Origin of the sequence: Achromobacter sp. AONIH1 (assembly GCF_002902905.1) — a bacterium.
Taxonomy (GTDB): Bacteria; Pseudomonadota; Gammaproteobacteria; order Burkholderiales; family Burkholderiaceae_B; genus Achromobacter.
The window spans coordinates 1,070,936-1,126,405 of record NZ_CP026124.1 but is presented as its reverse complement, the minus strand read 5'-3'; the positions used below and the strand labels follow the sequence as shown (position 1 = coordinate 1,126,405).

The window sequence follows — 55,470 nt, the reverse complement described above, 5'->3', positions numbered from 1 at the left end:
GTCATCCGCGAGGCCGCCAGCCTGTCGCTGGCGCGGGGCGAAACCCGCTATGGCGAGAACCTGGGCCGGCCCTATCTGCGCCACGCCTTGTCCCGCTACCTGAGCGCGCTGCACGGCGTGGATATCGGCACGGAACGCATCGCCGTCAGCGGATCAGGGGTATCGGGCATCATGCTGGCCGCGCAGCTGCTGCTCGAGCCGGGCGACCGCGTCGTCGCCGTCACCCCGCTATGGCCCAACCTGACCGAGATTCCCCGCATCCTGGGCGCCCGCATCCAGCGCTACCCGCTGTCGGTGACGGACGGCCGATGGACGCTGGACGTGCCCGGGCTGCTGCAGGCGCTCACACCCGACACGCGCCTGCTGCTGCTCAACTCGCCCAACAACCCCACGGGCTGGACCATCGAGGCCGAGGACATCGCGCCCATCCTGCGGCATTGCCGCCGGCATGGCATCTGGATTCTCTGCGACGACGTCTACGAACGCCTGCTCTACGACCCCGCGCAGGCGTCAGCGCCGTCCTTCCTCAGGCACTGCGCGCCCGATGACCGCGTCATCTCGGTCAACAGTTTCTCCAAGGCCTGGTCCATGACCGGATGGCGCGTCGGCTGGATGGTCGTGCCCGCGTCGCTGACGGACGATCTGGCCAAGCTGATCGAATACAACAGTTCCTGCGTCTTCGATCCCGTGCAGCGGGCGGCGACGGCGGCCCTGGAACACGGCGAGGCCACGGTGGCGGCGCTGCGCGCGCAACTGGCGCAAACCCGCACGCTGCTGACCGACGCGCTGCGCGGCTTGCCCGGCATCGAAGCGCCCGATGCCGGCGGCGCCATGTATGTGTTCTTCCGGATGGCGGACGCCGCCGACTCCACGCTGCTCGCACGACAACTGGTGGAACAGACCGGCCTGGGCCTGGCCCCCGGCGCGGCCTTTGGTCCGGAAGCGTCGGCATGGCTGCGCTGGTGCCATGCCACCAGCCCTGAACGCCTGGAAGAAGGGTTGAGCCGGCTGCGCCGCTTTTTGACCCAACGACGCACATAGCGAGGCCGCCTCGCACGGTCCGGCCAGACCGGACCCACGCATACGCAATCGCCAACGCCAACGCAAATGCGGACGCGCGGACCGTTCAGCCCTCGGACCGTCCCGCGCGCTCGGCCGCCATCCGCGCCAGGCAGTCGGCGGCATCGCCAATCACCACGCGGGCGCTGCAGGCCAGCATCAGGTTGAGATTCAGGCCAAAGTCCTCGACCGTGTATCCCAGCGCATCGATGGCGCGGGCGGGCGTGTCCGCCGTGCCGACCGCCACCTGCGCGATCAGCGAATCCGCCTGCTCGGTGTACGCCCATACCGGCTTGCCGCAGGCGATGGCGTAGCCCACCTCGAAGGCCGTGCCCGAGTCGGGCTCGGCGCCACGGAACGGATTCAGGTTGGCCATGACCAGATCCGCGCGCTGGATCATGGCCACATTGGCGCGGTAGATCCACTGCGCCAGCGCCGCGCCGGCCAGGCCGGGCGGCGTCTGGTTGTCCAGCGGGAACAGGCCGTCAAAACCGTGTCGGGCGGCCAGCGCCTTGAGCCGCTCGCCATGCGCCGCCGCGTCCGGCAGGAACACGTCGAAACCGGCCAGATAGACGCCGGGCCGCGCGCCGCTCATGACGGCTCCGGTTCGGACACGGAAAAGCCCTCGCCGGTGGCGAAGAACGAACCGCCGGCCAGGTAATGGATCGAGCGGCGGCCCTCGGAAGGGAAATGCCATCGATTGCCCGAGAACACATCGGGCGCGGCCCAGGCGGCCACGACCTCGCCGATGAACAGATCGTAGGCCTGCTGGTTGTGCGGCTCGGGCAGCACCTTGCATTCCAGCCAGCCCAGGCAGCCCGCGACCAGCGGCGCGCCGATCTTGCTGGCGGGGAAGGTGGACAGGCCGCTGGCCTGGAACTTGTCCTCGTCGCGGCCGGAATCCGTGCCGACCTTCAGCGTGGCCCGCGCCTGCTCGCGCGACGGAATGCACAGCGCGAATTCGCCGGAAGCGTCGATCAGCGTGCGCGTATGGGTGTTCTTGTCCACCACCACCAGCATGCGGGCGGGGTTGAAGTCCAGCGGCATGGCCCAGGCCGCCGCCATGACGTTGCGCCGGCCGCCGTGGGCGCTGGTGACCAGCACCGTGGGGCCGTGGTTCAGCAGCAGGTAGGAACGGGACAGCTCGACGGGCTGGATATCGGGCGCAGGGGACACGCTGGACTCGCTTGGAACGCCGGCAGCTCGGGACGCGCCTGCGCCTAGAACATGCCGTTCTTGTTGGCGGGGTTTTCGGGAATGTCCTGGCTCACGTCCCAGTGCTCGACGATCTTGCCGTTTTCCAGGCGGAAGATGTCCACCACGGCCTGGCCGCGGTCTTCGGGCGTGTCCTTCCACAGGTTGTGGATCATGACCAGCTCGCCCTCGGCGATCACGCGCTTGATCTCGACGACGGCCTGCGGATGCTGCTCGAAATACGCCGGGAAGTAATCCTGCGTGGGACCGACGCCGTCGGGCATGTAGGGATTGTGCTGCACGTACTTGTCGCCCACGTACAGACGCACCGCCTCGTCGACGTCGCGGTCCAGGAACATCATGCGGAAAAAGGCCACCGCGATCTCCTTGTTGGACTGCGGCGCGGCGGACGCGGGCGACAGCGCCAGGCCGCCGGCGACCAGCAGCGTACAGAAAGCCAAGGATTTCAAGGGGATACGCATACGAAACGACTCAAATCAGGACACCGGCTGGCGGTTCGCCAGTTTACAAATAAAAGACGGCGTCCCGGCCCATTTCCCGCCAGCGCCCGAGAAAATCGGGCGTCAAAACGACAATGGCCCGCCATTGGGCGGGCCGGCTCCGTTCCGGGCGGGCTGCCCGGACGGAACGGATCAGTATCCGACGGTGAAACGGCGGCGTGTATGCCGGGGCGTCTCGATCTCGTCGGCCAACGCGATGGCGTAGTCTTCCATCGAGATCCAGCTCTTGCCCTCGTCGTCCGCCAGCAGCACGTCATCGCCCAGGCGGAACTTGCCGGTGCGCTCGCCCGGCTCGAACAGCGCGGACGGCGACAGGAAGGTCCAGTTCAGCACCTTCTCCTGGCGCAGCGCGTCCAGGAACACCACGCCGGCGCGGGCCTCGGGCTTGTAGGCGTCGGGAAACTCGGGGGTGTCGATCAGCATCTTGCCGGGCGCCACCTGCAGGCTGCCCGCGCCGCCGACCACCAGCAGGCGCGGCACGCCGGCGTCCTTCACCGCTGCGATCAGCGGCTTGGCATCGGACGAGACGAAGCGCGAGGCGCTGACCACGGCGTCGTGGCCGGCCAGCAGCGCGGTCAGGCCCTGCGGATCGGTGGCGTCGCCCTGCTTGACGGTCAGGCCGGGCTGGGGATTGATGTCGCCCAGGTTGCGGGCGATGCCGGTCACCTGGTGGCCGCGCTTGAGCAATTCGTCGGCAACGCGCGAACCCACGCGGCCGGTGATGCCGATCAATGCGATTTTCATGGTCTTGCTCCTGTCAGTAGGAACCGGGCGCGCTTGCCTTGCGGACTGTCCGTAAGCCCCGCCGCGGTTCAGGCAACACCATGCTATTCGGTCGAATCGATGGGAAAAACCCACCGGAACGGACGAGTTCTTTGCAATCCGCGCACCAATGCCGGCGAATGCGCCGCCGGCCCGCGCCGCGAACCGCGCGCGGCGCATGGCTACAGTGTGCGCCGGGCGGCGGCGCTTGAACAGCGGCGCCGCCGCGGCCGCGTCAGCCCGCCGCGCGCTGCGCCTGATAGACCTGCAGATGCGCGTAGGCCACGCGCAGATAGGTCGCGTCCACGCCCAACGTGGCGGCGCGGCGCACCATGTCGCCGACGATGTGGTCGGCCTCGACCGGCAAGCCCTGGCTCAGGTCGCGGAACATGGACGCGGTCATGGGCTGGCTGGTGTCGGTCAGGATCTTCAGCACCGAGGCGTCGGCCTCGGGCCGCACCGCATGCCCGGACGCGGCCGCCACGGCCTGCGATTCGCGCAGCAGGGCGCGCAGGATGTCGGCGCCGTCGTCGGTGGCGGCGATCCGGCCCACCGGCCCGCGCATCAGGCAGGTGCCGGCCGCCAGCGTGGTCAGGAATACGTACTTTTCCCACACGTCCTGGTGGATGTTGTCGCTCAGGCGACTGCTGAATTCGCCGCCAGCCAAGGCCTGCGCCAGCGCCTCGCAGCGGGCGCTGCGTGCCGGGCCGGCGCGTTCGCCGAACACGATGCTGGCGAACTTGCCCAGGTGCACGACCTCGCCGTCCGGCCCCAGGGTGGCGTTGATCTGGCACAGCCCGCCCAACACGCGCCGCGCCTCGAACTCGCGGTCCAGCACCTCGTATTGCAGCACGCCGTTCATGATGGGCAGCACCGCCGTGTCCGGCCCCACGGCGGGGCGGATCGCCTCGATGGCGCTGGCCAGGTCATAGGCCTTGCAGCTCAGCACCACCACGTCGTAGGCGCCATCCAGCGTCTGGCTGGTGGCGAGCTTGGGCCGCACCACGGCGTCGCCCAGCGGGCTGCGGATGCGCAACCCTTCGGCGCGCAGGCGCGCCGCGCGCGGCTCGCGCACCAGGAAGGTCACGTCCGCGCCGGCCTGGGCCGCGCGTCCGCCAAAGTAGCCGCCGGTGCCGCCGGCGCCCAAGAACAACAAGCGCATGTCTGTCTCCTGTCTGGCAGCCCGCAAGTCTTGCGGGCGAACGCGGACATTATGCGCGCGGCCGCAGCCGGACCGAAGCCACGGGCCAAAGCCACGAACCGGAATCACGGACCGGAATCACGGGCTGGCGTTCAGGGCTGCGCGTGGCGCGCCCAGGCCTCGTAGCCGCCGCGCAGCGCCCAGGTGCGGCGATAGCCGGCGGCGCGCAGCCGCCGGGCCAGCATCGCGGCCGAGACCTCGTTGGGGCAGGCGCAATAGACCACGATGTCGGCGTCCTGCGCGTCCGCCTCCAGCGGCGGCAGCGGCGCGCGCAGGTCCACCGCGATGGCGCCGGGAATGCGCTGGGCGTCGCGCTGGGCCTCGGGCCGCACGTCGAACACCAGCGCCTGGCGGCCGTCCTGACGCCAGCGCATCAGCTCGTCGACCGACAGCCTCGGGATGACGCGCAGCTTGCGCACCAGCACCCAGCGGCGCAGCGCGCGCACGACGATGTACAGCGCCAGCAGCGCGGCCAGCAAGCCCAGGCCCATGGCGCCATAGTTCGCCAGCAGGTCCAGCACGTCGTTGACCACGCCATGGAACAGGCCGCCCAGCAGCAGCGCCGAGCCGGCCCAGATCATCGCGCCGACCAGGTCGTACAGCAGGAAACGGCGCAAGCCGGTGCCCGTCAGGCCGGCCATGACGGTGGACAGCGCGCCCGCGCCCGGCAGGAACTTGCACACCAGCAGCGCGCGCACGCCGACGCGCAGGTACAGCCGCTGCGTCTGGCGGATGCAGGAATCCTGCGACAGCGACAGCTTGCAGACCACGCCAAGCAGGCGCGAACCGTAGCGCCGGCCCGCCAGGTACCAGAGGCTGTCGGCCAGCAGGCAGGCCAGCGTGGCCGCGATCCACGGCGCCAGCCAGCCGGCCGTGCCGGCCAGCGCGCCGGCGGCGATCAGCATGGGATAGGCGGGCACGGGCAGGCCGGCCTGTTCGATCAGGACGTTCCCGAACACCAACCAGGCGCCGTACTGCTCCAGCAGCAACTGTATGTCTTGCATCGTGTCTTCCGACGGGCCGCGCGGCGCGCGGCCGGGTTCAGGGACTGGCCGTCCCGCGAGGGGCGGGCCCGGTCCGGCACAGCGGGGCGGCGCCAGACGCGCGCGCCCGCGCCGGAATTTTAGGCGGCCCGGGCGGCCTTGCCAGCCCGGGCCGGTGGAACACTGCATTGCGCGGCGCGCCAGGATTTGAGCGCGCCGCCGTCCACCACCTGCAAAGCCGCACCACGATGGTGCCGACAATCCCCGCCGGCGTGCCTATAATCCTGCCCGGCCATCAGGTTTCCCCGACTTGCCGCGGGAACGCCGCATGGCATACAAATTGCTTCGCCATGGCAGGCCGCGAACCCGACCGTTCGGATGGGCGCGCCTGCCTGCGCCCCATCCGATGACCGATCCCAACACCACGCATCCGCCCGCTCGCCCCGGCTCGTCCGCCGGCGGCCGCAGCCATCGGGCGGCGAGGGGCCGCGCGCGCGGCGATCGCGTCCTTTCCCCATTCCCGTCCATCCCCGCGAAGGAGCCCCACGCATGAACTCCCTATTCCCCTCGTCCGCCCGCCGCGGCCTGCTCAAGCTGGCCGCCGCCGCCGGCGCGCTGATGCTGGCCGGCACGGTCCAGGCCCAGGCGCCCGAAAAGGTCAAGGTCGCCGCCATCTACACGGTGCCAGTCGAGCAGCAGTGGGTCTCGCGCATCCACAAGGCGCTGACCGCCGCCCGCGACCGCGGCGAGATCGACTACGCGTTCTCCGAGAACGTCACCAACGCCGACTACGAGCGCGTCATGCGCCAGTATGCCGAGCAGGGCAACAAGCTGGTGGTGGGCGAGGCCTTCGCGGTCGAGGCCGCCGCGCGCAAGGTCGCCAAGGACTATCCGCAGACCGCCTTCCTGATGGGTTCCTCGGGCAAGCCGCAGCAGCCCAACTTCGCGGTGTTCGACAACTACATCCAGGAGCCGGCCTACCTGACCGGCATGATCGCGGCCGGCATGAGCCAGACCGGCAAGATCGGCCTGGTGGGCGGCTACCCCATTCCCGAAGTGAACCGCCTGATGCAGGCCTTCATCGAAGGCGCGCGCGAGATCAGCCCCAAGGCCGAGTTCACCGTCACCTTCATCGGCTCCTGGTTCGATCCCCCGAAGGCCAAGGAAGCCGCCTTCGCCATGATCGACAAGGGCACCGACGTGCTCTACGCCGAGCGCTTCGGCGTGTCGGACGCCGCCAAGGAACGCGGCAAGCTGGCCATCGGCAACGTGATCGACACCCAGCCGCAGTACCCCGAGACCGTGGTGGCCTCGGCCCTGTGGAGCATGGAGCCGACCATCGACGCGGCGCTCAAGCAGGTCAAGGCCGGCGCCTTCAAGGCCGACGACTACGGCCAGTACTCGCTGATGAAGCACAAGGGCTCGTCGCTGGCGCCGCTGGGCACCTTCGCCGGCAAGATCCCGGCCGACCTGATCGCCAAGGTGGAAGCCAAACAGAAGGCCATCCTGGACGGCAGCTTCAGCGTCAAGGTCAACGACAAAGAACCCAAGTCCTCCGCGCGATGAGCCCGGCGCCGCTCGCCCTGCGACTGACGGGGATCACCAAGCGCTTCGGCAGCCTGACGGCCAACGACGACATCTCGCTCACGCTCGGACAGGGCGAGGTGCTGGCCCTGCTGGGCGAGAACGGCGCCGGCAAGTCCACGCTGGTGTCGATCCTGTTCGGCCACTACGTGGCCGACGCCGGCGCCATCGAGGTCTTCGGCCAGCCGTTGCCGCCAGGCCGGCCCGACGCGGCGCTGGCCGCGGGGGTCGGCATGGTGCACCAGCACTTCACGCTGGCCGACAACCTGACCGTGCTGGACAACATCATGGTGGGCACGGAATCGCTGTGGAAGCTGGCTTCCGGGCGGCGCCAGGCCCGCCGCAAGCTGGTCGAGCTGGGCCAGCGCTTCGGCCTGGGCGTGGATCCCGACGCGCGCGTCGGCACGCTGTCGGTGGGCGAGAAGCAGCGCGTTGAAATCCTGAAGGCGCTGTATCGCGGCGCGCGCGTCCTGATCCTGGACGAGCCCACCGCCGTGCTGACGCCGCAGGAAGTCGACGGCCTGTTCGCCACGCTGCGCGGTTTCGTGGACGAGGGCCTGGCCGTCATCTTCATTTCGCACAAGCTGGACGAAGTCATGGCGGTGTCGCGGCGCGTGGCCGTGCTGCGCCAGGGCAGGCTGGTGGCCGAGCGCGAAACCGCCGCCACCACGCCGGCCGAACTCGCCGAACTGATGGTGGGCCGCAAGGTCGCCATGCCGCACGCCGAGGCCGTGGCCGCCGCCGAGCAAGCGGCGCCGGTGATCGCGCTGTCGCAGGTGACAGTGCGCGACCGCGACGGCGCCACGCGCCTGGACAGCCTGGATCTGACCGTGCACCGGCACGAGATCGTGGCCATCGCCGGCGTGGCCGGCAACGGCCAGCAGGCGCTGGTGTCGGTGCTGACCGGCCTGCGCCAGCCCAGCGACGGCGCGATCCGGCTGGGACCGGAGCGCGCCCCCGCGCCCCGCACGCCCGCCGGCTGGACCGCCGCGCGCGTCGGCCGCATCCCGGAAGATCGCCACGGCGAAGGCATGATCGGCGACAGCCCGCTCTGGGAAAACGCCATCGTCGAAGACCTGAACGACCCGCGCTTCGCGCGCTGGGGCATGATCCGCGCGCGCGCCGGCCGCGCCTACGCGCAGGCGCTGGCCAGGCAGTTCGACGTGCGCGCCGCCTCGCTGGACGTACGCACCCGCAGCCTGTCCGGCGGCAATATGCAAAAGCTGATCCTGGGCCGCACGCTGGCCCGCGAGCCGGACTTCATCGTGGCCGACCAGCCCACCTGGGGCCTGGACATCGGCGCCGTGGCCTATGTGCGCGAACAGCTGCTGGCGGCCCGCCGGCGCGGCGCCGGCGTGCTGCTGGTGTCCGAGGACCTGGAAGAGATCTTCGCGCTGGCCGACCGCATCGCCGTGCTGTGCGGCGGCAAGCTGGTCGACGTCAAGCCGGTCGCGCAATGGACGCCGGCCAGCGTGGGCCTGGCCATGACGGGAACGCGCGCCTAGGGCCGGTCACGCCCCGGCGCGCGCTTCCCACCCATCACCGAGCAAACATACGCATGAAACTACTCCTGGAACGCCGCCCCGAGCCCAGCCGCCTCGCGCTGGCGCTGGCTCCCGTCGCGGCCATCCTCTTCACCCTGGCGGTCTGCGCACTGCTGGTGGCCTGGGCCGGCGCGCCCGTCGGGCGCACCTACGCGCTGCTGTTCGAGGGCGCCTTCGGCTCGCGCTTCGCGCTGTCCGAGACCCTGACCCGCTCCACGCCGCTGATGCTGACCGGCCTGGCCTGCGCGGTGGCCTTCCGCGCGCGCTTCTACAACATCGGCGCCGAGGGCCAGCTGTACCTGGGCGCGCTGGCGGCCGTGGCCGTGGGCGGCCTGCACGATGGCGCCGGCTTCGACCTGCCCGTGCCCATGCTGTTCGCCGGCATGATGCTGGCCGCCGCGCTGGCCGGCGCGCTGCTGCTGCTGATTCCGGCGCTGCTCAAGACGCGGCTGGGCGTGGACGAGGTGGTGACCACGCTGCTGGGCAACTTCATCGTGCTGCTGTTCGTCTCCATGATGCTGGACGGTCCCATGAAGGATCCCATGGCCATGGGCTGGCCGCAGTCGGTGGCGCTGAACGGCGACCTGGAGCTGGGCAAGCTGATCGAGCGCACCCGCGCCCACACCGGCCTGTTGTGGGCGGCCGGCCTGGCGCTGGGCCTGTGGCTGCTGAACCGCTACACGGTGTTCGGCTTCCAGATGCGCGCGGTCGGCGCCAACGCGCACGCCTCGCGCTTCCTGGGACTGCCGGTCAGCCGCGTGATGCTGGGCACCGCCATGCTGTCGGGCGCGCTGGCCGGGCTGGCCGGCGCCATCGAGGTGGCGGGCCGCACCGGCTACGTCACGCTGGACATGTCGCCGGGCTATGGCTACACGGGCGTGGTGGTCGCCATGCTGGCCGGCCTGCATCCGCTGGGCGTGATCCTGGCCAGCGTGTTCGTGGCCGGCATGCTGGTCGGCGCCGACAGCATGAGCCGCGCCATCGCCGTGCCCAACTACATCGCCGACGTCATCGTCGCCACCTCGCTGCTGGCCATGCTGGTGGCGACGCTGTTCGCGCAATACCGCCTGCGCCGCAACCGGGGCTGAATCATGGAATGGATGGATCTGCTGAGTTCTTCGGCGTTCTGGGTCGCGGTGCTGCGCCTGGCCACGCCGCTCATCCTGGGCACGCTGGGCGTGCTGCTGTGCGAGCGTGCCGGCGTGCTGAACCTGGGCATCGAGGGCATCATGGCCGCCGGCGCCTTCACCGGCTGGCTGGTGGTCTACCTGGGCGCGCCGCTGTATGTCGGCGTGCTGGCGGCGGCGCTGGCCGGCGCCGTGTTCGGCCTGCTGCATGCCGTGCTGACCGTGCCGCTGGGCCTGTCGCAGCACGTGTCGGGGCTGGGCGTGACGCTGCTGGCCACCAGCCTGAGCTACTTCGCCTACCGCGTCACCTTCCCCAGCGTGAACACGCCGCCCACGATCACGCCCTTCGCCGAGATGAAGTTCCTGGCCGGCATACCCGTGATCGGCCCGGTGCTGGCCGGCCAGACGCCCATGACGCTGCTGGCGCTGGCGGCGGTGCCGCTGCTGGCCTGGGTGCTGAACCGCACGCCAGTGGGCCTGGCCGTGCGCATGGTGGGCGAGAATCCCGCCGCCACCGAGGGCCAGGGCCTGTCGGTCACCCGCCTGCGCATCGGCGCCATCGTCGCCGGCTCGGCGCTGATGGGCGTGGCCGGCAGCTTCCTGACGCTGGCCGCCTTCAACGCCTTCTTCTTCAACATGGTCAACGGTCGTGGCTGGATCTGCGTGGCGCTGGTGGTGTTCGCGTCGTGGCGTCCCGGCAAGGCGCTGCTGGGCGCGCTGATCTTCGCCTTCTTCGACGCGCTGCAGCTGCGCCTGCAGCAGGGCGGGGCGGCGCTGCCGGGCCTGCCCGAGCTGCCGTATCAGGTATACCTGATGCTGCCGTACCTGCTTTCCATCCTGGCCCTGGTGGTGATGGCGCGCCGCGCCGCCTACCCGCAAGCCTTGATGAAACCCTACCGCAAGGGCGAACGCTAAAAGGGGTGTAGGCCCCCCCGAAGCGCTGCGCGCTTCCCCCCAGGGGGCGTCGCGACGGACCGGCAGAGCCGGCTCCGTGCGACCCCGATGGGGCGACGCTTCGTTCATGCGACGACGGTAAACGCAGCGCCATGAACCACTGACATCTTCCGCGAGGAACCACCATGCTCGACCTGATCATCAAACGCTGCACGCTGCCCGACGGCCGCCAGGACATCGACATCGGCATCGCCCAGGGCCGCATCGCGGCGCTGGAGCCGGCGCTCAAGGCCGAGGCCGCGCGCACCATCGACGCGGCCGGCCAGCTGGTGTCGTCGCCCTTCGTGGACGCGCACTTCCACATGGACTCGACGCTGTCCTTCGGGCTGCCGCGCGTGAACCAGTCGGGCACGCTGCTCGAAGGCATCGCGCTGTGGGGCGAACTCAAGCCGCTGCTGACGCAGGAAGCGCTGGTCGAGCGCGCGCTGGCCTATTGCGACTGGGCCGTGGCGCGCGGCCTGCTGGCGATCCGTTCGCATGTGGACGTGTGCGATCCGCGCCTGCTGGCGGTAGAGGCGCTGCTGCACGTGCGCGAGCGGGTCAAGCCCTACCTGGACCTGCAGCTGGTCGCCTTCCCGCAGGACGGCGTGCTGCGCGCCCCCGGCGCGATGGACAACCTCAAGCGCGCGCTGGACATGGGCGTGGACGTGGTCGGCGGCATTCCGCATTTCGAGCGCACCATGCAGGACGGCGCGGAATCGGTGCGTCTGCTGTGCGAGCTGGCCGCCGAGCGCGGCCTGCGCGTGGACATGCACTGCGATGAAAGCGACGATCCGCTGTCGCGCCACATCGAGACCCTGGCCTACCATGCGCAGCGCCTGGGCCTGCAGGGCCGCGTCACGGGCTCGCACCTGACGTCCATGCACTCGATGGACAACTACTACGTGTCCAAGCTGATCCCGCTGATGCGCGAAGCCGGCGTGTCGGCCATCGCCAACCCGCTCATCAACATCACGCTGCAGGGCCGCCACGACAGCTATCCCAAGCGCCGCGGCATGACGCGCGTGCCCGAGCTGCTGGCCGCCGGCGTGCCGGTGGCCTTCGGCCACGACTGCGTGATGGATCCCTGGTACAGCCTGGGCTCGGGCGACATGCTGGAGGTCGCGCACATGGGCCTGCACGTGGCGCAGATGACGGGCCAGGACGCCATGCGCGCCTGTTTCGAGGCCGTGACCACGACCCCGGCCCGCATCCTGGGCCTGGACGACACCGGCCTGGCGGTGGGCAAGCGCGCCGACCTGGTGCTGCTGCAGGCGCGCGACGCGGTCGAGGCGCTGCGCCTGCGCGCCACGCGCCTGATGGTGCTGCGCGGCGGGGAAGTCATCGCCGAAACCCCGCCGGCCACCGCCACGCTGCACCTGCCGGGCCGTCCCGCGCAGGTCAGCTTCCAGACGCCGGCCCGCTGAGCGCATGCGGCGCGGCAGCCACGCCGCGCCGCATGCGCCCGGCTTCGTCCCGCCTTACTTCAACGGCATGCAGATGCAGGTCTGCAATTGCGCCGGCGGCGTGGTGCGCGGGTCGTTCATGTACATCTCGAACATGGGGAAGTCCGCCGGCACCTCGCCACTGCCGGGCAGCCATTCCGAGAACATCCAGTTGTAGGGCTTGTCCATCTCGTTGTACGGACCGGTATAGGTCAGGATGGCGCAGCGGCCTTGCGGGATCTCGAAGCGTTCCAGCTCGTCGCCCAGGTCGGCGTCGGGCGCGACCGACATGCCGGCCTTGGCGCGCAGCTCGCTGGCCGGCACCTGCTCGGGATCATCCAGGTACACGCCGTAGCCGACCGATTCGGGCCGCGCCAGGCCGCGGCTGGCGGCCAGCATGAAGACGCGCGAGAACAGCGGGCCGATCTCCTGGTAGCTGCCGCGATGCGACAGGACCGCCAGCGTGGCGCCGGGAAAGGTTTCGATCTTGATGGGGTACATGCCTAGCTCCTGTGGGTCGAAGGGACGGGAGCGGGCGGCCCGGTAGCGCCCCGGCGAAATGCCGAAGGTCGCGCCGAATGCCCGGTTGAACGCCGCGTCCGACTCATAGCCGGCGCGCTGCGCCACCTCGCGCAAGGAAGCCTCGGACCGTCCCAGCGCCACCGCCGCGCGGTGCATGCGGATGCGCTGCACGGTGGCGTTCACCGTTTCTCCCATCAAGGCGCGGTAGACGCGATGGAAGTGGTACGGCGACAGGCAGGCCAGGTCCGCCAGCCGGTACAGGTCCGGGTCGGCGTCCGGGTGGCTCGCCAGCCAGCGCAGGACGGGTTCCAGGCGCTGGCCATAGTGGTTCAGGGTTTCGGGCTTCATGCGGTCTCCTTGGAACGCACTGTAGCGGCGGCCCATTTGCAGATTTTGCGATTTTCGCGTGCCGGTCGGCACACGCCCAGGCGCCGGAACGCGGCAGCCCTCCGGCACGGAAGCGCCGCGAGGATTGCCGGCGCGCTAGCGGACGATCATCTTGTTCCAGCGCGCGTTGAACGCGGGACGATCGGCGTTGATGCGCTCCCAGTTCACGATCTTGGCGTTGGTCATATAGCCCTGAAAGCGCTTGAACGACACGACGTGGTCGGGCGGCGGCGAGACATTCTTGTTCGACGGAAACAAGCTGCCCGTCTCCAGCGCCTTGACCTGCGCCTGCACCGACAGCAGGTACAGCGCCAGTTGCTGCGACAGTTCAGGCTCGCTATTGCGGGCCACCACGCACTCGGCCACCATCAGCACCGCGGAGCCCTCCTTGGGCGCGGCATACTCCACCGGCACGCCCATGCGTTTCAGGCGCATGACGGCGGTGGGGGACAGCGGAAACAGCGCGGCCTCGTCGGCCTCGATCAGCTCGCCCAGCCGGGCCGAGTCAGGCAGGTATTCCCGCACATTGGCGCCGACCGAGCCGGGCCAGGCGCGAAAGCCGGGATTGGTGTCTGCATCGGTGCCGCCCTGGATGCGGTTGAACATGAGGAAAGCGTGCAGGCCGAAGGTGCTGGCGGCGGCGGACTGCATCACCACCTTGCCCTTGTACCGGGGGTCGGCCAGGTCCATCCAGGACGTGGGCGGCGCCCAGCCCTGCCGGGCGAACAGGCGGGTGTTGTAGCCCAGCCCGGTCATGCCGACGTTCAGGCCCACCGCCTTGCGGTCGCGCCGGACGGCGGTGGGGTACAGCTCGCGCAGCACAGGATCGTCCCTGAGCGGCTGGCACAGGCCGGCGGCGACGGCCCGCACCATGACGCCGTCGTCCAGGAACATCAGGTGCATGCCGGGCTTGCCCTTCTGCGCCTGGGCGCGGGCCAGCACCTCGGCCGACGTGCCCGGCACCACTTCGATCCGCACGCCCTGGGCGCGCTCGAAATCCGGAAACACGTGCTTCGCATAGGCTTCGGCCATGCCGCCGCCATTCATGCCCACGTACAGCGTCTTCTGCTGGGCCGGGGCGACTGCCGGGAGCAGGACGGCCATGGCCGCGCCGGCCAGCAGCCGCAACGCCTTGCCCAGGCGGACGGGGCCGCCTTGCTTCTTGCTCATCATCGTGACTCCGGAGTGGGTCTGCCTGGAAGCTGGAGCATACTGCCGGGAATGCGACGACTGAAAGACGGGCCCGGCCTGCCTCAGACCGGATAGGTGCCCGGCAGCAGGATGCTGCGGTCGCCCGGCACGATCGAGCGGCGGCCGCACAGGGCCATGGTGGTGTCCATTTCCTTGTAAAGGATCTCCAGCACGCGGCGCACGCCGTCCTGGCCGTAGGCGCCCAGGCCGTAGAGGAAGGCGCGGCCGATCATGGCGCCGCGCGCGCCCAGCGCCACGGCCTTGAGGATGTCCTGGCCGGAGCGCACGCCGCCGTCCATCCAGACTTCGATCTTCGAGCCCACCGCGTCGGCGATGGACGGCACCGCCGCGATCGAGGACATGGCGCCGTCGAGCTGGCGGCCGCCGTGGTTGCTGACGATGAGCGCGTCGGCGCCGCTGTTGGCGGCCAGCTGGGCGTCCTCGACGTCCAGGATGCCCTTGAGGATGAGCTTGCCGCCCCAGCGCTGCTTGATCCACTCGACGTCGTCCCAGCTCAGGCGCGGGTCGAACTGCTCGGCGGTCCAGGAGGACAGCGAGGACAGGTCGCTCACGCCCTTGGCGTGGCCGACGATGTTGCCGAAGGTGCGGCGCTTGGTGCCCAGCATGCCCATGCACCAGCGCGGCTTGGTCGCCAGGTTGATCAGGTTGCGCAGCGTGGGCTTGGGCGGGGTGGACAGGCCGTTCTTGATGTCCTTGTGGCGCTGACCCAGGATCTGCAGGTCCAGCGTCAGCACCAGCGCCGAGCAGCCGGCGGCCTTGGCGCGGTCGATCAGGTTGCCGACGAATTCGCGGTCGCGCATCACGTACAGCTGGAACCAGAACGGCTTGCCGGTGGCGGCGGCCACGTCTTCCAGCGAGCAGATGCTCATGGTGGACAGCGTGAAGGGCACGCCGAATTCGGCGGCGGCCTTGGCCGCCAGGATCTCGCCGTCGGCGTGCTGCATGCCGGTCAGGCCGGTCGGCGCGATGGCCAGCGGCATGGCCACGTCATGGCCGGCCAGCGTGGTGCGCAGCGAGCGTCCTTCCATGTTCACCGCCACGCGCTGGCGCAGCTTGATCTTCTGGAAATCGCTCTCGTTGGCGCGGTAGGTGCCCTCGGTCCAGGCGCCCGAATCGGCGTAGTCGTAGAACATGCGCGGCACGCGGCGTTTCGCGACTACGCGCAAATCTTCGATGCAGGTGATCGTTGAGAGCTTAGCGGTCATGGCTGGGTCTGTAGAGTGCGGGACGCGCGGCGGAACCGGCGCATGCGCGCGCGCCGCGCGGCATGGCGCGGGCAGAGGCGGAACATCGGGAAGGGCCCGATCGCATGGCGTCCTTGGTTTTTCTTGGAAGAATGGGGCCGCCGGCGGCGGGCGGCCTTGCAGTGCAGCAAGGCCCTGCGGCCCGGCGGCGCCGCCCAGTATACGCGCCGGTGCCGGCGGGCGAGGCCCGCCGGCGCTGCTTTTTCACGGATTCCGCGAGGCGCCGTGCATGCGGACGACGCACATACGAGGCTTCGGGCGGCCGGGCGTCGAGCTGCCCGGCGCCGGGCCGGCCGGCGCGCCGGACCGCGTCAGCGCGGCCAGACCTTGTTGACCGCGCGGATGGTGGCCCAGGCCAGCCAGCGCGGACTGGTCAGGCGGATGGCCGGCAGGCGCCGCACCAGGTCCACCGCCAGGCCGCCGCGGCGATGCCATTCCTTCTTGCGCGTCTGGCTGTCGGTCCAGCGGCCTTCCAGCCACGGGAACTCGCGGCGTCCCGGCTTGTACACGGGCGGCGTGTTGTAGATCAGGATGTAGGCCAGCCTGGGCGCGTCGGAGGTGTTGGCGCCGGTGTGATGCAGTGTGCGCGCGTCGTGCACCGTGCAGCCGCCCGGCGCCAGCGGCTCGGCCACGGCCAGATCGCGGGCGAAGTCGCCGCAGCATTCCAGCGGGTGCAGATGCTTGTCGCCGCCGGGCGAGCGATGCTCCAGCACGTCCCATTTGTTGGACCCGGGGATGAACTGCATGCAGCCGTTCTCCAGCGTGGCCGGCTGCAGCGCCAGCCAGATGCTCAGCTCCTTGTAGACGAAGTCGGGCGAGCGGAAGGCCTCGTCCTGGTGCCAGGGCGTCTCGGGCCCGCCCCCGCCCGGCTTGAGCAGCGCGTGCTCGCCATACAGCGCCGCGTCCGGCCCCAGCAGCTGGCGCGCCATCGCCAGGGTGCGGGCGTGGTACGTCGTCTTCAGCAGGTCGGGGGCATAATGGCGCGGATCGTGCAGGCTGGGAAACCGCGCCGGCCTGGAAGGATCGTCCCGGCTGATGAAGTCGTACTGCGCGCCCTCGTTGTAGCCCGTCCTGTTCTCGAACATGTCCATCAGCGTGGCGCGTATGTAGCCCACTTCGTCCTGCGGGCAGATGCCGTCCAGGGCCAGGTAGCCCTGCTCTCGGTAACGCGCTGTCTCTGCTTCCGACAACAGACTGGTCTCTTCCATAATGGCCTCTCCAAGCTCGTTCACGAATGGGTATGCGGGGGTTCCTGCATCGATATCCAAGGCGGGCGCGCCGACGCGGCCTGGCCCAGGCCGGGGCGGCGCGCCATATGCTTGACACATGCACTAACGTATCGCTTCGATGCCCGGCGGCCCATAGACCATCCGCATTAGCCCCTAGCGGCGACGGGCCGGCGCTGTTGCGACGCATCATCTGAAGGAAGAAACATGCAAGACCCCCATCACCCGGACACCCATCTGGAAACCGTCCACGTCACCGTCAGCGGCAAGGTGCAGGGCGTCGGCTACCGCCATGCCACGGTCCGGCGCGCCCATCTGCTGGGCGCGCGCGGCTGGGTGCAGAACATGGAGGACGGCACGGTCGAGGCCCTGGTGCAGGGCACGCCCGACCAGGTCGACCACATGCTGGAATGGCTGCGGCGCGGCCCGCCGGGCGCCTGGGTGGCCGAGATCGTCACGCGCCGGGAGTACACCGACAAGCGCTACATCCGCTTCGAGCAGCTGTAGGACCGCGCCGCCACGCCGGGCGGCTTAGTCCCGGCGGTGGATGGGCCCACGCGGCACGGGCGCGGACAGGGAATTGTCAGCATGGCCGGCGCGCCGGCAGGCGCGCGACCTGATCAGCGGCCGCGGATCCAGCGCCCGCCAAGCTGGTTGACGATCAGGCCCGCCAGCACCCCGGCGGCGCCCAGCCATTGCAGCGGCATCAGCGCCTCGCCATAGGCGGCGGCCGCCGCCGACAGACCCACCACCGGCACCAGCAGCGAGAACGGCGCGATCTTCGCGGCCGGATGGCGCGTCAGCAGGCGCGTCCACAGCGTATAGGCCACCAGCGTCGCCAGCACCGCCAGGTACAGCACCGACAGCGCCTCGCCCCAGCCCATGCCGGCGAGCATGCCCAGCACCGGCTCCCAGCCGTCGATCAGCACCGCCAGCAGCAGGAAGGGCAGCACCGGCGCCAGGCTGCTCCAGGCGATGAACGCGAAGGGGTCGTAGCCGGGCGCACGGTTGCTGGCCAGACGCACGATGATGTTCGACACCGCCCACATGAAGGCCGCGCCCAGCGTCAGGACGAAACCGATCATGGTCATCTGGCCCGGTCCGTCGCCACGGCCCAGCGCGATCACGGCCAGGCCCAGCGCGGCCACGCCCAACCCGATCCAGTGATGCCGGCGCGCGCGTTCGCGCAGCAGCGGAGCGGCCAGCAGCAGCGTGAAGAAGGCCTGCGTCTGGATCACCAGCGAGGCCATGCCGGCGGGCATGCCGGCCTGCAGCGCCACGAACAGCAGCCCGAACTGGCCCAGGCCCTGCGCCAGGCCATAAGCCGCGATCCAGCGCCAGGGCAGCCTGGGCGGACGCACGAACAGGATCAGGGGAAAGGCCGCCAGCGCGAAGCGCAGCGCGCCGAGCATCATCGGCGACAGGCCCTTGAGGCCCGTTTTCATGACGACGAAATTCAGGCCCCAGATCACCACCACGGCGAGCGCGCAGAGGTAATCCTTGCGGGTGAGGGAGGGGGGAGACATGCGGCATTATCGCATCGCCCGCGTGTCGGCAGGCGATGCAATCGACGAGGAAATCCGCGTCGCAACCCAGGCCGCAAGCGGCTCCGGGAAGAGCCGGTTCAGCTGGCCTGCAGCACCCGGCCGAAGGCTTGCACGGCGCGGTCGATGTCGGCCGCGCCGATGTGGCGATGGGTCACGCAGCGCAGCCGCGTCACGCCCCAGGGGCGGGTCAGCACGCCCTCGGCCGCCAGGGCCTGGACCCACTGCGCGTTGCCCATGCCGGAGTCGGCGGTCTCGACCTGCACGATATTGGTCTGCGGCACGGTGGCCGACAGGCGCGGGTGCAGGCGGTTCAGTCCCTCGCTCAGCCGCGCGGCGGTGGCGTGATCCTCGGCCAGCCGGCCGCCCATGGTCTGCACGGCCTCCAGTCCGGCCGCGCCCATGATGCCGGCCTGGCGCTGCGCGCCGCCCAGCATGCGGCGCAGCGTGCGGGCCTTGGCGAGTAGCGGGCGCGGCCCGGCCAGCACCGCGCCGACCGGCGCGCTCAGGCCCTTGGACAGGCACAGCGACACAGTGTCGGCGTGCTGCGCGATGTCCAGCGGCGTGACGCCCAGCGCCACGGCGGCGTTGTACATGCGCGCCCCGTCCAGGTGCACCGAGATGCCGCGGCTGTTGGCCATGCCGTACACCGACCGCATGTGGTCCAGCGGCAGCACGGTGCCGCCGGCGTTGTTGTGCGTGGTCTCCATCGCCACCAGCGAGGTCTTCAGGCGCATCCCTTCGGTCAGCAGCGCCTCTTCGAGCCGGTTCAAGTCCATGGCGCCGTCCGCGCCCGGCACACAGTGATAGAACACGCCGGTGAAGGTGGCCGCGCCGCGCTCGGAGGTGTACATGTGCGCGGTGGACTCCAGGATGACCTGCTCATTGCGCTGCGTCTGCGCCAGCACGGCCAGCAGGTTGGCCATGGTGCAGCTGGGCACGAACAGCCCGGCCTGCTTGCCCAGCTGCGCCGCGACGTAGGCTTCCAGCTCGCGCACGGTGGGATCGCCATCCAGCGCGTCATCGCCGATCGGCGCGCCGCGCATGCGCTCGTACATGGCCTCGGTGGGCAGGGTGACGGTATCGCTGCGCAGGTCGACGGCGTTGGCGGGGCGTGGGGCGAAGGTTTGCTCGGTCATGACTTTCAGTGCTGGAGAATTTTGGAAAGAAACTGACGCGTGCGCGGCGCACGCTCCTCGACATTGCCGAAGAACTGCTCTTTCGGGCAGTCCTCGACGATCTTGCCGCCGTCCATGAAGATGACGCGGTCGGCGACGCGGCGGGCGAATCCCATTTCATGGGTCACCACCATCATGGTCATGCCTTCGCCGGCCAGGTCCGTCATCACGTCCAGCACCTCGTTGACCATCTCGGGGTCCAGCGCCGAGGTCGGCTCGTCGAACAGCATGACCACCGGATCCATCGACAGCGCGCGCGCGATCGCCACGCGCTGCTGCTGGCCGCCGGACAACTCGCCGGGATGCTTGTCCTTGTGCGCCGACAGGCCCACGCGCTCCAGCAGCGCCAGCGCGCGCTGGCGCGCCTCGTCGCGGCCGCGGCCCAGCACCTTGACCTGGCCCAGGCACAGGTTCTCGGTCACGCTCAGGTGCGGGAACAGCTCGAAATGCTGGAACACCATGCCGGCCACGGAACGCAGCTTGGGCAGGTTGGTGCGCGGATCGCCCACGGAGGTGCCGTTGACGATGATCTCGCCCTGCTGGAAGGGTTCCAGCGCGTTGACGGTCTTGATCAGCGTGGACTTGCCCGAGCCGGACGGTCCGCAGACCACCACCACTTCGCCCTTGGCCACGGCGGTGGTGCAGGCATCCAGCACCTGGAAGGATCCATACCACTTGCTGACCTGCTTGATTTCTATCATCGGAGGATTCGGAGAGGCTTGCATCGTTGCACCTGTGGATAAGCTAGCGCAGCACGCGGGCGCGCTTTTCCAGCCGCTTGACCAGCCGCGAGGCGGTGAAGCAGATCAGGAAATACACCAGCGCCACGAACAGATAGAGCTCCACCAGCCGGCCGTCGCGCTGGCCGATCTTGGAGGCCGCGCCCAGGAAGTCCGTCAGCGACAGCACATACACCAGCGACGTATCCTGGAACAGGATGATGACGCGCGTGAGCAGCGCCGGGATCATGTTGCGAAAGGCCTGCGGCAGCACCACGTAGCGCATGCCCTGCCACGGGCTCAATCCCAGCGCCAGGCCGGCCGAGACCTGCCCGCGCGAGATCGACTGGATGCCGGCCCGCATGATTTCGCAGAAGTAGGCGGCCTCGAACAGGGTGAAGGTGATCACCGCCGAATTGAACGCGCCCACGCGCACCGGCGTGGGCGAGCCCAGCGCCCAGGCGGCCATGTAGGGCACCAGGAAATAGAACCAGAAGATGACCAGCAGCAACGGGATGGAGCGCATCACGTTCACGTAGATGCCGGCCGGCACCGACAGCAGTTTGAAGCGCGACAGCCGCATCATGGCCAGCAGCGTGCCCAGCGCCAGCCCCATCACGGCGGCCAGCAAGGTCAGCGTCAGCGTGAACGTCATTCCCGTCTTGAACAGATAGGGAAGGGCGCTGGCGATGGCGTCGAAATCGAATTTACCCACGGCGCGCCCCTAGCGACTCTTGCCCGCCGGGCCGATCAGCCCGGGGATGGCCACGCGGCGCTCGAGCATGCGCATGCCCAGCACCACCACGCCGTTCAGAATCAGGTAGACCGCGGTCGCGGCCGAGAACGCCTCGAAGATGTGAAAGCTGAATTCCTGCATCGAGCGCGCCTGGCCGGTCAGCTCCAGCAGGCCGATGGTCAGCGCCACCGACGAATACTTGATCGTGCCCATGAACTCGGACGTCAGCGGAGGCAGCACGATGCGGTAGGCCTGCGGCAGGATGATGTAGCGGTACACCTGCGCCTCGGTCAGCCCCTGCGCGATGCCGGCCTGGAGCTGGCCGCGCGGCAGCGACTGGATGCCCGCGCGCACCTGCTCGGCCACGCGCGACGATCCATAGAAACCCAGGCACAGCACCGCCGGCAGGAACTGGCCCCAGGGCTGCGGCATCTGCTTCATGGCCACGCCCCAGGCATGCGGCAACAGCTCGGGCAGCACGAAATACCAGAGGAACATCTGCACCAGCAGCGGGATGTTGCGGAACACCTCGACATAGGCCGCGCCGGCGAAGTTCAGGGCGCGCGAGCTTGCCGTGCGCATCACGCCCAGGCAGGAGCCCAGCAGCAGCGAGAAGACCCAGGCGATCAGGGACAGCGCCAGCGTCCACCCCACGCCGATCAGCAGCGTTTCCAGGAAGGTATGCACGCCGTCCGGCGACATGTCCAGGAATACGCTCCAGCTCCAGTTGTAATTCATGAATCCGCCTCAAGTTTCGGCGCCGGGCGGCGCCAGACCCCATTGCCGCCGCGCGGCCGTCGCGGCCGCGCGGCGCCTCAGCCGCTTACTCGTAGGCCTTGGGGTCGCCCGAATCGGTCGGGTTGGCGAGCGCGCGCTTGAAGGCGTCGCTCATGGGGTACTTGAGGTTGATCTGCTTGGGCGGGATCGGCGAATTGAAGTACTTCTCGTACAGCGCCGCGACCTTGCCGTTCTTGATCATGTCCAGCACGGCGCCGTCCACCACCTTCTTGAAGGCCGGGTCGTCCTTGGGCTGCATGATGCCGTAGGGCGCCAGCTCATAGCCCTTGGTGCCGATCACGAAGGCGGAGGGATCCTTGGACGAGGCCACCGAGCCGTAGGCCAGGCCGTCGTCGTTCATCGTGCCCGCGACGCGGCCGGATTCGACCATCAGGAAGGTCTCGCCGGTGTCCTTGGCCGGCACGATGGTGATGCCCAGGTTGCCCTGCGCGTTCAATTGGGATGCCAGCTTGAACGTCTGGCCGCCGGCCTGCGCCGCGATCGACTTGCCCTTGAAGGTGGCCAGGTTGTTCGGGTCGACGCCGCCGTCCTTGCGCGCCACCACCACGACCTGGGCCAGGAAGGTGGTCGGGGCGAAGGAGACGAACTTGTGCCGGTCTTCCTTATTGGTGGTGTTGCCGCATTCCAGGTCGATGGTGCCGTTGGCCAGCAGCGGGATCCGGGTGGCCGAGGTGGTCGGGTTGTAGCGCACTTCCAGCTTGGGCAGCTTGAGCGCTTCCTTCACGTACTGGGCGACCTGCTGGCAGATTTCCACCGTGTAGCCGATCGGCTTCTGGTTGCCGTCCAGGTAGGCGAAGGGGACCGAGGTTTCCGGATGGCCCAGCGTGATCACGCCGGTTTCACGGATCTTGTCCAGCCGGCTGGGGCCTTCGGCGTGGGCGGTGGCGGCGGCCGACAGCGCGGCGATGGAGAGCGCGGCAAAAGCTTTCATCTTATTCCCTTGGCGCCGGAGCACCGGCGCTTGCATATGATTCCGATCAGCGGCACCGCACCCGCCGGCAACCGCCTCGTCCCGCGATGAGCCCCGCGGCTGGCGAAAAGTATCAACTAGCGTTATGGTTTTATCCAGTTCCAATCGGGTATTCCTCTATACGGATTTGATATGGCCATTCCACGAATGGGCTTGCGACACATCGAGGCATTCCGAGCCGTCATGATGACCGGCTCCATGACTGCCGCCGCGCGGCGGGTCCACACCTCGCAGCCGCACGTTAGCCGCTTAATCGCGCAATTGGAAGCGATCACCCAGTTTCCCTTGTTCGACCGCAACGGCAGCCGGCTGACGCCGACCCAGGACGGGTCGCGCTTCTTTCAAGAGGTGGAAAAAACCTTCATCGGACTGGCCGGCCTGGAGTCCGCCGCCGCCAGCATCCGCTCGTTCAGCGCCAGCCGCCTGAGCGTGGCGGCCATGCCGCGCCTGGCCGGCGGGCTGCTGGCCCGCATCGTGGCCGCCTTCAAGACCGAGTACCCGGATGTGATGGTGTCCATCCATTCGGGCAGCGCCAGCGCCGTGCACAACTGGATCAGCTCGGGCTTCTGCGACACCGGGCTGGCGATGCTGTCGGGCGAGGCGCCCGGCATCCAGGTCGAACCGGTCATGACCATGAATTGCGTGGCGGTGCTGCCCAAGGGGCACCGGCTGACCAAGCTGAAGAAGCTCAAGCCCGCCGACTTCGCCGGCGAGCCCTTCATTTCCTTTCCCAGCAGCACGCCGCTGCGCGAACGCATCGACGCGGTGTTCAAGGCCGCCAAGGTCGAGCGCCAGACGGTGGCCGAGGCCAGCCTGGGCTCATCGGTCTGCGCACTGGTGGGCGCGGGGCTGGGCGTGGCCCTGATCAACCCGCTGGCCGCCCACGAGGAATACGAGGCCAACGGCGTGGAGGTGCGCCCCTTCACCCCGGCGGTGGCGGTGACGGTGGCGCTGCTCTATCCGCCGTACCACACCCGCACCCGGCTGGTCAGCGTGTTCTCGCGGTATGCGCATCAGCTGATGCACGAGGAAATGGGGGATCTGAAGGCGCGGCCAGGGCGTTGAGCGGGCTGCTGCCGGCGCCGGCCCGCAACACGCGGCCGGCCCGGGATCGAATGCGCGGCCTCAGCCGGCCTCGGACAGCGCCGCCGGTCGCGGCGCCAGCGGATTATGTTCCAGGTATTCCTCTGCGCGGCCGTCCCGCTTGATCTCGTCCCATTGCGCGCGCGTCAGCTGCGGCATCTGGAAGTCGGCCTGCGGGCGGCAGTACCAGCCCGGATTGTGCAGCCGGGCCAGCAGGTCCATGCGCGAGCCGTCCAGGTACAGGCGTTCCGGGTCGGACACCACATCATCGCGGGCGTGCATGGCGGCCACCTCGGCGATCACCAGGCTGCGTCCGTCGATGCGCAGCAACTGGTGCAGCCGGCATTCGAACGACACCGGCGACTGCGCCACCCGGGGCACCGAGACGCGCTCGCCGGGCGCCAGCAGCAGCCCGGCTTCCTGCGCCTCGTCCACGCCGTGCGGGAAATCCACCGCCGTCACATTCATGCGCGAGGCCAGCGCGGACGACACCAGGTTGACCGTGAATTCGCCGCGTTCCGCGATATTGCGCGCCGTGTCCTTCGGCGCGCCGTCGCGCACGCCGATGCCCACGCAGATCAGCGGCGGATCGCCGGACATCAGGTTGAAGAAGGAGAAGGGCGCCACATTGGTCGTGCCGCGCGCATCGCGCGACACGATCCAGGCGATGGGGCGCGGCACGATGGCCCCGGTCAGCAGCTTGTAGCGCGCCGGCCCCGGCAGCGCTTCCAGATCAATGAACATGTCGATCAGCCCTTGCCCTCGGTCGGCGTGGCGCCGGTGGCGGCCTTGGCGTCGGCGAAGGCGCGGTCGCTGCGCTTGCAGCGGCAACGGCCGATCTGGTGCAGCTCGATCAGGTTGCCGACCGGATCGCGCAGGAACAGCTGCATCAGCTCGGGCGCGGCCACGTTGTCCAGCTTCCAGTAGTCCACGCCCAGGCGCCGCAGCTCCTGCTCGGACGCGGCGATGTCGCGCACCGCCAGCGCCACGTGGTTTTCCACCGGGTCGCGGCCCGGGCCCTGGGAATAAGGCGACGGACCATCGCTGCCCAGCAGATGGATCTGACAGTCATTGCCCATGTCCAGGAAATAGCCCGCGATGCCGGGGATCTGCCAGCGGCCCTGGTCCGTATCCAGGCCCAGCACATCGCCATAGAACGCGCCCATCGCCTCGACCTTGCCCAGGGGCATGCGCACCGCATGATGGTGCAGTTCCAGCACTTCCAGCGCCATATCTCTCTCCTTCCTCTTATAGAGCGGGCGCCCATGCGCCGACCAGGCGCAAATGTTGGGCTCGCATTTGCCTGCGGGGAATGCCGTTCCGGTAAATCGACGATTGCATGAATCGGAACGGTCGTATCCATGCCAGCGCGGTATGCTTGCGCGCATGAAACCGCTGGACCTCAACCTGCTCGTCACCCTGGACGTCCTGATCCAGGAAGGCAGCGTCGTCGGCGCCGCGCGCCGGCTCAACCTCAGCACGCCCGCCATGAGCCGCAGCCTGGCTCGCATTCGCGAAGCGGTGGGCGACCCGGTGCTGGTGCGCTCCGGACGCGGGCTGGCGCCCACGCCGCGCGCGCTGGCCCTGCGCGAACAAGTGCGCAACGTGGTTGAACAGGCACAGGCCGTGCTGGGCGCCTTCGGCCAGGACGTGAACCTGGCCACGCTGGAACGCATCTTCACACTGCGCGCCAACGATGTCTTCGTCGGCGGCTTCGGCGGCCGGCTGCGCGAGCACCTGCGCCGCTATGCCCCGCGCACCACGCTGCGCTTCGTCTCGGAAGGCGAGCACGATTCGGGCGCGCTGGACGACGACGCCGACCTGTACATCGGCTCCGTGCAGAAGTTCGGCGCCGACATCAAGGTGCAGACGCTGTTCACGACGAACTTCCACGGCCTGGCCCGCAGCGGGCACGCGATCTTCCACGGCGCCGTCACGCCGCGCCGCTTCGCCGCCTACGAACACATCGGCGTGTCGCGGCGCGGCCGCAGCCACGGCCCGATCGACGAGGCGCTGGCCGAGCAGGGGCTGAGCCGCCACGTCGCGCTGATCACGCCCACGTTCTACGCGGCCATCTTCGCGCTGGCCGACTCCGACCTGATTCTGCCCGCCATGCCCGGCCACCTGCTGCCCGGCGTCAAGCGCCTGGGCCTGGACCTGCGCGCCTTCGACGTACCCATCGACATGCCCGCCGTCACGGTGGTGCAGGCCTGGCCGCCACGGCTGGACAGCGACCCGGCGCACCGCTGGCTGCGGCAGACCATCAAGCAGGTCTGCAGCGACGCCTCAGAAGCGGCGGACGCCGCGCTTTGAAGACGCGTCCGCGAGGCTGACGCCCCTCAGCCTCGGCCGCCTGCCAGGCGCGCTGGCGCCCGCCCCGTCCGCCGCGACGACCGGCCACGGCGCGCGGCCATCACCTTCCCCATTCAAATCGCGCCCGCGAACGCCGCCCGCCGCCACGCGCACGGCTCGAAAACGCCCTTCCGCCGCGCACAAATCCCTCTTCCAACTTCGCGCCGCTCCTGTATACTGCCTCGAAAATTGTTCAACAATCCTGGCCGGCCCGGCCGGGTACACAGGAGGCAGGCCATGTCGAATTACCCCGCCGCATATCAGGTGAGCAAAGGCTCCATCCTGAACGTGGACAAGGCGTTCTACCGTTCCCTGATCGCCGATCCGGCGCAGCGCCAGCTGGTCGAATCGCACGTGGTGCCGATCCGCAGCGGCTTCGCCTGGAAGGTGCCGGCCGGCCACGTGTTCCGCATCGTCACGCTGGAAGGCCCGCAGGTGGCGGACTTCAACATGTGGAACCTGCACAACCCGCGCGAACGCATGTGGGCCTCGCGCACGCGCCAGTTGCAGCAGGCCCACGTCAGCACCCACGACCGGCTCTGGTCCACGCTGCCCTACCTGCGCCCCATGGCCACCATCACCGAGGACACGCTGGCCAGCTACGGCGTCGACAGTGACGGCGGCCGCGTGCACGACCTGCTGGGCACGCGCTGCGACCCCTACGTGAACAAGCTGCTGACCGGCGAGGACTTCCACTTCCACTGCCACTCGAACCTGACGCGCGCGGTGGCGCCGCACGGCCTGACCGAGCTGGACGTGCACGACGTGCTCAACGTGTTCCAGGTCACCGGCCTGAACGACGACGACAAGTACTTCATGAAGGCCTGCCCGGCCCAGCCCGGCGACTACCTGGAGATGTTCGCCGAGATCGACCTGCTGTGCGCGCTGTCCACCTGCCCCGGCGGCGACCTGTCGGTGCCGATGTGGGGCCCCGAGGCGCGCGATCCCATCGACGTGTGCCGGCCGCTGGGCGTCGAGGTCTACGCGCTGGATCCGGCGCTGCTGCAAGGCTGGACATCGCCCGGAGTTTCACCGTATAAGGGCGTCCACGGCCTGCATCCCGAAAAGGTCGAGTGGAAATAACGACAGCGGGCGCCGCGCACAGCGGCGCCCGGCCAGAGGAGCCAAGCAACATGCCTGCCGAACGCGGCCAGCGCCCCAGCGGCGACAGCGGGATCTCGATCGCGGAACGCATCAGCCACCAGCTGCGCGACGACATCATGGGCGGCAAGCTGCCGCCGGGCACGCAGCTGGTCGAAGTCGACCTGGCCGCCGCCTATGGCGCGTCACGCAACACCATCCGCGAAGTGCTGCACCAGCTGGGCCGCGAAGGCCTGGCCACCTTCGTGCGCCACAAGGGCGTGATCGTGCGCCGCATGGAGCGCAAGGACCTGCGCGAGATCTACGCCGCGCGCCGCGCGCTGGAAATGCAGGCCATCAGCGGCGACCTGCCGCTGCAGCCCGCGCTGCTGGACAAGATGCTGACCACCATCGACGCCGCCGACCGCGCGCTGGCCAAGCGCAACTGGCGCAACGTCGGCACCCTGAGCCTGCAGGTGCACCAGCACATCGTGGCGCAGCTGGGCAGCCGGCTGCTGAACGAGTACTTCCTGACGCTCTGTGCGCAGCTGCGCCTGGTGTTCGCGTCCGAGATCGATGAAAGCCTGATCCAGACCGCCGACTGGATCGAGCGCGAGCGCCTGATCCACGGCCTGCTGGTGAAGAACCGCCGCGCCGAGGCCGCCGAGGCCATGGCCGCCTATCTGGACGATTCCGAACGCACCCTGACCGGGGTGCTGACGCGGTTGAAGAACCAGCAGGCGAAGTAGGGCGGGACGGCCTTGACCGCATGACGGTCGCGCCGAAGCTGCCCAACGATTGAACTCAGTGGTCCAAGGACATGGCGGCGCCCCGAGGGGCGCCGTTGTCCATCCTGCTCAGGCTTCGGCGTAGCTGCCGTCGGCGCGATGCGTCTCGGTGCCGCTCAGCGGCGGATTGAACACGCACACCAGCCGCAGGTCGCCCTTGGTGGCGCGCAGCACGTGCTGATCGTTGAGATTCAACGCGTACAGCGTGCCGGGCCGGATCGCGTGGCGCTCGCCGGTGGCCACGTCCAGCACCTCGCCTTCGCCTTCCATGCAGTAGTTGGCCTCGTAGTGGTGCTTGTAGTGCAGATGCAGCTCGGCGCCCTCGAAGACGCGGGTTTCATGCACCGAGTAGCCGATGCCGTCGCGCTTGACGATCATGCGCCGGCTTTCCCAGCCGGGGCCTCGGGCGTGGCGTTCGGTGTCGGTGAGGTCCTGGCTGTGTATGACGATCATGGCGGGTTCCGGGTAAGGGATGGCAGGGAAATGTTCTGGTCGGACATGGACGCACGGCGCGGGGCTTGCATGCCGGACCGGTGCCGGGCCGCCGGGCGCTCGCGTCGGGCGGAATCAAGGTCTGTTCAAAACGCGCTCCATCGCCACGGCCAGCTTGAGCACGCGGCGGTCATCGCCGCCGCGCCCCGTCAGCATCAGGCCGATGGGCCGACGCGCGCGCAGGTCGCCGGGCAGCGACACGCTGGGCAGGTCGAGACGATTGGCGAATTCGGTCAGGCTGAAGGCGCGCGCATTGGCCTGCAGATAGGCGTCGTCCGCTTCCAGGCCGGCGATGGCCGGCGGCAGCATGGGCACGGTGGGCGTCAGCACGCCCGCCGCCTCGCCCAGCCCCTGCTGGTAGCCCCAGCGCAATTCGCGCAGCCGCGCCAGCGCGCTGGCATAGGCGTGCGCCGGCACCTGCGCGCCCAGCAACATGCGCGGCCCGACGCGCGGATCGTAGTCCTCGCCGCCGCGGGCCAGCCTTTCCCGGTGCAGCATGTAAGCCTCGGCGGCGATGATGCCGCCTTCGCGCGCGGCCTGGGCGGCTTGCGCAAGGCAGGGCAGGACCTGGCGCCGCAGCGTGAAACCTGCGGCGCGCATGCGTTCCATCCAAGCCTCGAAGGCCTGCCGCACGGGCGCGTCCAAGGCGTCCAGCAGGTCTTCGGGTAGCACCAGCACCGGATAGCCAGCGCCTGCGCGCCACGCGTCGTCGTCTGCACCGGCGCCTGCGGCCTCCGCCACGTCCGTCACGCCCGACGCGTGCCGGTGCGATGTCGGGCGCGCCATGCCATCGTGTTCAGGTTCATCCACCAAGGCACGATCCACGCGCAGGCAGGCGGCGGCATCCGGCGCCAGGATGCCCGGCACGTCGAAGCTGGGCGACAGATAGGCCATGCCGGCATCGGGATAGCGTCCACGGCTGGGCTTGAAGCCCGCCACGCCGCAGAAGGCCGCCGGGATGCGGGCCGAGCCGCTGGTGTCCGACCCCAGCGCCAGCGTCGCCATGCCCAGCGCCACGGCCACCGCGCCGCCGCTGCTGGAGCCGCCCGCCACGCGCGGCGCGTCGGCCATCAGCGGCGTGAGCGGCGTGCCATGCCAGCGATTCAGGCCCAGCGCGCCGTAGGCGAATTCCGTCATGTTGTTTTGCGCCAGCAGGGTCGCGCCGGCATGGCGCAGCGCCTGCACGATGGCCGCGTCGCGCGGGGCCGGCGGCGCGCCGGCCAGCACGCGCGAACCGGCATGCGTGACCCAGCCCGCCACGTCGAAGCAGGCTTTCACGCCCAGCGTCGCGCCTGCCAGGGGCGGCGGCGCGACGCCCGCGCACAGCAAGGCATCGCGCGCCCGGGCCTCGGCCAACGCCGCATGATCGCGGCGCGCCAGCAGCGCCAGCCGCGCCGCTTCGGGATGCGCGGCCGCGTTCGACAGGGCGCGCGCGACCGAGGCGGCGTGCAGATCGCTCGGCACGGCCCGCGTGCCTGCACAGGACGCGTCAGCCTGCGACATGGACATGGCTCAGGAAATCCTTGACGCGGGCGTCGTCGCTGGCCAGCACTTCGGCGGGCGGCGCGTCCAGCAGCACCCGGCCGCTTTCCATGAACAACACGCGGTCCGAGACCTTGAAGGCAAAACTCATTTCGTGCGTGACGATGAGCATGGTCATGCCCTCGCGCGCCAGCGTCTCGACCACCTTCAGCACTTCGGCCACCAGCTCGGGATCGAGCGCCGACGTGGGCTCGTCGAACAGCATGATCGATGGGCGCATCGCCAGCGCGCGGGCGATGGCCACGCGCTGCTGCTGTCCGCCCGAGAGCTGATGCGGATACTTGTGCGCGTGCTCCAGCATGCCGACCTTGTCCAGCAGCGCCAGCGCCTCGCAGCGCAGGTCCACGAACGCCCCGCGCCGGTGGTACTGCGGCGCCAGCATCACGTTCTGCAGCACGGTCTTGTGCGGGAACAGGTTGAAGCTCTGGAACACCATGCCGATATCCAGGATGCGCGCGCCCGGCGTCGAGCCGCGCGCCGAATCCAGGAAGGGCTGGCCATGCAGCAGCACGCGCCCGCCGTCCAGCGACTCCAGGCCGTTCAGGGTGCGGATCAAGGACGTCTTGCCCGAGCCCGACGGACCAATGATGCTGATGACCTCGCCCGGCTTGACCACCAGGTCGATGCCCTTGAGCACCTCGTGGTCGCCGAAACGCTTGCGCGCGCCCTGGACCTGCAGGGCCTGTTCCGCGCCTTGCGCCGCCGGCGGCTGGGCGAAGTTGGCGCGCAGCGCGTCGCGCGTGCGCTGATCCAGCGTCAGCGGCCGGGGCGTGCGGCGCAGGATGTTCAGGTGCGATTCGAGCCAGGCCAGCAGCTTGTCGAAGATGGTGACGATCAGCACGTAATAGAACGCCACCGCCAGCATGGTCTCGAACACCAGGAAGTTCTGCGTGTACAGCCGCTGGCCCACCAGCAGGATCTCGGCCAGCGAGATCACCGACACCAGCGAGGTCAGCTTGGCGATGGTGATGAACTCGTTGCTCAGCGCCGGCAGCGCGATGCGCAGCGCCTGCGGGATCACGATCATGCGCTGGATGCCCGCATAGCGGATGCCCAGCGCGCGGCCGGCCTCGATCTGGCCGCGCGGCACGCCCAGGATGCCGCCACGATGAATCTCGGCGATGAAGGCGGTCTCGCTCAGCACCAGCGCCGTGAGCCCGGCGTAGAAAGGATCGGACAGCACCGCGCCCGCCGCGGGGAATACCTGCGGCAGGTTGTAGATGAACACCAGCAGCACCAGCAGCGGCAGGCTGCGGAAGAACCAGATGTACAGTCCCGCCGCCTTGTTCAGCAGCGGATTGCGCGACTGCTTGCCCAGCGCCAGCACGAAGCCCGCGGCCACGCCCACGCACCAGGTGGCGATGCTGAGTTTCACCACCACCCAGCAGGCGCTCCAGAAATCCCGGTCCCACAACAGGCCCAGCGTGTAATCCCAATCGAAATGCATGTCGGCGGCTTCCCTGGCGCTGCGCGCTTACTGCCGCGGGCCGGCCAGCGCGGCCTGCACGTCGGCGTCAGTCGGCGCTTCCAGTCCATAGCGCGACAGCAGGGCGGCGTATTCACCGCTGGCGCGCGCCTCGCCCAGCGCCTTCTTGAGTTGCGCCTGCAATTCCTGCGCGTCCTTGTTGATGCCCAGACCGATCACCACCGGATACAGCAGCGCGGTCGAGCTGACCTTCACCGCGTTCTGCGTCTGCGACAGCATGCTGTGCGCCACGGCGGCGTCTTCCATCATCACGTCGGCCGCCTGCGAGCGCAGCGCCATCAGCGCCTCCGGCGCCGTCGGGAATTCCAGCACCTTGATCTCGCCCTGGCCCTTGGTCTGGCAGGTCTCGCGCGAGACCTTCTGCAGCTTGGGCGTCCAGGACGCGCCCTTGATCGAGGCCACGCGCTTGCCGCACAGCGCCTCGGGCCCCTTGGGCGCGTAGGCGCTGTTGGCCAGCACCAGCAGCGAGGAACCGGTCTTCAGGTAAGGCACGTAGTCGATCAGCTTGGCGCGCTCCGGCGTCACGTACAGCGCCGAGGCCACGGTGTCGAAGCGGCGCGCGCGCATGCCCAGGATCAGGTCGGGAAAACGCGTGTCGACGAACACGGGCTGCAACGACAGCTTGCCGGCCAGCAGACGCGAGAAATCGGCGTCGAAGCCGGCGGGCTTGCCCGCGTCCAGGTAGGCATAGGGCGGATAGGTGAGGTCGGAGCCGATGGTCAGGCTGTCGGCCTTGATGGTGGCGGCGGCGTGGGCCCAGGCGGATGCGGCGCAGAGCGCGGCGACGGTGACATAGCGCGCGGCGCGCTTGAACGGACGGAAGGTAACAGGCATGCGTTTCCCCTTGAGGACGTCTCTAGACCCCTGCAAAAGCGTGGTCATATTGGTTTCGCCGGGTGCCGGTCCGACAAGGATTGTTGAACAATTTTCAGCGATTCTGCGACAGGAAGCGGATCGCGGGATATGAGTGTTTTCCCTAGCGGGAAGGCGCGACGGCCCGCGAACGGCGAGGAAGTATCAGTCTGATCCGAAACGCCGCGCCAGCGGGCGCGGCCAGGCCGTGGACGATTCCCGTCCGCGCATGCCTGGGACATCACCATGCGCGAAACAGGCCGCGAAGCGCGCGGCCCGTGCAATCGGCATGCGCTATGCGCGCCGCCACGCCCCCTGCGCGTCACGCGCCAGCAGATGCTTGCGTATGCGCTCGCTGGGGGTCAGTTCGAAGCCCGGCGTCTGCCGGAAGTAGCGAGGCAGCTGATAGCTCGCCAGGCGAGGGCGCGCCCAATCGACCAGCTCGGTCCACCCGACGGGCGGCCCGTCGACGAATTGCACATAGAGCAGGATTTCCTGCTCGCCCACATCGCCGGCCACGCCCACGGCCGCGCAGGCCTGTATGGCCGGATGATCGATGAATACGCGCTCGACCTCCCAGGCGGACACGTTCTCGCCGCGCACGCGCATGCTGTCGGTGGCGCGGCCGACGAAGAAGTAATCGCCATCGGCGTCCTGCCGCGCCGAATCGCCGGTATGCAGGCGGCCGTCGCGCAGCGCGCGCCGGCTCGCCTCGGGATTGTCCAGATAGCCGGGCAGGAACGCGCCTTCGATCTCACTGGACAGCACGATTTCACCGGCCTCGCCGGGCGCCACCGGCAGGCCATCCTGGCCCAGCAGCTCGAGGCGCAGCCAGGGCAGCGGACGGCCGATGGAACCGGGCTTGCCCGATGCGTTCAAGGTCGCGAAGCTGGCGCATTCCGTCATGCCGTAGCACTCGCGTATCTCGCAGCCCAGGCGCTGGCGGATTGCATCCCAGGAGCGGGCGGCCACGCCCGCGCCCCAGGCGGTCCTGATGTAGCTTTGTGGCGGTTGCGGCGCCTGCGCCAGGATGTCGAGTATGCCGCCCAGGTAATGCAGATGCGTCGCCCCGGCGTCGCGCCATTGCGCCCAGAAGCGCGATGCCGAGAAGCGCTCGACCACGTGCAGCTGCACCGGTTCCAGGAACGGCACCATCAGCATCTGCGCGCCGCCGATGTGGCACAAGGGCTCCCAGACGAACAGCCGGTCGCCGGCCTTGGCGTTGGCCACGCGCAGCGTCGCCTCGCTGGCGATGCGCATCATCCGATGCGTGAACAGCACGCCCTTGGGTGCGCCGGTGGTGCCCGAGGTGTAGATGATGCACAGCGTGTCCGCGTGGCGGATCCGCACGGGCGGCAAGGCGGCCGGCGCGACGTCGGCGCGCGCGGCAACGGCATCGATATCCGTGCCCGACGCCAGCGGCACGCCGTCCTGGCGCGCCTGTTCAATCGCCTCGGCGTATTCGTCCTCGGCCACCAGCAGGCGAGGACCCGCGTGCCGCAGCAAGTATTGCAGGCCGGCGGCGCGCAAGCGCGTGTTGACGGGCACCCAGACCAGACCCGACAGGATCAGGGCATAGATCAGGGCGATATGGCCCGACGAGTTCGGCAGCATGACGGCGACGCGGTCGCCCTGGCGCAAGCCCCGGCTCGCCAGCCACGCCCGCAGGCGGTCGATGTGCTCGCGCAGCTCGCCGCAGGTGACGGCCTGCCCTTCGAACACAAAGACCACGCGCCCGGGCGCCTGGCGCAGGCCTTGTTCGAGCAGGGGCGCCACATCGATGGCGTCGCCATCCAGGCGGGGCGGGAAATGCGTGTGCAGCGGATTCATGAATGGTCGTTGCGGGATTTCAGGTATGAGGAAACGGCGATCACCAGGGCCACGACCACCACCAGCGCGGTGGAAACGGCGGCCAGCGTCGGCGTGACGGCGAGCTGGATGTCGTCCCACATCTGCTTGGGCAGCGTGGTGTTCAGGCCGCCGCTGACGAAGATCGCCACGGTCAGGTCGTCGAACGACACGACAAAGGCAAACAGGAACGCCGAGATCAAACTGGGCGCCAGCATCGGCAGCATCACGGTGCGCAGCCTGGCCCAGGGCGAGGCGCCAAGAATCTGCGCGGCGTCGACCAGCCGCCAATCGAAGCGCTTGAATCCGGCTGCCAGCGTCACCACGACGTAGGGCAGGGCCAGGACGGTATGGCCGATCACCAGGCCCGCGTCGGTGCCCGTCAGCCCCAGCCGCGCGAACAGATACAGCAGCCCGATCGCCACCACGATGCGCGGCACGATCAGCGGCGCGATGAACAGGGCGAACAGGGGCTTGGCCCAGCGCGACGACAGGCGCGTCAGGGCATAGGTCGCGCCGAAGCCCAGCGCCAGGGCCAGCGCCGCCGTGCTGAATCCGACGGTGAAGGACCGCAGGAACGCGGCGCGCCAGACCGGCGAGGCCAGGAACGTCTCGAACCATTGCAGGCTGAAGCCTTGCGGCGGCAGGGAGACGAAGGTGCCGCGGGTGAAGGCGATGGGGATGACGATGATCACCGGCAGGACCAGCAGCGCGACCACGCCCAGCGTGTACAGCCTCAGCGGCCGCGCCGCGCGCATCCGCGAGGCCGTCCGCGCCAGCGGATCGGCCAGCCGGCCCAGCGCGATCAGCAGGCCCATCATGCGTCCGGACGCGCCCCGGCGGCGCGGCGCCTCGCCGGCCAGCGAACTCAGGCCCGCCAGCCGGTCGTACACGTAGAACACCACGATCGAGCACAGCAGCAACAGGGCCGACAGAGCGCCCGCCAGCCGCAGGTCGAACAGCTCCAGCACGGATGCGATGACCAGCTGCGCCACCATCGTCTCGCGCGGCGATCCCAGCAGCGCGGGCACGATGAAAAAGCCCAGTGTCGTGATGAATACCAACAGCTCGGCCGCCGCGATGCCGGGCGCCGACAGCGGCAGGAAGACCGTGAAGAAGCGCGTGGCCGGCCCCGCGCCCAACGTTTCGGCGGCCTGTCCCAGCGACTGCTGAATGCCCTGCATGATCGGCAGCATCGTCATCACCGCCAGGGGCAGCAAGGCATGCACCATGCCGATCAGCACGCCCGCCAGCGACGGCACGATGCTGGCATCGCCGCCCAGCAGACCGAGCGCGCGCGCCAGCGCCGTCAAGGCCCCGCTCTGCGAGAGCAGCAGCATCCAGGCGTAGGTCTTGACCAGATAGCTGGTCCAGAACGGCAGCATGATCCACAGCAGCCAGCGGTCGCGCGCCCGACCGCCAAGCTGGGCCAGCAGATAGGCCACGGGATAGCCGGCGACGACGCAGATCAGCGCCGTCAGCCCCGAAATCCAGAACGTGGACCACAGAACCTTGGCGTAAACCGGCGACGCGGCGATACGGTTCAGCTGCGCCGCCGTCAGCGCGCCATCGGCGGACACGAAGCCGCCGCGCAGGATCTCCGCCACGGGCACGAGAAAGAACATCGCCAGGAACAGCACGGCGGGCAGGGCCGGCAGCCAGGCGCGCGCCCGCGCGTATCCCGCTGACGGCAGCAGGCGGCTGGGCGCGGGGCGGTCTGTCTTCATGGCGGACCTCATTGCTGCAGCAGCGTCGCGCGCGCCATGTCCCAGTGCACGCCCACCGCCTCGCCCACGCGCGGCGCCACGCTGCGGCCGCAACGCACGCTGACGCGCCTGTCCGCGTCCACCGCGACGATGGCGCGGACCTCGGCGCCCAGGAACACCACTTCCGCGACGCTGCCATCGAGCAGGCCCTGGCCTTGCGGCCGCAGCTCGGCCGCCTCGGGCCGCACCAGCAGCCAGGCCTTGCCGTCCCGCATAACGCCCGGCGGCTGCGCCGCGCCTTCCAGCGCGAGCGAGCGGCCGGCGGCATGGAACCGGCGCGCGCCGCCTTCCGCGGTTTCGACATGGCCGTCGAGCAGGTTGGAATGGCCGATGAAGCCGGCGGCGAAGCAGGTCGCGGGCCGGTCGTAGAGATCGGATGGCGTGCCGATCTGTTCAATGCGGGCCTGGTTCATCAGGCAGATGCGGTCGGACATGGCCAGGGCTTCGTCCTGGTCGTGCGTGACGTAGATGAAGGTGGCCTGCAATTCCGCATGCAGGTGGCGGATTTCGAGCTGCATGTGTTCGCGCAGCTTCTTGTCCAGCGCGCCCAGCGGCTCGTCCAGCAGGATCACCGACGGGCGATAGACAAAGCAGCGCGCCAGCGCGATGCGCTGCTGCTGCCCGCCGGACAGCTCGCGCGGGTAGCGGTGCGCGTACTCGTCCATCTTGACCATCGTCAGCGCCGCGGCCACGGCGCGCTTGAGCGCGTCGGCCGGCGCCCGCCGCATGCGCAGGCCATAGGCCACGTTTTCCCAGACCGTCATGTGCGGGAACAGCGCATAGTTCTGGAACACCATGCCGATGCCGCGCTTGCCTGGCGGCATCTGGGTGGCGTCGACGCCGTCGAGCAACAGCGTGCCGCTGCTGGGCAGCGTCAGGCCGGAGATCATCTGCAGCAGCGTGGTCTTGCCCGACCCCGACGGGCCGAGCAGCGTCAGGAATTCCCCGGCGCGCACCTGCAGATCGGTGGGGGCAAGCGCCACGCTCTCGCCATAGCGCTTGCCCAGGCCGATGGTTTCCAGTTTGTAGCGCATGGAATCCTCAGCCCACGATCCAGGCGTTGAAGCGCTCGGTGACGGCCTGGCGATTCGCGGCCCACCACGCCGGATCCGGCAGGCCCATCGCCTGCAGGTTCTGCGGCGCGCTGGGCAGGATGGCCGCGCGCTTAGGATCGATCAGCTCGAAGGCCTTGGTGTTGGTCGGCCCGTAGGCCAGCGTGTCCGTGAACGCGGCCTGGCGCGCGCCATCGGCGCAGAAGCGCACGAACTGGCGCGCCATGTCCGCGCGCGGCGTCCCCTTCGGAATGCCCCAGCCCTCGATGGAGTAGATGCCCTGGTTCCAGACGATCTTCACCGGCGCGCCATTGTCGATAGCGGCCTGCGACCGGCCGTTCCAGGTAGCGATCATGTCGACGTCGCCGTTCTGGATGGCCTGCATCGCCTGCGCGCCGGACGTCCACCAGAGATTGATGTGCTTCTTGATGCGGTCCAGGCTGCGGAAGGCCCGCTCCACGTCCAGCGGATACAGCTGCGCCATCGGCACGCCGTCCGCCAGCAGCGCCTGTTCCAGCGTTTCGATCGGGCTGCGGCGCAGCGAGCGTCGCCCGGGAAACTTGGCGACATCCCAGAAATCCGCCCACGAGGCCGGACCTTGCGCGGCGAACTTGTCGGAACGGTAGGCCAGCGCCGCCGCGTAGATGTCCACGCCCATCCAGTGGGCGGTAACGGCCTGCGGAATCAGGCCCGGCACGTCGGCGGCCGTGAAGCCGATCGGCTCCAGCAAGCCCTTGGACTCCAGGTACGGAATATCGGCCGACAGGGTCAGCGTGGTGACGTCCCAGATGTAATTGCGGGTCTCGACCAGGGCCGTCAGCTGCGCCACGGGCTGCGCTTCGCGCGCCACGTTGACCACCTTGATGCCGGTGGCCTGCTCGAACGGGTCGTAGAACGCCTTGCGATAGGCCGCGGTGTAGGGGCCGCCCGGATCCGCGACCACGATCTGGCGGGCCTGCGCGTAGGCGGGCAATCCTATGCAGGCGCCTAGGCCTGCTGCGCCCGCGGTCTTAAGGAAACGGCGGCGGCTGGGTTGGGCGGGTTGCTTCACGATGCGCTCTCCTGAACGGGTGGGCGGCAGATCACGGGCGGGTTCGGCCTGGGGCCAAAAACCACTTTAATTATCGAAATGCGATAGCCAAATGGCTAAATAAAATATACGCCCGCGAACTTTCATCGCACAAGGGGGATCTAGGGAAAGCACTGACCCTCATCCGTGAAGACGCCTGCAAGCCAGACTGGCGTTCAATTTTCAACGATTACCTCTCAACCGAGCGCGAACCATCCGATGGGGCGCCAGCGCTTGCAAATCAAGACACAAGAATTTCCTTGCCATCACTTTTCCCATCTCATATATTGAATTTTGCTTATTCACTATTTCATAGAGATATAACCATGGCATCCACAACGAAATTCATCGAAGTCGAGCGCCACGACGGTGGCGTGGGCCTGATCCGGCTGAACCGCCCGCATAAGCTGAACGCCTGGCACGGCGCCATGCGCGACGAGATCATCGCCACCCTGCAAGCGTTCGACGCCGACGCCGGCATCCGGGCGATGGTCATGACCGGCGCGGGCGAGCGCGCCTTCTCGGCCGGCCAGGACCTGGAGGAAGCACATGGCTTCGACGTGGCCTCCAGCGCGACCTGGATCCGCTCCTGGGAACACTTCTATTCGGTGCTGCGCGGCCTGACCAAGCCGCTGGTGATGGCCCTGAACGGCACGGCGGCCGGCTCGGCGTTCCAGGTCGCGCTGCTGGGCGACGTGCGGGTCGGCCATCCCGGCGTGCGCATGGGCCAGCCGGAAATCAATGCCGGCATCGCCAGCGTGACGGGGCCATGGATCATGAACCTGATGCTGGGCATGTCCCGCACCATCGAACTGACGCTGACCGGCCGGCTCATGGACGCGGAGGAAGCCTGCCGCCTGGGCCTGATCCACCACCTGGTGGACGCCGCCCAGGTGCTGCCGCGCGCGCTGGAGGTCGCCCGCGAACTCGCCGCCAAGCCGCCGGTGGCGCTGCGCCTGAACAAGCAGCGCTTCCGCGAGATGTCCCAGGCTTCGTTCGAGGACACCATGGAAGCGGCGATCCGGCTGCACAAGGAGTCCTATGCCAGCGGCGAACCGGCACGCATGATGGAAGCCTTCTTCCAGGCCCGGGGCCACGCCGCGCCGGGTCGCGACGCGACAAACTGAGCGCCGGCGGCGCGCGCCACATGCGCGAAAGCCCGTGGAATCGCCGTATTACACTCACGGCTTATCGCCATGCAGTAGCAACAGCCACACAATCGCCATGAACCCTATCACCCCGACGAAGAAAGCGCGCGGCAGGCCGGCAGCCGATCCGGACGGCAAGGCAGGGCGGGGCAAGGCGGGCAAGGAGCACGCCGCCAACGAGGAATCCACGCTGTTCGTGAACTCGGTGGAAAAGGCCATGCGCGTGCTGGGCGTGTTCAACGCCAAGCGGCGCGAACTGTCGATGACGCAGATCGCCAGCCTCGCGGACCTGGACATGAGCGCCGCCCAGCGCTTCACGCACACGCTCGGCCAGCTGGGCCTGCTGCGCCGCGATCCCGCCACCAAGCTGTACGAGCTGTCGCCGCGCATGCTGGATTTCGCCTACCAGTTCATCGGCGCCAACGAACTCGTGGGGCTGGCCACGCCGTTCCTGCAGCAGCTGGCGGCCGAGACCGAGGAAACCGTCAACCTGACCCTGCTGGACGACACCGAGATCGTGTTCGTGCAGCGCTTCGTCAGCCGCCACGTGCTGACGCCCGAGGTCATCGTCGGCACGCGGCTGCCGGCCTACTGCACCTCGTCCGGCCTGGCCATCCTGAGCGCCTTGCCCGAGGACGAAGCCCGCGCGGTGCTGTCGCGGTCCAACCGGATTACGTACACCCAGTACACCCAGACCGATCCGGACCAGATCATGGAACGGCTGGCGCGCTTTCGCCAGCAGGGCTACGCGCACACCGAGGACGAGATGTACCTGGGCGACATCGCCACCGCCGTCGCCGTGCTGGGCGCCGATGGCCGCCCGCGCGGCGCCATCAACGTCGCGGTGTCGCGCGCGCGCTGGCACGCCCCCGAGGACGAACGGCGCATTTCCGCGCTGCTGATGGCGGCGGGACGCGCGATCTCCAGCCGGGGATGATTCCGTGACGCGCCCGCGCGCGCGGGCCGGCCCGCGCTAGCGCGCCAGCCCCCATTCCCGGTAGCGGCGCGCCAGCGCCCGCGCCGACGGACACAGCACTTTCGGCAATTCACAGCGCGCGTATAGCTGCGCATAGCGCTTGCGGTTGGGCGGCGTGGCCACCACGATGTGACGGATCATCGACCACTTCACGCTGTCGCGGCCGCCATCGAGCGCGCCGCGCCGATCCCTTTCGAACCAGGTCCGGCGCGCGTAGCGCCACAGGCTCAAGGGCGTGGACAGGTCCAGCAGGATCAGACCCGTCGCACGCGCCAGGCGTTGCGGCAAACAAGAGGAATAGTTGCCATCCATCACCCAGCGCTCGCCGGCGATGGCGGCGTCGTGCAGCGTCAGGAATTCCCCGGCGGGACGCGGCTGCCAGTCGGTATGCGGCAGATGGTAGAGACGGTCGAGATGGATGGGCTCCAGGCCCTGTTTCGCCGCGATGGCATCGGCCAGCGTGGATTTGCCGCTGTTGGACGGGCCGAGGATGCAGATGCGCGGGCCTAGCGTGTCGAGGTTCATGGACAACGGGATGGGGAAAGAGCGGCAGGCGGTCGCCGCCGGCCCGGCGGCGCCATGATGCGCCGCGCGCGCCGTCGCGGTGCCGCGCATGCACCAAGGTGGTTCAGGCGACGCGCCATGATAGCCCCGCCCATGCGACGTAACGCCGCCTGGCCGCCTGGCACGGGTCTTGCTTGACTGGGATGCAGGCTTGTCCACAAGCGCCTGCCCATTTCCGACCAGGAGCCCGCATGTCCCGCAACACCGATCGCCTCGCGCCCCACACCTTCAACGCCACCCGCCGCCGGCTGCTGCGCGGCGCCGCGCTGGGCGCCGCCACGCTGGCCGCGCCGGCACTGGCGCGGGCGCAACCGGGCCCGGTCATCCGCATCGGCTACTGGCCGGTCGCGGCGGGCCTGCCGTTCTATGCCGCGATCGAGAAGGGCTACTTCAAGGAAGCCGGCCTGAACGTCGAAGCGCTCAAGTTCGCGGGCGCGCAGCAAGTCATGGAAGCCATGCTGGCGGGCCGCGCCGACGGCAGCGCCAACGGCACTGGCTCGGCTAACCTGGCCATCGGCGAGATCGCCTCGCCCGGCCTGTTCAAGATCTTCGCGTCCAACCCCAGCAACGCCAAGAACGTACTGGACGAGTTCATCGTCGCGAAAGACAGTCCCATCCAATCCATCGCGGACCTCAAGGGGAAAAAGGTCGGTTCCGGACCCGGCATCCAGAATGCCACGCTGGCCAAGGCCGTGCTGGAGCGCGCCGGCGCAACCGGGGCGACCGTGGTCGAACTGGCGATCAGCCAGCACGTGGCCGCGGTCGCCGCGGGCCAGCTGGATGCCTGCTACACGCTGGAGCCCACCGGCACCGTGGGCCGCCTGAACGGCACCACCCGCGTGCTCGAGGCGGGCGTCATCGCCAAGTACGTGCTGGGCGATCCGATGGCGCCCTGGTTCGGCGGCTCGGCCTCGCTGACCACCGCGTTCCTGAAGAAGCATCCCGAGGAAAGCCGGAAATTCATCGCCGCGTATGCGCGCGGCATCGAACTGATCCGCAACCAGCCAAACGAGGCGCGCCCGTACATGAAGGGCTACACCGCCATCGAGGGCCCCATGACCGAGGCCGTGCCGCTGGCCGCCTACACGCTCTACAACGAGTTCAGCCCCAGCGATATCCAATACTTCCAGAAATTCTTCGACCTGTTCGCCGACAAGGGCATCTTCGCCCAGAAGGTCGACGTGGCCTCGATGCTGTACAAGGGCTGAGCCATGGACGCGATCACTTCGAGCCGCGCGGGCGCGGCGCAGGCCGCCGGCGCCCGCCACGCGGCCATCGCGGCGCAGGCTTCCCGCGCCCCGCGAACCTGGACCGCCGCGCGCCTGCTGCCGCTGATCGGTCCGCTGGCGCTGTACATCGTGTGGGACCTGGTGGTGCGGCTGCAGCTGGTCAGCCCGGTGCTGCTGCCCACGCCCGGCGCCACATTGGTGGCGCTGGCCAAGGGCATGGCCGGCGGGCCCTTGCTGGGCGACTTCCTCGCCTCGGTCAACCGGACGCTGCAGGCATTCGTCATCGCCGGCGTGATCGGCGTGCCGCTGGGCGTTCTGCTGGGCAGCAACGAGAAAGCCTACCGCAGCGTCGAGTTCCTGGTGGACTTCTTCCGTTCGACGCCGTCGTCGGCACTGATCCCGATGTTCCTGATGATCTTCGGCGTGACCGACATGAACAAGATCGCCATCGCCGCCTTCGCCGCGGTGCTAGTCATCCTGTTCAACAGCGCCTACGGCGTCATCAACGCGCGCAAACAGCGCGTGATGGCGGCGCGCGTCATGGGCGCCTCGCGCTGGCAGATCTTCAAGGACGTGCTGATCTGGGAAAGCCTGCAGCCGACCTTCGTGGGCCTGCGCAGCGGCGTGTCGATGGCGCTGGTCATCGTGATCGTGGCCGAGATGTTCATCGGCTCGGACAGCGGGCTGGGCAATCGCATCATCAACGCGCAGCAGGTGCTGAACGTGCGCGACATGTACGCCTCGATCCTGGCCGCCGGCGCGCTCGGCTATGTCCTGAACATTCTCTTCCTGCTCATGGAAAAGCGCGTCGTCCACTGGAGTGGCCGGTAATCATGTCCACCGTCATCAACCCCGCCATCGCGCCATCGCCCGCCCCCGCGCCCTTCGTGCCGGGGCCGGCCGGCACCCACATCACCATCCGCGGCCTGACCAAGTATTTCGCCGGCTGGCCGCTGTACGAGGACTTCAACCTCGACATTCCCAAGGGCAAGATCGTCTCGGTCTTCGGCCCCAACGGCTGCGGCAAGTCCACGCTGATCAACATGATCGCCGGCCTGATTCCCATCGATGCCGGCGAGATCCTGTTCGACGGCAAATCGCTGGCGCAAACCAAGATCGGCTATGTGTTCCAGAACTACCGCGAGGCCATGTTCCCGTGGCTGCGCACGATCGACAACATCGCCTATCCGCTGCGGCTCGAGGGACGCGGCAAGGCCGAGGTCGACGCGCGGGTCGAGGAGCTGGTGGCTTCGTTCGACGTCAAGTTCGATCTCAAGCGCTACCCCTACGAGCTGTCCGGCGGACAGCAGCAGACCGCCTCGATCATGCGCGCGCTGGCGCCGGGACCCGAGGTGCTGTTCCTGGACGAGCCGTTCTCGGCGCTGGATTTCGAGATGACGCTGTTCATCCGCGAAAAGCTGCAAGAAGTCTTCATGCAGACCGGCACCACCATGCTGCTGGTCTCGCACGATCTGGAAGAAGCCGTTTACCTGGCCGATCAGGTGCTGCTGCTGACCAAGCGCCCCACGCGCGTGGCCGAGATCCTGGACTACGGCGATGCCCGTCCGCGCACCGTCGAGACCCTGACCGAACCCAGCTTCATCGACATGAAGAAACTGAGCCTGGAGATATTCCAGCGCGAAGTGCGCCGCTAGCGATACACGCCCCACAGGAGCAATCCGCCATGACCCAGGAAACCATCGATCAATACGTGCGCAGCGCGCTGGCGCTGGCCGGCTATGCCCTGCGCGAGCCGGCCACGGCCGAGGTGACGCAGCAATTCGCGCGCATCCACGACATCGCCTCGACCTTCATCGACGAGGCCCTGCCGGTGGAACTGGAGTCGGCCTCGGTGTTCCGCCCGTGAACAGCGTCGCCCTCGGCCTGGCGCGGCAGATCCGCGACGGCGAGCGCAGCGCGTCGGCGGTGCTGGAGGCCACGCTGGCGCGCATCCGCGAGGCCGACCCGCGCTACCACTGCTTCACCAGCGTCACCGAAACCCGCGCCCGCCAGGAGGCCGCCGCCATCGACGCGCGGCGCGCCCGAGGCGAAGTCCTGCCGCCGCTGGCCGGCGTGCCCTATGCGGTCAAGAACCTGTTCGATACCGCCGACGAGGTCACGCTGGCCGGCGGCCGCGTCAACGCCGCCAACCCGCCCGCGCGGCGCGATGCCGTGCTGGTGGCGCGGCTGCGCGAGGCCGGCGCGGTGCTGGTGGGCGCGCTCAACATGGACGAGCACGCCTACGGCTTCACGACAGAGAACTCGCACTACGGCGCCTGCCGCAATCCGCACGACCCCGCCCGCATCGCCGGCGGCTCGTCGGGCGGCAGCGCCGCGGCGGTAGCCGGCGACCTGGTGCCGCTGACGCTGGGCTCCGACACCAACGGCTCGATCCGCGTGCCTGCCTCGCTGTGCGGCGTGTTCGGCCTGAAGCCGACCTTCGGCCGCCTGCCGCGCACCGGCTCGTTCCCCTTTGTCGGCAGCCTTGATCATCTAGGCCCCTTCGCGGCCGACGCGACGAGCCTGGCCGCGGTCTACGACGCGCTGCAAGGCCCCGACGCGGGAGACGGGGCCTGCGCCCAGTATCCGGCCGAACCCACGCTGGCGGCGCTGGCCTCGGACCGCCCCTTGCGCGTGGCCGTGCTGGGCGGCTATTTCACCCACTGGGCCGGCCCGGAGGCGCGCCAGGCCGTGCAACTGGCCGCGCGCGCGCTCGATGCCACCGATATCGTCGAACTGGCCGGCGCGCAGCAAGCGCGCGCCGCCGCGTTCGTGATCACCGCCGCCGAAGGCGGCGCGCTGCATCGGCGCCGCCTGGTGACGCATTACGACTACTACGAGCCGTATTCGCGCGACCGCCTGGTGGCGGGCAGCCTGGTGCCCGCCGCCTGGGTGCAGCAGGCCCAGCGGGTGCGCCATCGCGTCTACCGCGACGCGCTGGCGCTGTTCGCGCGCTACGACGTGCTGATCGCGCCCGCCACGCCGGTGCCCGCCACGCCCATCGGCGCCCAGGACCTGATGCTGGCCGGCCAGTGCCTGCCGGCCCGCGCCAGCATGGGCCTGCTGACGCAGCCCATCTCCTGCCTGGGCCTGCCCGTCTGCGCCGCGCCCGTCTGGCCCGGGATCGGCGCAGACGCCCATCTGCCGCTGGGCGTGCAACTGATCGCCGCGCCGTGGCGCGAGAGCGATTGCCTGCTGGCGGCCAGGCGGCTGGAGCGGGCTGGCGTCGCGACGGTCCGACAGGTCATGCCGACGCCGTTTCTGCGCCCCCAGGCGCCTTCAAATCCAGCCACGCCACCAGCAGAAAGCCACCCGCGAGCCCCAGATGCTCGAAGAAGGCATTGGCGGCCATGAAGCGTTCCTGCCCGACAGGCAGCTCCCAGAAACGCAGCGCCATGCCGGTCGCCGCCAGCGTGAAGAGGGCCAGCGCCGCCGCGCCGAGCCAGCGCAGCCGGCCCGTCAGAATCATGGCGGACGCGATCAGCTCCAGCGCGATCACCAGCACGGCGTACACCGGCGCCGGCGACAGGCCGAAATGCGCCATCTCGCGCAGGGCGCCGGGAAAATCCGTCAGCTTCACCAGGCCGCCCTGCAGATAGGCGGCGCACAGCCCCAGATAGGCCAGGAAACGGATCGCAGCCGAACCGAACAGCGGACGCGCCGCGCCGGCGAGCCGCCGTTCCCATGCAGAAGGTGTATTCATGGCGGCGCCCCTCACACGGCCCAGCAGGAGCAGCCCAGCGCGCCGAAGAAGCCCGACAGGTCCGAGCTGGGCGCCTGCGCGCCCCAGGCGCGCGCATGCTCGTGGCCATGCACGCCGCAGGCGCTGGCGCAGCCGCAGGCCGCCATGTTGCGATAGCCCAGCGAATTGCGGCCGGCGCCATCCGGATCGCCCCAGGCGGCGTAGCCGCCGAACAGGCGCGTGGGCGACCAGTCCGGCATGGCGGGCGGCAGCGGGTTGTCGTCCAGCGGACCGAACTCGCCGGCGCCGTAGACGACGCGGCCGCCGACCACGGTCAGGTCCGAGGTCAGGAACGAGATCTCGTCCTCGGCGCAGCTGAAATAGTCCTTGTCCGGCACGATGAAGTCGGCCAGCTGGCCCGGCTCGATGCGGCCGCGCTTGCCTTCCTCGTTGGAGAACCAGGCCACGTTCTCGGTCCACATGCGCAGCGCGGTCTCGCGGTCCAGGCAGTTGCGCGCGGGATAGAGGCGCGTGCCGCCGACGGTCTTGCCGGTGACCATCCAGGACAGGGACACCCAGGGGTTGTAGGACGCGACGCGGGTGGCGTCGGTGCCGGCCGACACTTTCACGCCGCGCGCCAGCATCTTGGCGACGGGCGGCGTGGCCTCGGCCGCCGCCGCGCCGTAGCGCTCGATGAAGTACTCGCCCTGGTAGGCCATGCGGTGCTGCACGGCGATGCCGCCGCCCAGCGCGGCGATGCGATCGATGGATTTGTCGGAGATGGTCTCGGCGTGGTCGAAGAACCAGTTCAGGCCGGTCAGCGGCGTGTCGCGATGGACTTTCTCGAAGACATCCAGCGCGCGCGCGATGGTCTCGTCATAGGTGGCATGCAGGCGCCAGGGCCAGCGGTTCTGCGCCAGCACGCGCACCACTTCCTCCAGCTCGCCTTCCATTTCCGGCGGCATGTCCGGCCGCTCGACGCGGAAGTCCTCGAAATCGGCGGCCGAGAACACCAGCATCTCGCCGGCGCCGTTGTGACGGAAGTAGTCCGTGCCCTGCTTGTACTGCACGCTGGCGGTCCAGTTGAGGAAGTCCTCCTTCTCCTGCTTTGGCTTCTGCGTGAACAGGTTGTAGGCCAGCCGCACGGTCATCTGATTGTCGTCGGCCAGCCGCTGGATGACGGCATAGTCGTCGGGATAGTTCTGGAAGCCGCCGCCGGCGTCGATCACGCCGGTCACGCCCAGACGGTTCAATTCGCGCATGAAATGGCGCGTGGAATTGAGCTGGTAATCGAAGGGCAGCTTCGGCCCCTTGGCCAGCGTGGCGTACAGGATGGTGGCGTTGGGCTTGGCCAGCAGCAGCCCGGTGGGATTGCCCTGCGCGTCGCGCAGGATCTCGCCGCCCGGCGGATTGGGCGTGGTCTTGGTGTAGCCCACCGCGCGCAGCGCCGCGCCGTTGAGCAGGGCGCGGTCGTACAGGTGCAGAATGAACACCGGCGTGTCGGGCGCGACGGCGTTGAGTTCCTCGATGGTGGGCAGGCGCTTCTCGGCGAACTGATGCTCGGTGAAGCCGCCCACCACGCGCACCCACTGCGGCGCGGGCGTGATGGCGACCTGACGCTTGAGCATGGCCATGGCGTCGGCCAGCGAGCGCACGCCGTCCCAGCGCAGCTCCATGTTGTAGTTCAGGCCGCCGCGCACCACGTGCGTGTGGTTGTCGTACAGGCCGGGCAGGACGGCGCGGCGCTTCAGGTCGACGCGCCGCGTGCCGGCGCCGGCCAGCGCCAGCACCTCGGCATCGTCGCCGACCGCGACGAAACGGCCGTCCTTGACGGCGACGGCGCTGGCCCGCGGCCGGGAACGGTCCAGCGTGGTGATGCGGCCATTGTGGAAGATGACGTCCGGCGTGGCGGTGGTCATGGCGGTTTCTCCTTGGAATCGGGCAGGGGCGCGAAGGCTCAACCCTGGTCGGTGTTCTGGTCTTGGCGTTGGGGCTGGGCCTGCCGGCCGGGCAGCTGCCCGAACAGATGGCTCACGGTCTTTTCCTTGTCGCAGGCGGCGGCGAAGGCCGAGCCGTTGAGCATGTGCTTGCCCACCGGAATCAGCTGTTCGCCCACCAGGATGCCAAGCAGGCCGACCAGCGCCACCAGCGGCGGCGCGGGCGAACGCACCTGCAACAGGCTATAGACCACGCCGACCAGCAGCCCGGCGCCCAGGGATAGCAGATAGATCTTCATCTGGATAGTCGTCCATTCACAATTGCGGTTCATGCCAGCGTGTCCGCCAGCAAGGCTTCAACATCATCCAGCGCCGTGATGCGCAGCGTGGTTTCGTCGCGGATGGCGGCGCCATCGCCATCTTCGAGCGATACATCATTGACGGTCAGCCGCCCCTTGGACGCGACCAGATAACCGCGACGTGCACCGCCGGCGAACCGATAGGTGGCCGCCTCGCCCGCCTTGAGCGCGACGGCCAGCACGCGGGCATCGCTACGGATCGGCAACGCATCCTCGTCGCCGGCGATGCCGCTGGCCAGCGTCAGGAAATGACCGTGGCAGGCATCGCGGGCGAAGGTCTTCCTGCCCCAGCTGGGCGGCGCGCCGCGCCGGTCCGGCTCGATCCAGATCTGGACCGCGCGGGCCGGGCCGCCCTCCATATTGAACTCGGCATGGGTCAGGCCGCTGCCCGCGCTCATGACCTGCACCTCGCCGGCCCGCGTGCGGCCCCGGTTGCCCAGGTCGTCCTCGTGCGTCAGCACGCCCAGGCGCACGCAGGTGATGATCTCCACATCCGTATGCAGCAGCGGCGGAAAGCCCGAGTCCGGCGCGAGGGTCTCGTCGTTCCAGGCGCGCAGCGCGCCCCAGCGCATGCGCGCGGGATCCTGGTAGCCGGCGAACGAGAAATGATGCGTCACGTCGAACCAGCCGCGATGGGCATGGCCCAGGCTGGCGAGGGGACGGCGTTCGATCATGAGAGGGCCTCTGGAAGTCGGAAGTGTGCGGATTCGATGCGCCGAACCGGTAGCTGCTGCCCATGCCTTGCCGCCGGTCCGGCACCGTGGCGTCAGTGTTTCAAGGCCAGGAAGTGATGCACCTCGGGCTTGTCCGGCCCGACATGAAAGCGCAGCGCTTCGGCTTGCAGGTCCGCGTCGGCGTGCGATACGCGATGATGCTGGCGCAGATGCTCGGCCCAGGATTCCACGAAGAACCATTCGACCACCCGCTCCGCGTCGCCCGTATGCTCGACCACGCCCCAGGCATAGGCGCCATCGCGCAGGCGCTCCTGCGACAGGCGCTTCATGGCGGCCAGGAAGGCGGGGCGGTCGGCCTGACGGATGCGGTACTCCACCTGCACCAGCACCGGGCCGCGATCGTGCGCCACCGGCTCGGCAACCAGCGGCTCGGGCCAATGGTTCGACGCCTGCAAGTCGGCCTCGCCCACCGGCAAGCGGACGCGGTGAAACAGCAGCGCGACCAGGACCAGGCCGGCGGCGCTGGCCGCCAGCGCGTAGGGCACGCCGATTTCGCGCGCCACCAGGCCCCAGCCCAGGCTGCCGGCCGCCATGGCGCCGTTGAACACGGTCAGGTACACCGCCAGGCCACGGCCGCGCACCCAGTTGGGCAGGATGGCCTGGGCCACGCTGTTGAAGGTGGTGAGCGCCGTGATCCAGCCCATGCCCAGCACGACCAGCAGCAGCACGGCCAGCCACTTGGGCGGCGCGAACACCAGCGCCGCCATCACGGCCGCGCTGGCCACGGACGCCAGCAGCACCAGGCCGTCCGCGTCCAGCTTGCCCAGGCGCGGCAGCAGCAGCGCGCCCAGGATCGCCCCCGCGCCCACCGCGCCCAGCAGCACGCCGTAGAAGCCCGAGGATCCGCCCAGCATCTGGCGCGCCACCAGCGGCAGCAAGGCCCACACGGCGCTGGCGAACAGGAAGAACACGGCGGCGCGCAGCAGCACGCGGTGCAGCTCCTTGCTGGCCCGCGTATAGCGCAGGCCGGCGCGGAACGCGCCCAGGAAGTTCTCCGACAGCGTGCTGTCGGCGGCGGCGGGGCGCTTCCACCACAACAGGGCGGCGATCACGAACACATAGCTGAGCACGTCCATGCCGTAGGTCACGGCCGCGCCGAAACTGGCCAGGATCAGGCCGCCGGCGGCCGGGCCGATGGCGCGGGCGATATTGATGCCCAGCGAATTGAGCGCGACCGCGCCCTTGAGATCGGCGCGCGGCACCAGCTCGGGCACGATCGATTGCCAGGTGGGCCCCATCAGCGCCGCGCCGATGCCGCCGACGAAGGTCAGCGCGATCAGGTAGTCGACCGTCAGCGCGCCGGTGTGCGACAGGAGCAGCAGCGTGCCGCTGACCGAGGCCAGCAGCAGCTGCACGAAGATCAGGAAGCGGCGGCGGTCCAGGATGTCGGACAGCACGCCGGCCGGTATGGCGAGCAGGAAGATGGGCAGCGTGGCGGCGGTCTGGATCAGCGCCACGGCGGTCGGGCTGGCCGACAGGTCGGTCACCAGCCAGGAGCTGGCCACGTCGCGCATGAAGCTGCCGACGTTGCCCAGCACCGTGGCCGCCCACAGCACGGCGAACACGGGCTGGCGCAGCGGCGCGAAGCTGCCTGCCGGATTAGGGGTGTTGCCGTGCGGCATGGAACGCTCCTGGATCGTCTGGGGTCGCCAGGGGCGTTCATCGCGCCGCCTGCGGTGTTCGGAAAAGAGTCGCGCCGGGCTGGCGGTGGCGGCGCCACCGCCAGCCCGGCGGGCGGCTTACTTGGCCGGGGCCGGGTTAGGGCCGATGCGTTCGCCGTGCGTCACGCGCTCGGCCAGCTTGTGCACATGGGTGACGGCGTAGTCGATGCCCATGCCGTAGGCGCCGGAGTGTTCCTTGGCGATGCCGGTCACGGCGTCATAGGTTTCCTTGCGCGCCCAGTCGCGCTGCCATTCCAGCATCACCTGCTGCCAGGTCACCGGCACCACGCCGGCCTGGATCATGCGGTCCATGGCGTACTTATGGGCGTCGGCCGAGGTGCCGCCCGAGGCGTCGGCCACCATGTAGATCTCGTAGTCGCCTTCCAGCATGGCGCACAACGCGAAGGTGGTGTTGCAGACCTCGGTCCACAGGCCGGCCACGACGATCTTCTTGCGGCCGTTGGCGGCCAGCGCGTCGCGCACGTTCTGGTCGTCCCACGAGTTCATCGAGGTACGTTCCAGGATCTTGTGGTCGGGGAACACGGCCAGCAGTTCGGGAAAGGTGTTGCCCGAGAAACCGTCGGTTTCCACGGTGGTGATGGTGGTCGGGATGTTGAACGCGCGGGCGGCCTTGGCCAGGCCCACCACGTTGTTCTTCAGCGTCTGGCGATCGATCGACTGCACGCCGAAAGCCATCTGCGGCTGCTGGTCGATGAAGATGATCTGGCTGTTTTGCGGGGTCAGGACTTCGAGGTACTTGTTGGCGGACATGGCGGGTCTCTCTTTCAGGAAATCGTTCAGGGAATGCGGCGGCATGAATTCGGGGCAACGCGCGGGCCGTCCGGGCCCGCGCCGTCAGATCGTGTCGGAAGCGCCGCTTGAAGCTCCCGTGCACGTCGTCTGTCGGTAGAGGCATATTAGGGATCGGCCAGGCGCCTGAGAATCCGCGCCATGGAATTCCATCCTTTCCATTTTTTGCATGCTCCCTGTGACGGAGACGTTTTCCAGGCCCGCCAGGCCGATGTTTTCTTGTTCGTCACATAGGCAACCGCTATCATCGACGCGACTGTTATTGCGAGAATCAGATATGAACAAGCTGCCGGATCTGGAAGGGTGGGCGATCTTCGCCAAGGTCGCCGACACCGGCTCGTTCGCCAAGGCGGCGGCCGAGCTGGCCCTGTCCCAGGCCACGGTATCCAAGGCCATCACGCGCCTGGAAGCCAAGATGAAGACCATGCTGTTCCACCGCACCTCGCGCAGCATGTCGTTGACCGAGTCCGGCTACGCGGCGCTGGAACGCGCCGCGCGCATCCTGGAAGAGGGCGAGGCGGTCGAGGCCGAGGTGACCGAGAAATCGACCAGCCTGCACGGCAAGATCCGCCTGTCCGCGCCCATGTCCTTCGGCGTCACGCACCTGGCGCCGATGCTGCCGCCGTTCATGCAGGCGCATCCCGAGGTGGAACTGGAGATCGAGTTCAGCGACAAGCAGTCGGACCTGGTGTCCGAGCGCTTCGACCTGGCGCTGCGCATCTCGAACCTGGTCGACTCCACGCTGCTGGCCCGGCGCCTGTGCTCGGTGCGCATCCTGCTGGTGGGCTCGCCTGCCTACTTCAAGCGCGCGGGCCGACCCAGGCATCCGCGCGACCTGGCGCAGCACACGGCCCTGCAATACATGTACGCGCGCAACGGCGCGAACTGGCGCTTCCGCCACGAGACGCACGGCGAGTTCTCGCAGGCCCTGCCGACGCGCCTGAACGTGAACAACGCCGAAGCCCTGGCGCCGGCCTTGCGCGCCGGCAATGGACTGGCCCTGCAGCCGGAGTTCCTGGCCTGGGAAGACCTGCAATCGGGCGTGCTGGAAACGGCCATGGATGACTGGCGGGTCGATCCGATCGCGCTGCATATCGTCACGCCGCCAGGGAGACGGCGTCCGGCCCGGGTGCAGGCGCTGATCGAGTATCTGGCGGAGCGGTTGACGGCGCAGCCTTGGGCGGGTGACGTGCAGGGGTGAAGGACGGAGGAGGCATTAATACGCCCGCTTCCGTTGTGGCGGCCTAGCCTAATGCGTGCCGCAGATCCGCGCCCATGACGAACAGCGCGGCCTCGACGTCCCTCACGGTCTGAAAACCAGCTGCCGCCAGATCGGGCCGACGTCGGCAAGCCTGCGCGAGTGCCTCTGCCAGCACATAATTGGCGCGCAAGTTCCATACGGCGTGCCGCCAGTGACTACGTTGCAGGACGGATGGCGCAAAGTACGGGAAATGCTCAGTATCGGGTGAACGAAGTTTCTCGGATCCGGGCGCCTTGCCCTTCTTATTGCCTTCGTTTGCTCGCATGCAGGCGAACTTCAGATGATCCGGAACACCACCCGCTTCACGCCCCCAGACTGTTACCAGCCATGCCAATGCCGCCGCCACCCGGCTATCGTAGATGATGAAATCGTCCAGTACCAGGGAATACACCTTCGTCAGGCCGGCGTTCGAACGCAGATCAGTCGGGCCCCGATCAAAATACACGGAGGCGTCAGTCAGGGCGGCCAGCGCGGCGCGCAGATTCACCGCCAGATCCTCGGCTTGCACGCGATCGTCGAGCCATCCCGCATTGCCACCGCCATTGCGATGGCGCGTGTAGACACCGCCCCAAAACAGAACAGCCTTGATCCACTGAGCCAGCAACACCTCGTCGATTGCGGGCGCGGCAAGACAATCGCGCAGCCCCTGGCCCAACCTGTCCAGCACCCGTTGATTCGCTGCCAGGCTGGCATTGGCCTCCAACTCGAGAGCGCCAGTCGGCGTGGGAACGGTCTTGCGCTTCGGCGGCCATTGGTAGGCATCACGCGCGTCCGACAAGGTGGCGAAGTTGCCATCTACATGCTTGAAATCCAATCTGGCACTGCCGTCGATGCGTGTGCTCAACCAGGTGATGAACTGCTGAGTCTGAATATGGCCGGAAAAGTCTTTCATAGGTTTGGTTGGACGAACTGAGTCGAAAATCACGAAAATTCATAGATCTGGAAAGTACAAGAACCCCATAGCCTGAGGCGTATGGGGCTCTGCGCTGCCTGTGTGACACACAGCTGCTGAGCGAACATCCCGCTCAACGCTGTTGTGACAGATCTTATTCTTCATCCAGCGCAAGCAGTGCTTTATCCGTACCAGTGAGCTCCGCTTTGAGGCAGCCACGAAGCCACACACGCTTACGCCAGACCTCATTCTTAGCACCCCGTGACATTTGCCCATCGCTTTTTGCCGGTGCCGACAAGGCCAAGAGAAGAGCCCGATATGCACGCAACGTATCATCGGTGAAAATCGCACCACACTTATTTTCCCAATCCAGAAGATCATCTTTAACTTCATCAAAGTACCTCTTCGGGATCGCGCTATTCTTCACCAGAAGGATGTGCTTGGAGAGTTTCCCGGTAATCTCAAATGCTCTTGCGTAGAGCTCTAACTTTCGCGAATGCCCCATCTCTGCTCTTCTGAAGAGGAACTCAGCCTTCTTGTCCCTCTTCGACTGACGAGAAGTCGACTGCGACGTATGTCTCGCAGCTATCAGCGCGGCGACCGCAGCTATCAGGGCAGCAACAATCGCTGTCTCGAACACCATCTGGTATATACCCTCTTCCTTTCAATGCGCCAATGTAGAAACGTCCGGTGGACAGCAAGCAGCTCAAGGCCTGTCGATAAGATCACCGCAGTGGCTTGCATATTAAAGATCATTGTGACGAGAGTTTGAATATGCCAAGCTTTGGTTGACAACTCGCCACCATCAAGAGTGCGAAATTCGGCCAAGTTGCTCCACTTTACTCTACGAAGAATCGGCGAAGATCAACGAACGGCACAGCAAGGATGCACTTTTCGATGATGCCTGCACCAACCACTTGCTCAAGACCCAGACAGATGAAGCGTCGTGCTTTTGGATCTTGGCGATGCTCGCGGACATTCTGCTGAAACAGTTGGTTTATGGGATCTTTGATGCAGCGCTTCACCATTCGCCAAAACAAAAACCCCAACCGTTCTCGGTTGGGGTTTTCCGTGTGATGCCTACAATTTTGGGAAAACTGTAAATTCCAGCGGGATTTACGGCTTACACATCAATATTCCCCGCCGACAAGGCATGCGCCTCGATGAAGTTCCGACGCGGCTCCACATCATCACCCATCAGCGTGGTGAAGACCTCGTCGGCCGCGATGGCGTCCTCGATCTGCACGCGCAGCAGGCGGCGCACCTTGGGGTCCATCGTGGTTTCCCACAGCTGCTCGGGGTTCATTTCGCCCAGGCCCTTGTAGCGTTGCTTGGAGATGCTGCGGTCGGCTTCGCTGCGCAGCCACAGCATGGCTTCGCGGAAGTCGGACACGGTCTGCTCCTTGCGCTTGTCGCCTTCGCCGCGCGCGGCCAGCGAACGCGGCAGGACCTTGCCGGAGAAGCTCTTGGCGGCGCGCGACAGCACGCCGTAGTCGGAGCCGTTGATGAAGTCCGCGTCGATGATGCTGACGCGCACGTTGCCGTGGTGCATGCGCTGGATCGACAGGCGATGGCGCTCGGTGGCCGGGTCGAACTCGGCCACGATCTCCACGCCATTGCCGCTGACCGGGTCGCGCAGCGCGCCGGCCAGGCGCTTGGCCGAGTCGGCGGCGGCTTCGGCCGTGTCCAGGTTGATCTCGACGCCTTCGGCCATGGCCGACAGCGCGGCCGGGTCGAACACGCGCGACAGGCGCGCGATCACGCCGTCGGCGGCCACGTACTGGCGGGCCAGGTCGTTGAGCTCGTCGCCGCGGATGATGTTGCCACCGGAGATGATCTCGGCGTCCTTCAGGGCCAGCTGCAGCATGAACTGCGCTTCTTCCTGGTCATCCTTCAGATAGCGCTCTTCGCGGCCGAC

The 55,470-nt window shown here is 68.5% G+C and carries 55 protein-coding genes (2 of these 55 only partly in view); 19 read left to right on the top strand and 36 right to left on the bottom strand.

What is annotated here, in order from left to right:
• Positions 1-1,041, top strand: the 3' portion of a protein-coding gene (locus C2U31_RS05205; protein WP_103271866.1) for a pyridoxal phosphate-dependent aminotransferase. Its footprint begins 234 nt before the window's first position; only the last 1,041 of its 1,275 coding nucleotides appear in the window; the start codon falls outside the window, past its left edge; the stop codon is at positions 1,039-1,041.
• Positions 1,042-1,126: 85 nt separating this feature from the next.
• Here C2U31_RS05205 and C2U31_RS05200 read toward each other — a convergent pair whose 3' ends face one another.
• The 6 genes from C2U31_RS05200 to C2U31_RS05175 form a co-directional block, all read right to left on the bottom strand.
• The gene (locus C2U31_RS05200; RefSeq protein WP_103271865.1) at positions 1,127-1,654 is read right to left on the bottom strand and encodes a nucleoside 2-deoxyribosyltransferase; all 528 of its coding nucleotides are present in this window, start codon (positions 1,652-1,654) and stop codon (positions 1,127-1,129) included.
• Entirely contained in the window at positions 1,651-2,235 is a 585-nt protein-coding gene (locus C2U31_RS05195; protein WP_103271864.1) for a flavin reductase family protein, read from the bottom strand. Before C2U31_RS05195 ends, C2U31_RS05200 begins: the two co-directional genes overlap by 4 nt.
• 44 nt (positions 2,236-2,279) lie before the next feature.
• Entirely contained in the window at positions 2,280-2,735 is a 456-nt protein-coding gene (locus tag C2U31_RS05190; RefSeq protein ID WP_103271863.1) for a nuclear transport factor 2 family protein, read from the bottom strand.
• A 171-nt stretch (positions 2,736-2,906) separates the two neighbouring features.
• The gene (locus tag C2U31_RS05185) at positions 2,907-3,518 is read right to left on the bottom strand and encodes an NAD(P)-dependent oxidoreductase (RefSeq protein ID WP_103271862.1); all 612 of its coding nucleotides are present in this window, start codon (positions 3,516-3,518) and stop codon (positions 2,907-2,909) included.
• 253 nt (positions 3,519-3,771) lie between these two features.
• Positions 3,772-4,698, bottom strand: coding sequence for a 2-dehydropantoate 2-reductase (gene panE / locus C2U31_RS05180; RefSeq protein WP_103271861.1), 927 nt, complete (start codon positions 4,696-4,698; stop codon positions 3,772-3,774).
• Between the two features lie 131 nt (positions 4,699-4,829).
• Complete coding sequence (locus C2U31_RS05175) at positions 4,830-5,741, bottom strand: DedA family protein/thiosulfate sulfurtransferase GlpE (RefSeq protein WP_103271860.1); 912 nt, start codon at positions 5,739-5,741, stop codon at positions 4,830-4,832.
• Positions 5,742-6,269: 528 nt separating this feature from the next.
• Between C2U31_RS05175 and C2U31_RS05170 the strand changes: the two genes are divergently transcribed.
• The 5 genes from C2U31_RS05170 (at position 6,270) to C2U31_RS05150 (ending at position 12,335) form a co-directional block, all read left to right on the top strand.
• Positions 6,270-7,286: a BMP family protein gene (locus C2U31_RS05170; RefSeq protein WP_103271859.1), complete on the top strand. Its 1,017-nt coding sequence runs from the start codon at positions 6,270-6,272 to the stop codon at positions 7,284-7,286.
• Positions 7,283-8,809 (top strand): ABC transporter ATP-binding protein, encoded by a 1,527-nt coding sequence (locus C2U31_RS05165; RefSeq protein WP_103271858.1) that lies wholly within the window; start codon positions 7,283-7,285, stop codon positions 8,807-8,809. Before C2U31_RS05170 ends, C2U31_RS05165 begins: the two co-directional genes overlap by 4 nt.
• Before the next feature lie 53 nt (positions 8,810-8,862).
• A complete protein-coding gene (locus C2U31_RS05160) occupies positions 8,863-9,936 on the top strand; it encodes an ABC transporter permease (protein WP_103271857.1) in 1,074 nt (357 codons plus the stop codon).
• A gap of 3 nt (positions 9,937-9,939) precedes the next feature.
• Positions 9,940-10,890 (top strand): ABC transporter permease, encoded by a 951-nt coding sequence (locus C2U31_RS05155; protein ID WP_199770956.1) that lies wholly within the window; start codon positions 9,940-9,942, stop codon positions 10,888-10,890.
• A gap of 164 nt (positions 10,891-11,054) precedes the next feature.
• Positions 11,055-12,335 carry an amidohydrolase family protein gene (locus C2U31_RS05150; RefSeq protein WP_103271855.1) on the top strand — a complete coding sequence of 427 codons (1,281 nt, stop codon included), beginning with the start codon at positions 11,055-11,057 and terminating at the stop codon, positions 12,333-12,335.
• A gap of 54 nt (positions 12,336-12,389) precedes the next feature.
• On the opposite strand, the gene C2U31_RS05145 is transcribed toward C2U31_RS05150, so the two are convergent.
• From C2U31_RS05145 to C2U31_RS05130, 4 genes are all read right to left on the bottom strand, one after another.
• Entirely contained in the window at positions 12,390-13,223 is an 834-nt protein-coding gene (locus C2U31_RS05145; protein WP_103271854.1) for a GyrI-like domain-containing protein, read from the bottom strand.
• A 135-nt stretch (positions 13,224-13,358) separates the two neighbouring features.
• The gene (locus C2U31_RS05140) at positions 13,359-14,435 is read right to left on the bottom strand and encodes an extracellular solute-binding protein (protein WP_369869741.1); all 1,077 of its coding nucleotides are present in this window, start codon (positions 14,433-14,435) and stop codon (positions 13,359-13,361) included.
• Between the two features lie 80 nt (positions 14,436-14,515).
• Positions 14,516-15,679, bottom strand: coding sequence for an alpha-hydroxy acid oxidase (locus tag C2U31_RS05135; protein ID WP_103271853.1), 1,164 nt, complete (start codon positions 15,677-15,679; stop codon positions 14,516-14,518).
• Between the two features lie 350 nt (positions 15,680-16,029).
• A complete protein-coding gene (locus C2U31_RS05130; RefSeq protein WP_103271852.1) occupies positions 16,030-16,926 on the bottom strand; it encodes a phytanoyl-CoA dioxygenase family protein in 897 nt (298 codons plus the stop codon).
• Positions 16,927-17,151: 225 nt separating this feature from the next.
• Between C2U31_RS05130 and C2U31_RS05125 the strand changes: the two genes are divergently transcribed.
• Complete coding sequence (locus C2U31_RS05125; RefSeq protein WP_103271851.1) at positions 17,152-17,451, top strand: acylphosphatase; 300 nt, start codon at positions 17,152-17,154, stop codon at positions 17,449-17,451.
• A 113-nt stretch (positions 17,452-17,564) separates the two neighbouring features.
• Here C2U31_RS05125 and C2U31_RS05120 read toward each other — a convergent pair whose 3' ends face one another.
• The 6 genes from C2U31_RS05120 to C2U31_RS05095 form a co-directional block, all read right to left on the bottom strand.
• Positions 17,565-18,470 carry an EamA family transporter gene (locus tag C2U31_RS05120; RefSeq protein WP_103271850.1) on the bottom strand — a complete coding sequence of 302 codons (906 nt, stop codon included), beginning with the start codon at positions 18,468-18,470 and terminating at the stop codon, positions 17,565-17,567.
• 98 nt (positions 18,471-18,568) lie between these two features.
• Positions 18,569-19,627, bottom strand: coding sequence for a low specificity L-threonine aldolase (locus tag C2U31_RS05115; protein WP_103271849.1), 1,059 nt, complete (start codon positions 19,625-19,627; stop codon positions 18,569-18,571).
• 5 nt (positions 19,628-19,632) lie between these two features.
• Positions 19,633-20,367 (bottom strand): amino acid ABC transporter ATP-binding protein, encoded by a 735-nt coding sequence (locus C2U31_RS05110; RefSeq protein ID WP_103271848.1) that lies wholly within the window; start codon positions 20,365-20,367, stop codon positions 19,633-19,635.
• Between the two features lie 43 nt (positions 20,368-20,410).
• Positions 20,411-21,100: an amino acid ABC transporter permease gene (locus tag C2U31_RS05105; RefSeq protein WP_103271847.1), complete on the bottom strand. Its 690-nt coding sequence runs from the start codon at positions 21,098-21,100 to the stop codon at positions 20,411-20,413.
• Positions 21,101-21,109: 9 nt separating this feature from the next.
• Positions 21,110-21,859, bottom strand: coding sequence for an amino acid ABC transporter permease (locus C2U31_RS05100; protein WP_103271846.1), 750 nt, complete (start codon positions 21,857-21,859; stop codon positions 21,110-21,112).
• Positions 21,860-21,944: 85 nt separating this feature from the next.
• Positions 21,945-22,850, bottom strand: coding sequence for an amino acid ABC transporter substrate-binding protein (locus tag C2U31_RS05095; protein ID WP_103271845.1), 906 nt, complete (start codon positions 22,848-22,850; stop codon positions 21,945-21,947).
• A 171-nt stretch (positions 22,851-23,021) separates the two neighbouring features.
• On the opposite strand from C2U31_RS05095, the gene C2U31_RS05090 reads away from it, so the two are divergent.
• Positions 23,022-23,954, top strand: a complete 933-nt coding sequence (locus tag C2U31_RS05090) for a LysR substrate-binding domain-containing protein (protein ID WP_103271844.1) — start codon at positions 23,022-23,024, stop codon at positions 23,952-23,954.
• 60 nt (positions 23,955-24,014) lie between these two features.
• Here C2U31_RS05090 and C2U31_RS05085 read toward each other — a convergent pair whose 3' ends face one another.
• Together C2U31_RS05085 and C2U31_RS05080 are read right to left on the bottom strand one after the other, a co-directional pair.
• On the bottom strand, positions 24,015-24,716 hold the full coding sequence (locus tag C2U31_RS05085) for a flavin reductase family protein (RefSeq protein ID WP_103271843.1): 702 nt from the start codon (positions 24,714-24,716) through the stop codon (positions 24,015-24,017).
• Positions 24,717-24,721: 5 nt separating this feature from the next.
• Entirely contained in the window at positions 24,722-25,204 is a 483-nt protein-coding gene (locus tag C2U31_RS05080) for a VOC family protein (RefSeq protein ID WP_103271842.1), read from the bottom strand.
• Positions 25,205-25,358: 154 nt separating this feature from the next.
• On the opposite strand from C2U31_RS05080, the gene C2U31_RS05075 reads away from it, so the two are divergent.
• The 3 genes from C2U31_RS05075 (at position 25,359) to C2U31_RS05065 (ending at position 28,153) form a co-directional block, all read left to right on the top strand.
• Entirely contained in the window at positions 25,359-26,285 is a 927-nt protein-coding gene (locus C2U31_RS05075; RefSeq protein ID WP_103276260.1) for a LysR family transcriptional regulator, read from the top strand.
• Positions 26,286-26,561: 276 nt separating this feature from the next.
• Positions 26,562-27,407 carry a DUF1989 domain-containing protein gene (locus tag C2U31_RS05070; protein ID WP_103271841.1) on the top strand — a complete coding sequence of 282 codons (846 nt, stop codon included), beginning with the start codon at positions 26,562-26,564 and terminating at the stop codon, positions 27,405-27,407.
• A gap of 50 nt (positions 27,408-27,457) precedes the next feature.
• On the top strand, positions 27,458-28,153 hold the full coding sequence (locus C2U31_RS05065; RefSeq protein WP_103271840.1) for a GntR family transcriptional regulator: 696 nt from the start codon (positions 27,458-27,460) through the stop codon (positions 28,151-28,153).
• 108 nt (positions 28,154-28,261) lie between these two features.
• On the opposite strand, the gene C2U31_RS05060 is transcribed toward C2U31_RS05065, so the two are convergent.
• The 8 genes from C2U31_RS05060 to C2U31_RS05025 all read right to left on the bottom strand — a co-directional run bounded on the left by C2U31_RS05060 (position 28,262) and on the right by C2U31_RS05025 (position 38,281).
• Entirely contained in the window at positions 28,262-28,645 is a 384-nt protein-coding gene (locus C2U31_RS05060) for an ectoine synthase (protein WP_103271839.1), read from the bottom strand.
• A 114-nt stretch (positions 28,646-28,759) separates the two neighbouring features.
• The gene (locus C2U31_RS05055) at positions 28,760-30,193 is read right to left on the bottom strand and encodes an amidase family protein (protein ID WP_233772651.1); all 1,434 of its coding nucleotides are present in this window, start codon (positions 30,191-30,193) and stop codon (positions 28,760-28,762) included.
• Entirely contained in the window at positions 30,174-31,673 is a 1,500-nt protein-coding gene (locus C2U31_RS31160; RefSeq protein ID WP_103271838.1) for an amino acid ABC transporter permease/ATP-binding protein, read from the bottom strand. The genes C2U31_RS05055 and C2U31_RS31160 overlap by 20 nt, the downstream gene beginning before the upstream one ends.
• A 27-nt stretch (positions 31,674-31,700) precedes the next feature.
• The gene (locus C2U31_RS05045; protein WP_103271837.1) at positions 31,701-32,546 is read right to left on the bottom strand and encodes a transporter substrate-binding domain-containing protein; all 846 of its coding nucleotides are present in this window, start codon (positions 32,544-32,546) and stop codon (positions 31,701-31,703) included.
• A 312-nt stretch (positions 32,547-32,858) separates the two neighbouring features.
• Positions 32,859-34,394, bottom strand: a complete 1,536-nt coding sequence (locus C2U31_RS05040) for a class I adenylate-forming enzyme family protein (protein ID WP_103271836.1) — start codon at positions 34,392-34,394, stop codon at positions 32,859-32,861.
• Positions 34,391-36,139 (bottom strand): ABC transporter permease subunit, encoded by a 1,749-nt coding sequence (locus C2U31_RS05035; protein WP_369869740.1) that lies wholly within the window; start codon positions 36,137-36,139, stop codon positions 34,391-34,393. The genes C2U31_RS05040 and C2U31_RS05035 overlap by 4 nt, the downstream gene beginning before the upstream one ends.
• Positions 36,140-36,147: 8 nt before the next feature.
• A complete protein-coding gene (locus tag C2U31_RS05030; protein ID WP_103271834.1) occupies positions 36,148-37,212 on the bottom strand; it encodes an ABC transporter ATP-binding protein in 1,065 nt (354 codons plus the stop codon).
• 7 nt (positions 37,213-37,219) lie between these two features.
• On the bottom strand, positions 37,220-38,281 hold the full coding sequence (locus C2U31_RS05025) for an ABC transporter substrate-binding protein (RefSeq protein WP_103271833.1): 1,062 nt from the start codon (positions 38,279-38,281) through the stop codon (positions 37,220-37,222).
• Positions 38,282-38,625: 344 nt separating this feature from the next.
• On the opposite strand from C2U31_RS05025, the gene C2U31_RS05020 reads away from it, so the two are divergent.
• Positions 38,626-39,426 carry an enoyl-CoA hydratase/isomerase family protein gene (locus C2U31_RS05020; RefSeq protein ID WP_103271832.1) on the top strand — a complete coding sequence of 267 codons (801 nt, stop codon included), beginning with the start codon at positions 38,626-38,628 and terminating at the stop codon, positions 39,424-39,426.
• Between the two features lie 97 nt (positions 39,427-39,523).
• The gene (locus C2U31_RS05015; protein ID WP_103271831.1) at positions 39,524-40,384 is read left to right on the top strand and encodes an IclR family transcriptional regulator; all 861 of its coding nucleotides are present in this window, start codon (positions 39,524-39,526) and stop codon (positions 40,382-40,384) included.
• A gap of 36 nt (positions 40,385-40,420) precedes the next feature.
• Here C2U31_RS05015 and C2U31_RS05010 read toward each other — a convergent pair whose 3' ends face one another.
• The gene (locus tag C2U31_RS05010) at positions 40,421-40,948 is read right to left on the bottom strand and encodes an AAA family ATPase (protein ID WP_103276258.1); all 528 of its coding nucleotides are present in this window, start codon (positions 40,946-40,948) and stop codon (positions 40,421-40,423) included.
• A 230-nt stretch (positions 40,949-41,178) separates the two neighbouring features.
• Between C2U31_RS05010 and C2U31_RS05005 the strand changes: the two genes are divergently transcribed.
• From C2U31_RS05005 to C2U31_RS04985, 5 genes are read left to right on the top strand one after another with little or no spacing between them, the layout of a single operon-like run.
• The gene (locus C2U31_RS05005) at positions 41,179-42,195 is read left to right on the top strand and encodes an ABC transporter substrate-binding protein (protein WP_103271830.1); all 1,017 of its coding nucleotides are present in this window, start codon (positions 41,179-41,181) and stop codon (positions 42,193-42,195) included.
• Between the two features lie 3 nt (positions 42,196-42,198).
• Entirely contained in the window at positions 42,199-43,047 is an 849-nt protein-coding gene (locus C2U31_RS05000; protein WP_233772649.1) for an ABC transporter permease, read from the top strand.
• 2 nt (positions 43,048-43,049) lie between these two features.
• Entirely contained in the window at positions 43,050-43,871 is an 822-nt protein-coding gene (locus C2U31_RS04995; RefSeq protein ID WP_103271829.1) for an ABC transporter ATP-binding protein, read from the top strand.
• 29 nt (positions 43,872-43,900) lie between these two features.
• Positions 43,901-44,083 carry a DUF4089 domain-containing protein gene (locus tag C2U31_RS04990; protein ID WP_103271828.1) on the top strand — a complete coding sequence of 61 codons (183 nt, stop codon included), beginning with the start codon at positions 43,901-43,903 and terminating at the stop codon, positions 44,081-44,083.
• Entirely contained in the window at positions 44,080-45,570 is a 1,491-nt protein-coding gene (locus C2U31_RS04985) for an AtzE family amidohydrolase (protein ID WP_103271827.1), read from the top strand. The genes C2U31_RS04990 and C2U31_RS04985 overlap by 4 nt, the downstream gene beginning before the upstream one ends.
• Here C2U31_RS04985 and C2U31_RS04980 read toward each other — a convergent pair.
• The 6 genes from C2U31_RS04980 to C2U31_RS04955 form a co-directional block, all read right to left on the bottom strand.
• Positions 45,461-45,919 carry a DoxX family protein gene (locus C2U31_RS04980; RefSeq protein ID WP_103271826.1) on the bottom strand — a complete coding sequence of 153 codons (459 nt, stop codon included), beginning with the start codon at positions 45,917-45,919 and terminating at the stop codon, positions 45,461-45,463. The two genes, C2U31_RS04985 and C2U31_RS04980, sit on opposite strands and share 110 nt — an antisense overlap.
• A gap of 11 nt (positions 45,920-45,930) precedes the next feature.
• The gene (locus C2U31_RS04975) at positions 45,931-47,817 is read right to left on the bottom strand and encodes an amidohydrolase (RefSeq protein ID WP_103271825.1); all 1,887 of its coding nucleotides are present in this window, start codon (positions 47,815-47,817) and stop codon (positions 45,931-45,933) included.
• Between the two features lie 38 nt (positions 47,818-47,855).
• Positions 47,856-48,134 carry a XapX domain-containing protein gene (locus C2U31_RS04970; RefSeq protein ID WP_103271824.1) on the bottom strand — a complete coding sequence of 93 codons (279 nt, stop codon included), beginning with the start codon at positions 48,132-48,134 and terminating at the stop codon, positions 47,856-47,858.
• A 29-nt stretch (positions 48,135-48,163) separates the two neighbouring features.
• Positions 48,164-48,868, bottom strand: a complete 705-nt coding sequence (locus C2U31_RS04965) for a pirin family protein (RefSeq protein ID WP_103271823.1) — start codon at positions 48,866-48,868, stop codon at positions 48,164-48,166.
• Positions 48,869-48,960: 92 nt separating this feature from the next.
• The gene (locus C2U31_RS04960) at positions 48,961-50,550 is read right to left on the bottom strand and encodes an MFS transporter (protein WP_103271822.1); all 1,590 of its coding nucleotides are present in this window, start codon (positions 50,548-50,550) and stop codon (positions 48,961-48,963) included.
• 117 nt (positions 50,551-50,667) lie between these two features.
• The gene (locus tag C2U31_RS04955) at positions 50,668-51,360 is read right to left on the bottom strand and encodes a hydrolase (RefSeq protein WP_103271821.1); all 693 of its coding nucleotides are present in this window, start codon (positions 51,358-51,360) and stop codon (positions 50,668-50,670) included.
• Between the two features lie 316 nt (positions 51,361-51,676).
• Between C2U31_RS04955 and C2U31_RS04950 the strand changes: the two genes are divergently transcribed.
• On the top strand, positions 51,677-52,600 hold the full coding sequence (locus tag C2U31_RS04950; RefSeq protein WP_103271820.1) for a LysR family transcriptional regulator: 924 nt from the start codon (positions 51,677-51,679) through the stop codon (positions 52,598-52,600).
• A 43-nt stretch (positions 52,601-52,643) separates the two neighbouring features.
• On the opposite strand, the gene C2U31_RS04945 is transcribed toward C2U31_RS04950, so the two are convergent.
• From C2U31_RS04945 to gyrB, 3 genes are all read right to left on the bottom strand, one after another.
• Entirely contained in the window at positions 52,644-53,585 is a 942-nt protein-coding gene (locus C2U31_RS04945) for a hypothetical protein (protein WP_158658315.1), read from the bottom strand.
• A gap of 121 nt (positions 53,586-53,706) precedes the next feature.
• Positions 53,707-54,195, bottom strand: a complete 489-nt coding sequence (locus C2U31_RS04940; RefSeq protein WP_103271818.1) for a hypothetical protein — start codon at positions 54,193-54,195, stop codon at positions 53,707-53,709.
• A 480-nt stretch (positions 54,196-54,675) separates the two neighbouring features.
• Positions 54,676-55,470, bottom strand: partial view of a DNA topoisomerase (ATP-hydrolyzing) subunit B gene (gene gyrB / locus C2U31_RS04935; RefSeq protein WP_103271817.1) — the end only. The gene runs 1,653 nt beyond the window's last position; only the last 795 of its 2,448 coding nucleotides appear in the window; the start codon falls outside the window, past its right edge — the gene reads right to left on this strand; its stop codon occupies positions 54,676-54,678.

Coding starts and splice junctions, on each gene's coding strand:
- C2U31_RS05200 (WP_103271865.1), bottom strand. CDS start 1,654: ATGAGCGGCGCGCGGCCCGGCGTCTATCTGGCCGGTTTCGACGTGTTC.
- C2U31_RS05190 (WP_103271863.1), bottom strand. CDS start 2,735: ATGCGTATCCCCTTGAAATCCTTGGCTTTCTGTACGCTGCTGGTCGCC.
- C2U31_RS05185 (WP_103271862.1), bottom strand. CDS start 3,518: ATGAAAATCGCATTGATCGGCATCACCGGCCGCGTGGGTTCGCGCGTT.
- panE (WP_103271861.1), bottom strand. CDS start 4,698: ATGCGCTTGTTGTTCTTGGGCGCCGGCGGCACCGGCGGCTACTTTGGC.
- C2U31_RS05175 (WP_103271860.1), bottom strand. CDS start 5,741: ATGCAAGACATACAGTTGCTGCTGGAGCAGTACGGCGCCTGGTTGGTG.
- C2U31_RS05170 (WP_103271859.1), top strand. CDS start 6,270: ATGAACTCCCTATTCCCCTCGTCCGCCCGCCGCGGCCTGCTCAAGCTG.
- C2U31_RS05165 (WP_103271858.1), top strand. CDS start 7,283: ATGAGCCCGGCGCCGCTCGCCCTGCGACTGACGGGGATCACCAAGCGC.
- C2U31_RS05160 (WP_103271857.1), top strand. CDS start 8,863: ATGAAACTACTCCTGGAACGCCGCCCCGAGCCCAGCCGCCTCGCGCTG.
- C2U31_RS05155 (WP_199770956.1), top strand. CDS start 9,940: ATGGAATGGATGGATCTGCTGAGTTCTTCGGCGTTCTGGGTCGCGGTG.
- C2U31_RS05150 (WP_103271855.1), top strand. CDS start 11,055: ATGCTCGACCTGATCATCAAACGCTGCACGCTGCCCGACGGCCGCCAG.
- C2U31_RS05145 (WP_103271854.1), bottom strand. CDS start 13,223: ATGAAGCCCGAAACCCTGAACCACTATGGCCAGCGCCTGGAACCCGTC.
- C2U31_RS05140 (WP_369869741.1), bottom strand. CDS start 14,435: ATGATGAGCAAGAAGCAAGGCGGCCCCGTCCGCCTGGGCAAGGCGTTG.
- C2U31_RS05135 (WP_103271853.1), bottom strand. CDS start 15,679: ATGACCGCTAAGCTCTCAACGATCACCTGCATCGAAGATTTGCGCGTA.
- C2U31_RS05130 (WP_103271852.1), bottom strand. CDS start 16,926: ATGGAAGAGACCAGTCTGTTGTCGGAAGCAGAGACAGCGCGTTACCGA.
- C2U31_RS05125 (WP_103271851.1), top strand. CDS start 17,152: ATGCAAGACCCCCATCACCCGGACACCCATCTGGAAACCGTCCACGTC.
- C2U31_RS05120 (WP_103271850.1), bottom strand. CDS start 18,470: ATGTCTCCCCCCTCCCTCACCCGCAAGGATTACCTCTGCGCGCTCGCC.
- C2U31_RS05115 (WP_103271849.1), bottom strand. CDS start 19,627: ATGACCGAGCAAACCTTCGCCCCACGCCCCGCCAACGCCGTCGACCTG.
- C2U31_RS05110 (WP_103271848.1), bottom strand. CDS start 20,367: ATGATAGAAATCAAGCAGGTCAGCAAGTGGTATGGATCCTTCCAGGTG.
- C2U31_RS05100 (WP_103271846.1), bottom strand. CDS start 21,859: ATGAATTACAACTGGAGCTGGAGCGTATTCCTGGACATGTCGCCGGAC.
- C2U31_RS05095 (WP_103271845.1), bottom strand. CDS start 22,850: ATGAAAGCTTTTGCCGCGCTCTCCATCGCCGCGCTGTCGGCCGCCGCC.
- C2U31_RS05090 (WP_103271844.1), top strand. CDS start 23,022: ATGGCCATTCCACGAATGGGCTTGCGACACATCGAGGCATTCCGAGCC.
- C2U31_RS05085 (WP_103271843.1), bottom strand. CDS start 24,716: ATGTTCATTGATCTGGAAGCGCTGCCGGGGCCGGCGCGCTACAAGCTG.
- C2U31_RS05080 (WP_103271842.1), bottom strand. CDS start 25,204: ATGGCGCTGGAAGTGCTGGAACTGCACCATCATGCGGTGCGCATGCCC.
- C2U31_RS05075 (WP_103276260.1), top strand. CDS start 25,359: ATGAAACCGCTGGACCTCAACCTGCTCGTCACCCTGGACGTCCTGATC.
- C2U31_RS05070 (WP_103271841.1), top strand. CDS start 26,562: ATGTCGAATTACCCCGCCGCATATCAGGTGAGCAAAGGCTCCATCCTG.
- C2U31_RS05065 (WP_103271840.1), top strand. CDS start 27,458: ATGCCTGCCGAACGCGGCCAGCGCCCCAGCGGCGACAGCGGGATCTCG.
- C2U31_RS05060 (WP_103271839.1), bottom strand. CDS start 28,645: ATGATCGTCATACACAGCCAGGACCTCACCGACACCGAACGCCACGCC.
- C2U31_RS05055 (WP_233772651.1), bottom strand. CDS start 30,193: ATGTCCATGTCGCAGGCTGACGCGTCCTGTGCAGGCACGCGGGCCGTG.
- C2U31_RS31160 (WP_103271838.1), bottom strand. CDS start 31,673: ATGCATTTCGATTGGGATTACACGCTGGGCCTGTTGTGGGACCGGGAT.
- C2U31_RS05045 (WP_103271837.1), bottom strand. CDS start 32,546: ATGCCTGTTACCTTCCGTCCGTTCAAGCGCGCCGCGCGCTATGTCACC.
- C2U31_RS05040 (WP_103271836.1), bottom strand. CDS start 34,394: ATGAATCCGCTGCACACGCATTTCCCGCCCCGCCTGGATGGCGACGCC.
- C2U31_RS05035 (WP_369869740.1), bottom strand. CDS start 36,139: ATGAAGACAGACCGCCCCGCGCCCAGCCGCCTGCTGCCGTCAGCGGGA.
- C2U31_RS05030 (WP_103271834.1), bottom strand. CDS start 37,212: ATGCGCTACAAACTGGAAACCATCGGCCTGGGCAAGCGCTATGGCGAG.
- C2U31_RS05020 (WP_103271832.1), top strand. CDS start 38,626: ATGGCATCCACAACGAAATTCATCGAAGTCGAGCGCCACGACGGTGGC.
- C2U31_RS05015 (WP_103271831.1), top strand. CDS start 39,524: ATGAACCCTATCACCCCGACGAAGAAAGCGCGCGGCAGGCCGGCAGCC.
- C2U31_RS05010 (WP_103276258.1), bottom strand. CDS start 40,948: ATGAACCTCGACACGCTAGGCCCGCGCATCTGCATCCTCGGCCCGTCC.
- C2U31_RS05005 (WP_103271830.1), top strand. CDS start 41,179: ATGTCCCGCAACACCGATCGCCTCGCGCCCCACACCTTCAACGCCACC.
- C2U31_RS05000 (WP_233772649.1), top strand. CDS start 42,199: ATGGACGCGATCACTTCGAGCCGCGCGGGCGCGGCGCAGGCCGCCGGC.
- C2U31_RS04995 (WP_103271829.1), top strand. CDS start 43,050: ATGTCCACCGTCATCAACCCCGCCATCGCGCCATCGCCCGCCCCCGCG.
- C2U31_RS04990 (WP_103271828.1), top strand. CDS start 43,901: ATGACCCAGGAAACCATCGATCAATACGTGCGCAGCGCGCTGGCGCTG.
- C2U31_RS04980 (WP_103271826.1), bottom strand. CDS start 45,919: ATGAATACACCTTCTGCATGGGAACGGCGGCTCGCCGGCGCGGCGCGT.
- C2U31_RS04975 (WP_103271825.1), bottom strand. CDS start 47,817: ATGACCACCGCCACGCCGGACGTCATCTTCCACAATGGCCGCATCACC.
- C2U31_RS04970 (WP_103271824.1), bottom strand. CDS start 48,134: ATGAAGATCTATCTGCTATCCCTGGGCGCCGGGCTGCTGGTCGGCGTG.
- C2U31_RS04965 (WP_103271823.1), bottom strand. CDS start 48,868: ATGATCGAACGCCGTCCCCTCGCCAGCCTGGGCCATGCCCATCGCGGC.
- C2U31_RS04960 (WP_103271822.1), bottom strand. CDS start 50,550: ATGCCGCACGGCAACACCCCTAATCCGGCAGGCAGCTTCGCGCCGCTG.
- C2U31_RS04955 (WP_103271821.1), bottom strand. CDS start 51,360: ATGTCCGCCAACAAGTACCTCGAAGTCCTGACCCCGCAAAACAGCCAG.
- C2U31_RS04950 (WP_103271820.1), top strand. CDS start 51,677: ATGAACAAGCTGCCGGATCTGGAAGGGTGGGCGATCTTCGCCAAGGTC.
- C2U31_RS04940 (WP_103271818.1), bottom strand. CDS start 54,195: ATGGTGTTCGAGACAGCGATTGTTGCTGCCCTGATAGCTGCGGTCGCC.